This is a genomic window from Pedobacter punctiformis, from assembly GCF_027213715.1.
GTDB lineage: Bacteria > Bacteroidota > Bacteroidia > Sphingobacteriales > Sphingobacteriaceae > Pedobacter > Pedobacter punctiformis.
Genome location: NZ_JAPWGM010000001.1, coordinates 749,729 through 807,399 on the forward strand (window position 1 = coordinate 749,729; position 57,671 = coordinate 807,399).

At 37.0% G+C, this 57,671-nt stretch carries 50 protein-coding genes (2 of these 50 running past the window's edge); 27 read left to right on the forward strand and 23 right to left on the reverse strand.

Annotation, left to right across the window (positions count from 1 at the left end; translation table 11 throughout):
* The 3 genes from O0955_RS03400 to O0955_RS03410 all read left to right on the forward strand — a co-directional run.
* Positions 1-598: the 3' portion of a prolyl oligopeptidase family serine peptidase gene (locus O0955_RS03400; protein WP_269426114.1), read on the forward strand. Its footprint begins 1,529 nt before the window's first position; the window shows 598 of its 2,127 coding nt (coding positions 1,530-2,127); its start codon lies beyond the left edge, outside the window; its stop codon occupies positions 596-598.
* Positions 599-825: 227 nt separating this feature from the next.
* Entirely contained in the window at positions 826-1,836 is a 1,011-nt protein-coding gene (locus tag O0955_RS03405) for an NAD(P)/FAD-dependent oxidoreductase (protein WP_269426115.1), read from the forward strand.
* 45 nt (positions 1,837-1,881) lie between these two features.
* Complete coding sequence (locus O0955_RS03410; protein WP_269426116.1) at positions 1,882-2,199, forward strand: 2Fe-2S iron-sulfur cluster-binding protein; 318 nt, start codon at positions 1,882-1,884, stop codon at positions 2,197-2,199.
* Positions 2,200-2,279: 80 nt separating this feature from the next.
* Here the strand turns inward: O0955_RS03410 and O0955_RS03415 are convergent, their stop codons facing one another.
* Both O0955_RS03415 and O0955_RS03420 read right to left on the reverse strand, forming a co-directional pair.
* On the reverse strand, positions 2,280-3,971 hold the full coding sequence (locus tag O0955_RS03415) for a S41 family peptidase (protein ID WP_269426117.1): 1,692 nt from the start codon (positions 3,969-3,971) through the stop codon (positions 2,280-2,282).
* A 179-nt stretch (positions 3,972-4,150) separates the two neighbouring features.
* Positions 4,151-4,366: a hypothetical protein gene (locus O0955_RS03420; RefSeq protein ID WP_269426118.1), complete on the reverse strand. Its 216-nt coding sequence runs from the start codon at positions 4,364-4,366 to the stop codon at positions 4,151-4,153.
* A gap of 217 nt (positions 4,367-4,583) precedes the next feature.
* Here O0955_RS03420 and O0955_RS03425 point away from each other — a divergent pair, with 217 nt between their 5' ends.
* The gene (locus O0955_RS03425; protein WP_269426119.1) at positions 4,584-5,186 is read left to right on the forward strand and encodes a porin family protein; all 603 of its coding nucleotides are present in this window, start codon (positions 4,584-4,586) and stop codon (positions 5,184-5,186) included.
* Positions 5,187-5,389: 203 nt separating this feature from the next.
* On the opposite strand, the gene O0955_RS03430 is transcribed toward O0955_RS03425, so the two are convergent.
* The 5 genes from O0955_RS03430 to O0955_RS03450 all read right to left on the reverse strand — a co-directional run bounded on the left by O0955_RS03430 (position 5,390) and on the right by O0955_RS03450 (position 15,736).
* Positions 5,390-6,187, reverse strand: a complete 798-nt coding sequence (locus tag O0955_RS03430; RefSeq protein ID WP_269426120.1) for a DUF4397 domain-containing protein — start codon at positions 6,185-6,187, stop codon at positions 5,390-5,392.
* Between the two features lie 11 nt (positions 6,188-6,198).
* Positions 6,199-7,773 carry a SusD/RagB family nutrient-binding outer membrane lipoprotein gene (locus tag O0955_RS03435; protein WP_269426121.1) on the reverse strand — a complete coding sequence of 525 codons (1,575 nt, stop codon included), beginning with the start codon at positions 7,771-7,773 and terminating at the stop codon, positions 6,199-6,201.
* A gap of 11 nt (positions 7,774-7,784) precedes the next feature.
* The gene (locus O0955_RS03440; RefSeq protein WP_269426122.1) at positions 7,785-10,877 is read right to left on the reverse strand and encodes a SusC/RagA family TonB-linked outer membrane protein; all 3,093 of its coding nucleotides are present in this window, start codon (positions 10,875-10,877) and stop codon (positions 7,785-7,787) included.
* 435 nt (positions 10,878-11,312) lie between these two features.
* Positions 11,313-12,620 carry a RagB/SusD family nutrient uptake outer membrane protein gene (locus O0955_RS03445; protein ID WP_269426123.1) on the reverse strand — a complete coding sequence of 436 codons (1,308 nt, stop codon included), beginning with the start codon at positions 12,618-12,620 and terminating at the stop codon, positions 11,313-11,315.
* A 17-nt stretch (positions 12,621-12,637) separates the two neighbouring features.
* On the reverse strand, positions 12,638-15,736 hold the full coding sequence (locus tag O0955_RS03450; protein WP_269426124.1) for a SusC/RagA family TonB-linked outer membrane protein: 3,099 nt from the start codon (positions 15,734-15,736) through the stop codon (positions 12,638-12,640).
* A 245-nt stretch (positions 15,737-15,981) separates the two neighbouring features.
* Between O0955_RS03450 and O0955_RS03455 the strand changes: the two genes are divergently transcribed.
* Entirely contained in the window at positions 15,982-16,728 is a 747-nt protein-coding gene (locus O0955_RS03455; RefSeq protein ID WP_269426125.1) for a DeoR/GlpR family DNA-binding transcription regulator, read from the forward strand.
* Between the two features lie 3 nt (positions 16,729-16,731).
* Here O0955_RS03455 and O0955_RS03460 read toward each other — a convergent pair whose 3' ends face one another.
* Positions 16,732-17,928, reverse strand: coding sequence for an anhydro-N-acetylmuramic acid kinase (locus O0955_RS03460; protein WP_269426126.1), 1,197 nt, complete (start codon positions 17,926-17,928; stop codon positions 16,732-16,734).
* Between the two features lie 154 nt (positions 17,929-18,082).
* On the opposite strand from O0955_RS03460, the gene nagB reads away from it, so the two are divergent.
* The 3 genes from nagB (at position 18,083) to O0955_RS03475 (ending at position 22,417) form a co-directional block, all read left to right on the forward strand.
* A complete protein-coding gene (gene nagB, locus O0955_RS03465) occupies positions 18,083-20,008 on the forward strand; it encodes a glucosamine-6-phosphate deaminase (RefSeq protein ID WP_269426127.1) in 1,926 nt (641 codons plus the stop codon).
* A gap of 174 nt (positions 20,009-20,182) precedes the next feature.
* Entirely contained in the window at positions 20,183-21,325 is a 1,143-nt protein-coding gene (locus O0955_RS03470) for an acyltransferase family protein (RefSeq protein WP_269426128.1), read from the forward strand.
* Between the two features lie 72 nt (positions 21,326-21,397).
* Positions 21,398-22,417: a LacI family DNA-binding transcriptional regulator gene (locus O0955_RS03475; RefSeq protein WP_269426129.1), complete on the forward strand. Its 1,020-nt coding sequence runs from the start codon at positions 21,398-21,400 to the stop codon at positions 22,415-22,417.
* Here the strand turns inward: O0955_RS03475 and O0955_RS03480 are convergent, their stop codons facing one another.
* Positions 22,418-23,959, reverse strand: coding sequence for a glycoside hydrolase family 10-like protein (locus tag O0955_RS03480; protein WP_269426130.1), 1,542 nt, complete (start codon positions 23,957-23,959; stop codon positions 22,418-22,420).
* A gap of 209 nt (positions 23,960-24,168) precedes the next feature.
* On the opposite strand from O0955_RS03480, the gene O0955_RS03485 reads away from it, so the two are divergent.
* Complete coding sequence (locus O0955_RS03485; protein WP_269426131.1) at positions 24,169-25,071, forward strand: hypothetical protein; 903 nt, start codon at positions 24,169-24,171, stop codon at positions 25,069-25,071.
* A 66-nt stretch (positions 25,072-25,137) separates the two neighbouring features.
* On the opposite strand, the gene O0955_RS03490 is transcribed toward O0955_RS03485, so the two are convergent.
* From O0955_RS03490 to O0955_RS03505, 4 genes are all read right to left on the reverse strand, one after another.
* Positions 25,138-28,869 carry a sensor histidine kinase gene (locus O0955_RS03490; protein ID WP_269426132.1) on the reverse strand — a complete coding sequence of 1,244 codons (3,732 nt, stop codon included), beginning with the start codon at positions 28,867-28,869 and terminating at the stop codon, positions 25,138-25,140.
* Positions 28,870-29,030: 161 nt separating this feature from the next.
* Positions 29,031-29,912: an ACP S-malonyltransferase gene (gene fabD / locus O0955_RS03495; protein ID WP_269426133.1), complete on the reverse strand. Its 882-nt coding sequence runs from the start codon at positions 29,910-29,912 to the stop codon at positions 29,031-29,033.
* A 59-nt stretch (positions 29,913-29,971) separates the two neighbouring features.
* The gene (folE, locus tag O0955_RS03500) at positions 29,972-30,607 is read right to left on the reverse strand and encodes a GTP cyclohydrolase I FolE (protein ID WP_269426134.1); all 636 of its coding nucleotides are present in this window, start codon (positions 30,605-30,607) and stop codon (positions 29,972-29,974) included.
* A 6-nt stretch (positions 30,608-30,613) separates the two neighbouring features.
* Positions 30,614-31,024, reverse strand: coding sequence for a 6-pyruvoyl trahydropterin synthase family protein (locus O0955_RS03505; RefSeq protein WP_269426135.1), 411 nt, complete (start codon positions 31,022-31,024; stop codon positions 30,614-30,616).
* A 164-nt stretch (positions 31,025-31,188) separates the two neighbouring features.
* On the opposite strand from O0955_RS03505, the gene mqnB reads away from it, so the two are divergent.
* Positions 31,189-31,812, forward strand: a complete 624-nt coding sequence (mqnB, locus tag O0955_RS03510; protein ID WP_269426136.1) for a futalosine hydrolase — start codon at positions 31,189-31,191, stop codon at positions 31,810-31,812.
* Between the two features lie 40 nt (positions 31,813-31,852).
* Positions 31,853-32,686: a menaquinone biosynthesis family protein gene (locus O0955_RS03515; protein WP_269426137.1), complete on the forward strand. Its 834-nt coding sequence runs from the start codon at positions 31,853-31,855 to the stop codon at positions 32,684-32,686.
* Between the two features lie 38 nt (positions 32,687-32,724).
* Here O0955_RS03515 and O0955_RS03520 read toward each other — a convergent pair whose 3' ends face one another.
* From O0955_RS03520 to O0955_RS03530, 3 genes are all read right to left on the reverse strand, one after another.
* Complete coding sequence (locus tag O0955_RS03520) at positions 32,725-33,417, reverse strand: response regulator transcription factor (protein WP_269426138.1); 693 nt, start codon at positions 33,415-33,417, stop codon at positions 32,725-32,727.
* A 160-nt stretch (positions 33,418-33,577) separates the two neighbouring features.
* A complete protein-coding gene (locus O0955_RS03525; RefSeq protein ID WP_269426139.1) occupies positions 33,578-35,413 on the reverse strand; it encodes a sensor histidine kinase in 1,836 nt (611 codons plus the stop codon).
* A gap of 207 nt (positions 35,414-35,620) precedes the next feature.
* The gene (locus tag O0955_RS03530) at positions 35,621-35,989 is read right to left on the reverse strand and encodes a DUF3127 domain-containing protein (protein WP_269426140.1); all 369 of its coding nucleotides are present in this window, start codon (positions 35,987-35,989) and stop codon (positions 35,621-35,623) included.
* 71 nt (positions 35,990-36,060) lie between these two features.
* On the opposite strand from O0955_RS03530, the gene O0955_RS03535 reads away from it, so the two are divergent.
* The 9 genes from O0955_RS03535 to O0955_RS03575 all read left to right on the forward strand — a co-directional run bounded on the left by O0955_RS03535 (position 36,061) and on the right by O0955_RS03575 (position 44,184).
* Positions 36,061-37,257 carry a THUMP domain-containing class I SAM-dependent RNA methyltransferase gene (locus tag O0955_RS03535; protein WP_269426598.1) on the forward strand — a complete coding sequence of 399 codons (1,197 nt, stop codon included), beginning with the start codon at positions 36,061-36,063 and terminating at the stop codon, positions 37,255-37,257.
* A 47-nt stretch (positions 37,258-37,304) separates the two neighbouring features.
* The gene (locus O0955_RS03540) at positions 37,305-37,787 is read left to right on the forward strand and encodes a hypothetical protein (RefSeq protein WP_269426141.1); all 483 of its coding nucleotides are present in this window, start codon (positions 37,305-37,307) and stop codon (positions 37,785-37,787) included.
* A gap of 227 nt (positions 37,788-38,014) precedes the next feature.
* On the forward strand, positions 38,015-38,281 hold the full coding sequence (locus O0955_RS03545) for a helix-turn-helix domain-containing protein (protein ID WP_269426142.1): 267 nt from the start codon (positions 38,015-38,017) through the stop codon (positions 38,279-38,281).
* A gap of 101 nt (positions 38,282-38,382) precedes the next feature.
* Entirely contained in the window at positions 38,383-39,027 is a 645-nt protein-coding gene (locus O0955_RS03550; protein ID WP_269426143.1) for an HD domain-containing protein, read from the forward strand.
* 87 nt (positions 39,028-39,114) lie between these two features.
* Positions 39,115-40,371, forward strand: coding sequence for a putative DNA modification/repair radical SAM protein (locus O0955_RS03555; RefSeq protein WP_269426144.1), 1,257 nt, complete (start codon positions 39,115-39,117; stop codon positions 40,369-40,371).
* Positions 40,372-40,425: 54 nt separating this feature from the next.
* The gene (locus O0955_RS03560; RefSeq protein WP_269426145.1) at positions 40,426-41,190 is read left to right on the forward strand and encodes a TIGR03915 family putative DNA repair protein; all 765 of its coding nucleotides are present in this window, start codon (positions 40,426-40,428) and stop codon (positions 41,188-41,190) included.
* A 33-nt stretch (positions 41,191-41,223) separates the two neighbouring features.
* Entirely contained in the window at positions 41,224-42,249 is a 1,026-nt protein-coding gene (locus tag O0955_RS03565; protein WP_269426146.1) for a sensor histidine kinase, read from the forward strand.
* Positions 42,250-42,519: 270 nt separating this feature from the next.
* Positions 42,520-43,161, forward strand: a complete 642-nt coding sequence (locus O0955_RS03570) for a DUF47 domain-containing protein (RefSeq protein WP_269426147.1) — start codon at positions 42,520-42,522, stop codon at positions 43,159-43,161.
* A 12-nt stretch (positions 43,162-43,173) separates the two neighbouring features.
* Entirely contained in the window at positions 43,174-44,184 is a 1,011-nt protein-coding gene (locus O0955_RS03575; protein WP_269426148.1) for an inorganic phosphate transporter, read from the forward strand.
* A gap of 213 nt (positions 44,185-44,397) precedes the next feature.
* Here the strand turns inward: O0955_RS03575 and O0955_RS03580 are convergent, their stop codons facing one another.
* The 3 genes from O0955_RS03580 to O0955_RS03590 all read right to left on the reverse strand — a co-directional run bounded on the left by O0955_RS03580 (position 44,398) and on the right by O0955_RS03590 (position 46,942).
* Entirely contained in the window at positions 44,398-45,006 is a 609-nt protein-coding gene (locus tag O0955_RS03580) for an FMN-binding negative transcriptional regulator (protein WP_269426149.1), read from the reverse strand.
* A 90-nt stretch (positions 45,007-45,096) separates the two neighbouring features.
* Entirely contained in the window at positions 45,097-46,371 is a 1,275-nt protein-coding gene (locus tag O0955_RS03585) for a carboxypeptidase regulatory-like domain-containing protein (RefSeq protein ID WP_269426150.1), read from the reverse strand.
* Positions 46,364-46,942 (reverse strand): RNA polymerase sigma factor, encoded by a 579-nt coding sequence (locus O0955_RS03590; protein WP_269426151.1) that lies wholly within the window; start codon positions 46,940-46,942, stop codon positions 46,364-46,366. Before O0955_RS03590 ends, O0955_RS03585 begins: the two co-directional genes overlap by 8 nt.
* A 216-nt stretch (positions 46,943-47,158) precedes the next feature.
* On the opposite strand from O0955_RS03590, the gene O0955_RS03595 reads away from it, so the two are divergent.
* The 7 genes from O0955_RS03595 (at position 47,159) to O0955_RS03625 (ending at position 52,759) form a co-directional block, all read left to right on the forward strand.
* Entirely contained in the window at positions 47,159-47,929 is a 771-nt protein-coding gene (locus tag O0955_RS03595) for a DUF4197 domain-containing protein (protein ID WP_269426152.1), read from the forward strand.
* A gap of 262 nt (positions 47,930-48,191) precedes the next feature.
* On the forward strand, positions 48,192-48,743 hold the full coding sequence (locus tag O0955_RS03600; RefSeq protein WP_269426153.1) for an RNA polymerase sigma factor: 552 nt from the start codon (positions 48,192-48,194) through the stop codon (positions 48,741-48,743).
* A 10-nt stretch (positions 48,744-48,753) separates the two neighbouring features.
* The gene (locus O0955_RS03605; protein ID WP_269426154.1) at positions 48,754-49,107 is read left to right on the forward strand and encodes a hypothetical protein; all 354 of its coding nucleotides are present in this window, start codon (positions 48,754-48,756) and stop codon (positions 49,105-49,107) included.
* A gap of 150 nt (positions 49,108-49,257) precedes the next feature.
* On the forward strand, positions 49,258-49,524 hold the full coding sequence (locus tag O0955_RS03610) for a hypothetical protein (protein ID WP_269426155.1): 267 nt from the start codon (positions 49,258-49,260) through the stop codon (positions 49,522-49,524).
* A 197-nt stretch (positions 49,525-49,721) separates the two neighbouring features.
* Entirely contained in the window at positions 49,722-50,171 is a 450-nt protein-coding gene (locus O0955_RS03615; protein WP_269426156.1) for an Hsp20/alpha crystallin family protein, read from the forward strand.
* A 209-nt stretch (positions 50,172-50,380) separates the two neighbouring features.
* Positions 50,381-51,613, forward strand: a complete 1,233-nt coding sequence (locus O0955_RS03620; protein WP_269426157.1) for a DEAD/DEAH box helicase — start codon at positions 50,381-50,383, stop codon at positions 51,611-51,613.
* A gap of 231 nt (positions 51,614-51,844) precedes the next feature.
* The gene (locus O0955_RS03625; RefSeq protein WP_269426158.1) at positions 51,845-52,759 is read left to right on the forward strand and encodes an AEC family transporter; all 915 of its coding nucleotides are present in this window, start codon (positions 51,845-51,847) and stop codon (positions 52,757-52,759) included.
* Between the two features lie 75 nt (positions 52,760-52,834).
* Here the strand turns inward: O0955_RS03625 and O0955_RS03630 are convergent, their stop codons facing one another.
* From O0955_RS03630 to groL, 4 genes are all read right to left on the reverse strand, one after another.
* Positions 52,835-54,028 carry a C1 family peptidase gene (locus O0955_RS03630; RefSeq protein WP_269426159.1) on the reverse strand — a complete coding sequence of 398 codons (1,194 nt, stop codon included), beginning with the start codon at positions 54,026-54,028 and terminating at the stop codon, positions 52,835-52,837.
* Between the two features lie 114 nt (positions 54,029-54,142).
* On the reverse strand, positions 54,143-55,570 hold the full coding sequence (locus O0955_RS03635; RefSeq protein ID WP_269426160.1) for an L-serine ammonia-lyase: 1,428 nt from the start codon (positions 55,568-55,570) through the stop codon (positions 54,143-54,145).
* Positions 55,571-55,694: 124 nt separating this feature from the next.
* A complete protein-coding gene (locus O0955_RS03640) occupies positions 55,695-56,351 on the reverse strand; it encodes an MgtC/SapB family protein (RefSeq protein ID WP_269426161.1) in 657 nt (218 codons plus the stop codon).
* 184 nt (positions 56,352-56,535) lie between these two features.
* A protein-coding gene (groL, locus tag O0955_RS03645; protein ID WP_269426162.1) for a chaperonin GroEL crosses the window boundary here: on the reverse strand, positions 56,536-57,671 show its 3' portion. 502 nt of this gene lie beyond the right edge of the window; only the last 1,136 of its 1,638 coding nucleotides appear in the window; its start codon lies off the right edge, out of view — the gene reads right to left on this strand; the stop codon is at positions 56,536-56,538.

The following is a 57,671-nucleotide window of genomic DNA, read 5'->3' on the forward strand; positions in this document are numbered from 1 at the left end:
AAGTTTACGTGGTGGCAGCGAATATGGCGAGGCCTGGCATAAAGGCGGAATGCTGGAGAAAAAACAAAATGTTTTCGATGATTTTATCGCAGCAGCAGAATACCTGATTAAAGAAAAATATACCAAACCGGAGAAAATTGCCATTTCTGGTGGTTCAAATGGTGGTTTATTGGTTGGGGCCTGCATGACACAACGTCCGGAGTTATTTAAAGTAGCTTTACCGGCTGTTGGCGTTTTGGATATGCTGCGTTACCATAAATTTACCGTTGGCTGGGGTTGGGCAGTTGAATACGGCACGAGCGATAAAAAAGAAGATTTCGGTTACCTGATTAAATATTCGCCTTTGCACAATGTTAAAAGTGGAGTAAATTATCCAGCAACTTTAATTACCACAGCCGATCATGACGACCGGGTGGTTCCGGCACACTCTTTTAAGTTTGCAGCAACCTTACAGGAGAAATATAAAGGCCCTAATCCAATTTTAATCAGAATTGAAACCAAAGCGGGTCATGGTGCCGGGAAACCAACCACCAAAATGATAGAAGAGGCTTCGGATATATGGAGTTTTGTATTTCAAAATTTGGGAATGAGCTGGTAATCCCTTAAAGCAATTCGTCTTTTAAAGGCTATTAAAATAATTTCTACCAAACCTATAGACCAATTATAATTTGTTTTAATGGATAAAATCACTTTAAGTTTTGTTTAAGGTTAAGCTAAAGCATATAAAATACTGGAAATTAATTTCTTGCAGAATTATCTGGAATATTTCTAAATAACAATATTGATAATACTTTATTTTGTAACTTTGCATCAAATTTTTTTTGAATGATCTCTACTGATATAGCCGTAATTGGCGCTGGTCCGGTTGGTTTGTTTGCCATTTTTGAAGCCGGTTTATTAAAAATGCGTTGCCATTTAATTGATTATCTGCCTCAGGTTGGTGGTCAGCTTTCTGAAATTTATCCTAAAAAACCGATATACGATATTCCGGGTTACCCTTCTGTTTTAGCTCAGGAACTAATCGATAATTTAATGGAGCAGGCAAAACCTTTCCATCCAACATTTACTTTGGGCGAGCGTATTGAAGGTTTAGAAAAACGCGGTGAAGCTGATTTCGTTTTAACCACCAATATGGGTACCATAATCGAAGCAAAGGTTGTTGTTATTGCAGGCGGTTTGGGCTGTTTTGAGCCCCGTAAACCTGCAGTAGAAAATTTAGAGAATTTTGAAAATGGCAAAGGTGTAAACTACATGATCCTTGATCCTGAAAAATATCGTGATCAGAAAATGGTGATTGCCGGTGGTGGTGATTCAGCCCTGGACTGGACCATTTACCTTGCTGAAGTTTGTTCTGAATTAACATTGATTCACAGAAGCGAAAGTTTCCGTGGCGCACCTGATTCTGTTGCTAAAGTAATGGCATTGGCAGAAAGTGGAAAAATCAACCTGGTTTTAAACAGCAATTTACACGCCGTACACGGAACAGACAAACTTGAAAAAGTGGAGATTGTTCAAAACCGTACCATGGAAAAATCTGTGGTAGATGCGGATCACTTAATTCCATTGTTTGGTTTAAGTCCTAAATTAGGTCCGATTGAAGACTGGAATCTAAACATCAGCAAAAGTGCTATTGAAGTAAACACAGACGATTATTCAACCAATATTCCGGGTATTTATGCAATTGGCGATATTAACACTTATACCAATAAGTTAAAACTGATTCTTTGCGGTTTCCACGAAGCAGCTTTAATGAGCCATAGTGCGTACCAGTATATGAACCCTGGTGTGAAGTACACGATGAAATATACAACTGTTAACGGCGTAGCTGAATTTTAATTGGCTTTACTTATATTTGCATTTTAGTATAAGTAAACCCTTAACATGGAAAATAACATTAACATATATATGCAGGAGCCGGACGGCTCTGTAACTGAACATGTTGCCCCAACCGATATGGGCCTTAGCCTGATGGAGTTTTTAAAGGCATCAGAATATGATATTTTGGCTACCTGTGGAGGCATGGCTTTATGTGCAACCTGTTGTGTTGATGTTTTGGAAGGTGAAGAAAAGTTAAATGAAATGACTGACGATGAGTATGCAATGTTAGATACCTTGCCGGATTTGTTGCCAAACTCACGCTTAGCCTGTCAGCTTCAGTTAAATAACAATATGGATGGTTTAAAAGTTAAATTACACTAGGTTTCCTTTTGTAAATATCAATAAAAAGCAAAAGCCCGGCTACATTAACGTAAGCCGGGCTTTCTATTTAAAATCAATTTCTAATTTACTGAAGCCGTATCTTTAATTGGTTTTCCGATTATTTTATAATTGCCATCGCCTTTTAGTATGGCTAACATTTGCGTTTGGTTGTTAAATAATGTTTTAGCAGCAGCCAGTTCTTTATCGTATTGAAAACTTTGTTCTATCCGGCCTTTATCATAAAAATAGCGACCTACAATTTGCGCTTCCAGCACCCGTTTAATTTCTGCTTTATGCGTAGCCAGGTCGTTCTTTTTTGAAGAGGTGAGTTTATATTTAAGATTTTCCAAATCGGCTTTAACTTCTTCTGATTTATTTTCCTTCTCGGCCTCTAAACGCAAATCAGAAAGCAAACGTTCTGTTTTACTTTGATAACTTAAATCTTTATCGGCAAGTGAATTGGTAAAAGCGGTATAATCTGCATCCGATACCTGAAAAGCTTTCGCTGATGGCAGGCTGGATTTATTTTTTACATATTGATTGATGTAGTTAAAGAATAAGTTTTTATTCAGCATGGAAATTGTAACCGGACTTAACTTTAAAGCATCAGTTACCACATCCGGATAAACGCCATTGCCACTATAAACATTTCTGCCAGCTTTGGTTTGAAACATGGTAATGGTTGAATCGGCAAAACGCTCTGCTCTCCCCTCTGCGTCTTTATGTGCATAATCCAATTTCTGAATACATCTTCCTGATGGCGTATAATATTTAGCCACTGTTACCTTTACCAGGCTATTGTAAGGAAGATTAAACGTTTGCTGAACCAAACCCTTTCCATAACTCCTTTGGCCAATTATAACGGCTCTGTCTAAATCCTGCAAAGAACCTGCAACAATCTCTGATGCTGAGGCAGAATTTGCATTAACCAACACAACCAGCGGAACCGAAACTGATATCGGCATCAATTGTGTTTTATAGGTAACGGTCTTCTCTACATTTTTACCCTTTTGCGTTACAATAAGTTGATCTTTATTTACAAAAAGGTTAACAATCTTAACCGCTTCCTGCAAAATGCCCCCACCGTTATTTCTTAAATCCAAAATAATGCCTTTAGGATTTTCTTTGTTTAAGTTAACCAGGGCATCTTTAACTTCCTGGCCAGAGTTTTCAAGGAATTTATCCAACTTAATATAACCTATACCATCGCCAACCATACCGGAATAAGATACATTTGGTTGTTTAATTTCTTCACGGATTAATTTCTTTAAAATCTCTTTTCCTTCGCGGAGAATGGCTAAATCTACCGTACTTCCTTTTGGCCCTCTTAACAAATGGCTCACCTCACTACGGTCTTTACCCTTTATCTCTATTCCATTAATTTTTAATACCTGATCTCCGGGTTTAACTTCCTGTTTATTTGCAGGATAACCTTCGCTCACATCATTAACAAATAGTTTCCCATCTATAAATACTGTGCCTGCGCCAATACCACCATACTGAGTACTAACATATTTAAGCTTGTAATCTTCTATTTCCGATTCGGGAACATATTCAGTATACGGGTCCAGACTATCAAGCATCGCATCAATACCTGTTTTCATCAATTGTGGCGCATTCGTATCATCCACATAATTAACATTGATTTCTTTATAAAGGGAAGCAAAAATATCCAGGTTTTTAGAAACCAGAAATAAATCCTCTTTAAAAGAAAAAGATACAATTGCAATACCCGAAACAACTGCAATTATGCCATATTTAATTTTTTTCATCGTTTATGCTTTTATAGGCCTATTGAAATAACGCCTGAAATATTTGTGATCTGTTGACGACTTGTACAAGGTAAATGTACAAAAAGAGATAAATATTAAAAACAGCATGTTTACACCTTAATGCAATAAGCTACAGTTTCTGAAGAAATGTTCAGCAGGAAAAGAAATTGAGTTTAAAACTAAAGTCTGTTTCCTTTAGTATCGGCTAGTGCTTTCTGGATTGTAAATTCTATGTAGGTACGATCGCGTTTTACCAGACGCATTAAATCACTTACAAGCTGATCTTCTTTACCAGGTGTAAAATCCAAAGGCTCATTGGCAAGGTCACGATATTTCCTTAAGAACTTTGTTTTTACTTTAAATGCAGTTTCTGCGGTAAGTTGAAAATTAGCCATAGCAAAATTTATTTGATGCAAAAGTAAAAAATATTTGTGGCACAGCCGGTAGCTTTTTATGGATACTGACAAAAAAAGGTGAAATTAGCGGCGATTTTACACACGATAATTCTGTTAAAATTGCGTTATAGTCTAAATCAGGTTTAAAAACCATAAAATTTAAGTTAAAAGATCAGAGTCTTAATTGACTTTAACCCTAAAAACAAATTAACAAAAAATGAAAAAGATCATCATCCTTATTGTCCTTCTAACAAGTGGCTGGGCAACATTACAAGCACAAACTTTTAACCTCGGTGTTAAGGCAGGCGTAAATCTTGCTAAAATAAATTCGGATTTCGCCAGTGAAGAAAATCGTTTGGGCTACCAAGTTGGGGCGTGGGCACGTATTGGCGGAAAAAGCTTTTATGTACAACCTGAGGCTTATATTGGTAGCAAAGGCAATAAATTTATAAGCTTTATCAATAATAATAATAACGAAGTTACTGCAGAAGGTAAAGTAAAGTTTACCACTTTAGACATCCCGGTATTATTGGGTACAAAATTTGGCGCCAAAAATTTAAACTTCCGTGTAATGGCTGGTCCGGTTTTATCTTTAGTATTGAGCGACAATTCTACTTTTAACGCTGCCTATGATCAAGCTACGGATTTTGACAATTACAAAAATCAGGCATTTGGTATTCAGGCGGGTGCTGGTGTAGATGTGGGCAGCATTTCTGTCGATTTACGTTATGAAGCCGGCGTTAGCAACATTAGCAAGAGTGATAAGTACAAACAAACCCCAAACCTTTTTCAATTGAGCTTAGGGTTTAAAATATTGTAATTTTAAAATTAAAGCGCTGGAATCTAATTTTATAACCCTGAAGGTTAGCGAGCATTAATAATGCTTTACTGTGTTCTAAATGCAATTAGATTCCTATAAAAAGCAAAGCCGCTTGTTAATCATAACAAGCGGCTTTGCAACTTCAAAGTGAAATTAGTATAATTTGGTTGGACATTACTAAAAAGTAAAACCAAATCAACAGGTTACCTATTTGGTGTATTGTCGATAAATGGCCTATTGGTAGCTGTTGTAGAAGTTACCGTCATATCACCTCTAATACTAAACGTATAAGTATTTGCTTTAATCACGGAAACTGCCGAAGTTCCATTTCTTGAGATTACATTAGTTGAAGAATTGGGATAACGGCAATATAATTCGTAAATACCAAATGGCACCTTTACAAAACTTGATGCTGATTTATATGCAATATTAGTAGCAACAACCGTTTCTGCTCCAGTAGTTGTATTTTTCAATACCAAATTAAAAGGGTTTGCATTTGAAATAGCATGTACAAAACGAACATAACCACCAGATGTATCAACAGGCGGAAGTACATCCTCAACAATAAAGGATTCTATTGTTTTAGCTGAGGCATTGTATATTCCTGATAGATACAAAGAATAATTTTTACCTTCCTGTACAGATGTATTCAATGTTGATATCGCCAAATTGGCATCAGTAGAAACGGTTGAAGGCCTTTGTCCTTTAAAATTATAAGTACCAGGTGCTATTACTGCATACGAATTAACGGATGGGTATACAGCACCGTAGGCAACACCTGTAGTGCTACTTTCCGATCCGGTAGCAGATAGTGCCGCAGAAACTTTTGTATCGTTGGCATAAAAATTAACTATAGGCGCATTTACTCCAAAATTGAAGAATTTTAATTGGGCACCACTAACGGGTACATCAATAATTTGGACAGCATTCTTTTCACATGAATACAACAGCATGGATAGCAAGAATGCAAATACCGGAATTATAATATATTTATTTTTCATGTTATTTCGAATTAGGGTAAAGTGATCCAAGTTTCTTTGGTATGGTAATCAGTAGCCAAGCCACCTATTTTATCAAGTTCAGCTCTATTCCAAACGTATTCAGAATTATATCTTGGTCTAATTCTATAAACGAACTTGCCTCCATTGTCTTGGTAAAGATTTGTTGGTACTGTAAACCCAGCAAAAACTTGTTTATCAACAACAGGATCTTTATCGGTATAATGGTATCTTCTTAAATCTGTCCATTGTTCTAAATGGCCCCATCCCCATTGTGCAATATATTTTTGACACATAATTTGAGATAAAGTTAATGCAGCAGCGCTAGTTGGAACCACAGAAGGCAATGCCAGATATGCTGATTTTTCAGCTGCACTAATTTGTGTTGGCGATTGACCGTCATCTGTATTTCTCGCATTAACAAAATCGATATGAGCAGAAATCCCCTTCGTGTATGCATCTAGCGCAGTCGCTTTATCACCTTTTTTATAAGCTGCCTCGGCCTTAATAAACTGTAGCTGGGCATAAGTCATAGCAGGCAATTTACTTTTTCTTCCAAAAATATATCTGGATGGTGTAGAAATTGATGCATTTGCTAATGCCAAAGAGCTATATCCCCAAAAATTATTTGGCTGTTGAGCGGCAGTTAACGCTCCGATACCGAAAGTTGGCTCCAAGCCACGGTATACACCATCGGGCGCCGGAGATAACATACGTGTTAATCTCGGATCCTGAGTTCCGGTAAAAACAGTTCCATCCAACATACTCAAAATAAATCTTGTCTGTCTGTAACTTGTTAAGTTATCACGAGCGGCAGCATAGAAATTGATGTCGTCATTTGCAGTTCCTGTATAAGCCAATAAAGCATCATCTGCGTTGCTGGTAAATGATGCGTCAACAAGGGCAATTACATCGTCAGGTTTATAATTGGGTTTATTAGAGTAATGATTCAAAATCATCGCTTTTAAGCCATTAGCAAATTTAATCCATTTATTAACATCTCCTTTATAAATGATGTCAGTTTTACCTAAAATAGTTGCATTAACCCCACCATCAGTACGTTTTAAGTTGGCAATTGCCGCATCTAAAAGCCTTAATGATTCTTCATACGCGTACTGTTGAGTATCGTATGCGAATGTTGTTTTAGCAGGATTTATAGCCTCTTTAACTATAATTTCACCATGTAAATCAGTTGAAGTAATCCATCCCCATGCTTTTAAAATTTGCCCTACACCTAACAAGTCCCATCTTTGTTCTTGTTCGGCTCTAGTATTCATATCAACCAGGTTTTGACCAAAGTCGAAATAAGTCATTCTAAATACTTGACCACCATTGTCCGAACTCGGATCATAACCTTGTCTATCCCAAGTACTGTTTGTTGATGTTAAAGTCCAGTTTTGAGTATATCTACCAACGAACCTTGCATCATAAGTTGGCGCGGTAATCATCCAATGTAACATCGGGGACAAATATAAATTTGCTTCAACCCGCTCAGGGTTATTTGGATTTGTGTTGACATCCAGAAATTTTTTACAGCTACCTAAGGAAAGTAGACTGAAAAGAATTATTATTATATATATCTTTTTCATTTTTATTTTCTTTATAAACCAATTTTAATTCCAAAGTTCAAGCCAACAGGCATTGGAAAGTTGCCATAATCTACACCTTGCGCCCCAGATCCACCAACAGCAGCTGTATTTCCGCTAACAACAGGATCCAGACCTGAATAGTTCGTGATCAGGAATAAATCTGTTCCGGTTACAAACACACTTGCACTTTTAACAAATTTTTGCCTTTTTAATAGGTTCTGCGACAAACGATATTGCAATGTAACATCTTTTAATCTGATCCAGTTGATATCTTTTTCTATAAAAAGCTCTTCACTCATCGTTGAATAAAATCCATTTTGATAGAAAGGCGTTACTGAGATGTTATTAACTGTTGGGTTTGCAGAATTTTCTTTACCATCTTGCAATACACCAGTAACTACCCTCGGTTGCAAACGATCTAACGTTTTGGTTGACAGACCGCGTTGTGTTAAGAAAGCCTGTGTTCCATTAAATACATCACCACCTTTTCTAATATCAAGTAAGAAGGAAAGAGAAAAATCTTTATATGTGAAACTATTGGTTATACCTAACTGAAAGTCAGGTTGTCTATCATAGCCACCTTCGATAAAGATTGTTGAACGTACAGGCAAACCATTTGCCGGGTTGATTAAGATATCACCGTTATTATTTCTCAAATAAAAATATCCTGTTAATGAACGAGTAGAAAAGCCTGGGGTTACACCATTTCTAACATTCCCATATAACCAGGTATCAGAAACATATGATTCAGGTAATGAGCGTGGCAATTCCAAAACTTTACCACGTGTAGCATCAAAGTTGGCTAAAATATTCCAGCTAAAACTTGGGGTTTTAACAGGCGTGCCTCTCAAACTTATTTCCCAACCTTTGTTTTGGGTTTTAGCTCCGTTTAAGTTAAATAAAACATAACCGGTAGCATAACTACCTCTAATATCATTAACAATTTGGTCACGTGTTTCTTTATTATAATAAGTAACGTCAAGACCTAATCTATCACTAAAGAAAGCCAACTCTGTACCAAACTCGTAAGAACTTGCAAATTCTGGTACCAAATCAGGATTAGGCCCTGTAAAACCATAGCCATATCCACCACCTACGGTTGTTTTACTCTCAAGAGCAGGCACATACGCATAAGGTCTTGCATCTTTACCCACATTGGCATAAGCGGCTCTTAATTTACCAGAGGTAAATATTTTACTCAAAGCTGGTTTAAATGCAGGCACGTCAGTGAAGATAAAACTGCCTGAAATTGAAGGGTAGAAGAACGAATTTGCACCTGGAGGAATAGTAGATGTCCAGTCATTACGGCCAGTAGCTGTAATGTATAAATAGTCTTTATATCCTAAAGTAGCCCTTCCAAACAAACTTACTACCCTTTGCTCAGCAATTGTTGATTTGGCATTTCTCAATGTTGCTGTAGTATTGTTAATTGAGATAAAATTAGGGTCTAAAAAGTTTTCACCATAAGAACTTTCGATGGTAGATTTTAAAGCTTTGATAGCATTACCAGCTGTAAAATCAATAGTAATATCTTTTGTTATATTTTGCTTAGTTAAGTTAACTAATGTTTGTGAGTTTACGTTTCTCGTATTATCATTGGCAATATCCAGAATACCCCCCTTTAATAAACCTCTTCTACTCTCCGGGTGGCTAACCAACATGGCATTGTTGTTATAAGCATCAATACCAAAAATAGATTTAATATTTAACCATTTAACGGGCGTAATTGTAAAAGAAGCATTTGATAAAATACGGTTGTTCTTTGTTGTATTTCTGTTTTTATTAACATTAAAATAGGGGTTTTCGATTTCAGAAGTCAAATCTGTAGCAGTAGTAAACCTTCTGCGTGCACCCGATGCTGTTAAGTAATTTTTTGCATCATCTTCCTGAGGCCATAAAAGTAAGCCAATTAATGCTCCACCATCACCTTTAAAAGCCTGGTTATTTAACGCATAAGAATAATTCATTGAAAAATCGACAGACAACCAATTATTCAATTTACCTCCAGCCGAACCGGTTAAGGTAAATCGACTATAATCTGAACCTGGCACTACCCCATTTTGATCGGTGTAAGACGTAGATACACGATAGTTTGATTCATTACGACCACCTTCTAAAGATAAATTATGTTTTTGTGTAAATGCTGTCTGGAAGAAACCATCAATATTATCATAAAACTGTGTATTTTCGGCATATCGAGGGCCAAAGTAAGTAAAAGCCGTACCAGCAGCTACCCCGCCACTTCCTAAGCCAAATTCTCTTTGTAATTCTGGCTTATAGCTTGTTTTTTCAACCCTGAAGCTATTATTGTAATTGATAATTCCTTCTCCTGCTTTACCTCTTTTTGTGGTAATCACAATAGCTCCATTTGCTGCATCAATACCATATAAGGCCGCAGCCTCTGGACCTTTTAAAACCACCAAACTTTCAATGTCTTCAGGATTAATATCCGCTGCACGGTTGGTAAAATCGACCCCCCTGTTAAATAAGCCTGTTGTAGAACTGTTATCTGAATAAAAGGCAGATGTATTTAATGTTTTATTATCTATTGGCAAACCATCTACAACAAATAGCGGTTGATTACTCCCGCTTATTGAACTTATACCACGAATAGTAATTGAAGATGAAGCACCAGGAACACCAGAAGTGCTTGTTACCTCAACACCTGCAACACGACCTTGTAAAGCATTTACAAAGTTTTCACGTTGTGTTTGAGCAATATCTGCACCTTTAACAGTCTGCTGGGCCGTACCTAACGACCTCTTTGAGGCGGTTTGCCCTAACGCTGTGACAACAACCTCATTAAGTGAATTTGTATTTTGTCTTAAAACAACATTTAATATGGTATTATTGCCGACATTTTTTTCCACAATTGCATATCCAACATACGTATAACTTAATACATCTGTTTTTAATGCTTTAATTGAATAGACTCCATCGCCATTCGTTTGTGATACCACGGTACTCCCCTTCACTCTGATGGAAACTCCGGGTACTGGTCCGTCTTCTGACGTAACCTTACCTGTAACGGTTATTTGTTGCGCAATGGCATGAGCCAGCAACAAAAACGTACCGATAAAAATTAAGAGTAGTTTTTTTTTCATAAACTGCCAATTAGGTTTTGATTAATAATAGTTTAGTTGTTTTTTGTTAGTTATTTTGTTTGTTGTTTGCCAAACACGCACAATAACGCATTCTTTTCCAATGTTTAGCTAATATCATAAATGTTTTCCAATAAAAAAACAAACAAGAAAGATTTTTCTATCTAACGCACAACACATTATTGCATAAAAACGCAAAAACACGCAAATTTTAAAAAATTAAAATCTTTTACACCTCTGCTTAAGATCAGATGTTGTATCCCTAAAAGAATGTTCTGGTTTATGACGTAATTGATCTGATTACGATAATTTAACAGAAGAATGAGGCTTTAATAAATTATAACCTGGATAAAACGAATATTTTATATTAAAAAAGTGCTTTACAGCCTCTGCAAAAATTTAAAAGGGCAACAAATTAAATTTGTTGCCCTCTCTTTCTTAAAATGCCGGATCGGCAGGAGTGTTTGTATTATTATCCCGCTCGGGAAATGGATATGGAAAAAAGTTTCTCTTGCGATCTGCTAGCGGCTGATTAAATCTTCTCATATCTTCAACTTTTAAACCTGAAGCATACAATTCAATGCAACGATGCTTATAAATTAAATCTAACAACTGTTGTTGTGTATAACTACCCGTTAACGCTGGCAAATCTGCACCCAAACCATAAATCAGGTCAGATGCTGGAGTTTTAGTAACCACCTTGTTTAACTCTGTAAGTGCATTTGGCAAATCTGGTTGTCTTGCCAAAACTTCTGCTTTTATCAAAATAATTTCACCTGGCAAATAAATAGGGAAAGGACTTGTAGTTAGTGCTGCAAAACCTTTCATTCTTAATGTTGCGGCAGGACTACCCTGCATAAATGTATAAAAAGGAATCCTTTTATCTGCTGCATCAGGAGCGTAAATACCGTTTAAACCCAAACTTGCATTTAAAGGTTGAAAAACATTATTCGAAGAAATAACGGTAAACAGCACATTTGGGGAGGTAGCATCAAATTTAAGAAAAGAGGCTTTAGTTAAATCAACAGCGTTAGCTTCAGTTAAAGCAAGCGGGTAATTACCTGAAAACAATGCATAACGAGCCTTTAATGCATGAATTGTATTTATAATATTTACATCCGAAGGTATATTACTCAAAAAGGCTGTTGATATCGGGTTTGCTGTTATTGTAGTTAATGCATTATCTAAAACTGCCAATGCTTTTGTAAATGCAGCATTTCTGGTTATAAAAGGTGCATTAGTACCAGTACCATCAGGCACTTTTTCCCAGTACTGCGCCATGTTGCCAATTGCCAGCGCCTTAAAAATACTTGAATAAGCAATTAATCCGGATGCATAACCCTTGTCTCCCAGCTTAGCCGCATTTGCAATGACTAAATCCGAATCATAAACTATTTTATTGGCACTTGTCCACAGATTCAATAAAATAGTATTCGTTCCATCCACTGCAACCCCACCCGTACTCAACTGCAGTTCGGGAACGTTACCAGCGTTTAATAGCAAGAGTTCATTCGTTATAAAACCATTTGCAGCAACAGAATTAAACATCACCCCTGTTCTGTTCAAAGAGTAAACCCGTTGCAATCCGATAGCCACAGCTGTTAATCCTTGTGAAGAACCTAATGCGACATCTGTTTTTGCTCTTGAAGGATCAAGGTATTCTTTTTTACAAGATGTCACTAATAGCATCGTTAAAAAAGCAATACCTGCTATATATGTTGAAGTTATATTTCTTAAACTTTTCATGTTATTTTCTTTATCAATTAAAATTTAACCTGTAATCCTAAGCTAAAAGTTCTTGGAATCGGAACAGAACCAAAGTCAATATTTCTAAGTAAAGTAGATTGACCGCCAGAGTTTAATTCGGGATCATATCCCTTATAATTATCCCACGAAACCAGGTTTCTACCGCTAAGTGTAACTGTCAAATCTCTGATGTATTTTACTTTACCGATATTATAACTTAACGAAACTTCTCTTAATTTAACAAAAGAACCATTATCAATTCTCCATTCTTCTATGGCATAAACACCAGCAATGTAGCCCCTTGGCAATTGACCTAAGTCTTCTGCTTCAGTAACTTTACCATTGCCAACACCTTGTCGCGTTCTCCAATCTGCATTCCAAACATCACCACCCTGTACAGCATCTAACTGAACATGAAGATTGAATTTTTTATAGGTAAAATCGTTCACAAATGAAGCCGTATAATCCGGATTCGGATTACCCAGCACTTTACGTAAAGGAGTCCCGGTTGGTAATCCGTTAGCATCCCGCTGCGGTGTATAGCTTAAGGTAGAATTCTGAGTTCCTTTTTCAATTTGAGGAATACCTGCAGCATTGGTTAATAAACTTCCATCTGGATTTCTCGCGAAAAATGTTCCGTAGAAAACACCTATTGCTTCTCCATCAATAATAGCAACGGGTGCACCAGGATTTGTAGAAAACAATCTTAAACCCCCAACGTTAAGCGCTTGATTTCTGTTTCTGTTAAATACAAATGAAGTATTCCAGGTAAAATCTTTGGCAGCAACTGGTTTCCCTGATAAAACCAGCTCAATCCCTTTATTTCTTAATGAACCAATATTATCGAGCAAACCTGAGAAACCCGTAGACGGTGCAGTAACACTGGAAATTAATAAATCGCTAACTTTTTTATTGTACCAGTTAAACTGAAGTCCTAACCTGTTTTTAAAGAAAGACATGTCTGTTCCTAATTCAAGTTCACGCTGACGTTCAGGTTTTACATTTTCATTTGCCAGAGTAGCACTCGAGAACAATGATGCTCTACCCAGAAAAGACTGTGTAGAATAAGCATTAATACGATCATAGGCACCAATTCCGGTTAAGTTACCTGATTCTCCATAAGCTGCTCTTAATTTAAAAGCATCCCACCATGATGAAACACCAAGATTTTTCCAGTAATCAGCAGATGACAAAACATAACTCACACTTCCTTTCAAATATTCCTGTGTACGATTATCCGCTCCAAATACAGAAGATTGATCTATCCTTAAAGCTCCGGTTACAAATAAATGGTCTTTATATTTAAAATTCTGCTGAATATATCCCCCACTGACAGATAGTTCTGTACGTCCATCCACACTTGGCAATTGTGTTGCAGCTGCATTTACTGTTTCAATAATTGGCGCTAATCCACGACCGTTAATTAAGCCATATCTTGTTTTCTCGTATTGAAAAGAGTAACCAACTTGTGTGGTTGATGAAATCAAATCTGATAGTTTAGCCTGGTAGGTAGCATTAAATTCATTATTGAACATAAATGCATTATTTGTTGCTGCACCAGCATATCCATTTAAAGTTCCATCCAAACCTGCTCCACCACCATAGAAATCGGGGTTAACATTGTAGGCGAAAGGCGGTATATAAGTTGTACCACTCTGACTTGCATTGTCTACTCCTACTGTAAAATCCAGCGTTAAATTTTTAACCGGAAACAATTTTAAATTGGCATTTGCAATGATCCTGTTGGTTTCTTGTTTTTGTTTAATATCTTCAATAACAGAAACTGGATTAACCCTTCCGCGTTCACCAATTGCTAAAAGATTCCCGTCAACATCTCTTGCGAAAATATCATGAAAATTGCCAATAATAGTTACAGAGTTCATGGGAGAAAAAAATGAATTTCCATCAGGTTTTTCATTAGCCGAACTGCGAATGTAATTTAGTCCTGCACTAAGCTTAGCCCATTCAGTAATTTTCTGATCCAGGTTTGCCCTAAAATTATACCTTGTAAAATCTGTTTTTTTAATAATCCCCTGATTACTGAAATAGCCCGCAGAAGTATAAAATTTAGTATTATCATTACCCCCGGCAACAGAAATCGTATTATCTGTGCCCACCCCTGTTTGAAATATATAATCCTGATAATTATATCTGGCAACAGGTGTTGTAGTGGTCAAAGTTGGTGTTAAAATATCCTGGGTTTGCGTATTTACCGAGCCACCAAACTTAATTGGCGCCTGGTTTACTTCAATTTGTTTTCTAAGCTCACTAATGGTTAAACTTGTACTTAAACTAACCTGAGGCACTCCACTTGCCCCTCTTTTTGTAAATATCTGAATTACTCCCGAATTGGCTCTTGAGCCATAAATAGCTGCGGCTGCTGCACCGTTTAAAACCTCTATCCGTTCAATATCTGCCGGGTTAATATCAACCATTCTGTTTTGACCAATTGAACCTACCACATTATTTCCATCATAATTAGTGGATGTATTGGTCACCCGGGCTGTAGAGTTATTTACAATAACCCCATCAATGATATATAACGGTTCTGAAGAAGAGTTAACAGAACTTATTCCTCTTAATCTTACAGATAATCCGCCTGCAGGATCACCAGAGTTTTGGCTAATTTGCGCCCCGGCAGTCTTACCCTGTAATGACGACAATACATTACCACTGGGCGCTTTATTTAAATCATCTCCCTTTACAGTGCTTACATAACTTCCGAGTTCTTTCCGGGTTGTTCCTTGTGATGTACCTGTTACAATTACTTCGTCCAAACCAACAGCATCGCTCCCTAAATTTTCATTCAGTTTAACTTCTGTATTGCTTCCTAGTTCAACTGTTTGTACTGATGTTTTATAACCCACAAAAGAAAACTGAACATCGTATTTACCTGGCTTTAAATCAACTACAAAATTATAACCACCGGTACCAGTGGTACTCGTAGCCAGATTTGTGTTTAAAATTTTAACCACCACTCCCGGAATTGGGTCTTTGGTAGCGGCTTCCGTTACTTTACCACTGATGGTGTAACGTTTATTTTGTGCCTTCGCTGTATCTGCAAATAGCAGCAGCAGAAACGGAGTCATCAAAATTAAGAGTAGCTTTTTTTTCATAAACTGCCTGTTAGATTTGGTTAAAATGTTAGTTGTATTTATACGGTTAGCTATAATATTAAAAACGCATAATCACGCATTTATATTAACATTAAGCTAATATCCTAAATGTTTTCCAATAAAAACCAAATATATAACAGATTTATTTCCGGCTGACAATATATTATTGCACAAAACCGCAAAAACACGCAAAATTTAAAAATTTTAAAAAATCTTTTATACATTCGTTTAAATGCAATAGCGCTATGCTCAAAAAAGAAAGGCATGATTTCATCATGCGTCAGATTAATTTACATAATCGGGTACTTACCTCTGATTTGGTTCAGTTATTAAATGTCTCTGAAGATACGATCAGAAGAGATTTACAAGAATTGGTTGATCAGGGCCGACTTTTTAAAGTACACGGAGGTGCTTTATCTAAATCTTATCACTCTTCTTTTGACGATAGTACCGTATACGCCAGGGATAGTAAAATTATTATAGCCAAAAAGGCCACCAAACTGATTAAAGATGGAATGGTGGTATTAACAGGTGGAGGAACAACTATCCTGGAATTTGTAAAACAGCTTCCTGAGAGTTTACAGGCCACATTTTTTACAATTAGCCCGTTGGTTGCTGTTGAACTTGCCAAATACAATAATGTGGAGGTTATCCTAATCGGAGGCTTGTTTTCCAAAAACTCACAAATTACTTATGGCGGCCATGTAATAATGCAATTATCTGAAATAAAGGCAGATTTATGTTTAATGGGTACCAGCGCCATTGATGCCATAGAGGGTTTAACGGATACCGACTGGGAAATTAATCAGTTAAAAAAAGCAATGCTTGCAGCATCCAAAAAATCGGCTGTTTTATGCATTTCTGAAAAATTAGACATTGCATTACGACTAAAGGTTTGCCCTATTGAGCATATAAATTATCTGGTTACCGAATTGGACAAAGGCGATCAGCTATTAAAATCTTATAGCCTTAAAGAATTGCAGATCCTTTAATCACTATTCTGGCAAACTAATTTTACCCATACAAACAGAGGGGATTCCTTTTCGGTCTCCAAAATTTATGGGGCTACCACATAATGTTTCATTAGCCAAAACGGTAAATAAAACAGCTTCTTTTGCATCGGGATTAATATTCAAACTGTTTGTATCTAAAAATTCCGAATGGGACAATCTCACTTTTAGTATATCAACAAGTAAGGGATTGTGCATTCCGCCACCACTCATATAAATTTTAAGTGCGGGTTCATTGCCGAAACAAACTTTAATTTGATTGGCAATAGTTTCAGCAGAAAAATGGCATAAAGTTGCCATCACATCTTCCTGTTTTATGTTTACTGTCGACGATTTTTGTTGTGCTTTACTTAAATAATCAAGGTTAAATAATTCGGGGCCAGTAGTTTTTGGCACATCAAGATCAAAAAAATCGTCATTAAGCAGTGCAGCTAAAAGATCTTCATTTAAAGTTCCTGACAAGGCTATTTCTGCATTTTTATCATAAAAAAGATTATAATATTTTTGAGCGTATTGATCCATGAGCGTATTTCCCGGGCCAACATCTGTCGAAAAAATTTCACTGGCTTTTAAATTACCTGGTAAATAGGTAAAATTTGCAATCCCACCGATATTAAGCATAATCCGATCCTCACCACTTTTAGAAAACATCAAATAATCGCCATAAACGGCTAAGGGAGCCCCATCACCGCCCGCAGCAATGTGTTTCTGTCTAAAATCAGAAAGGGTTATAATTCCGGTTTTTACTGCAATATGATCTCCATCTCCAATTTGCAAAGTCCCGGTTGGGTACGCTTCCATTTTATGCAAAGATTTCGGCGCATGGAAAATCGTTTGTCCATGACTGGCGATGAAATCAATTTCAGTATTCTCATATCCCCATTCTTTCAAAGCTTCGTTGATGAGTTCAGCATGTGTAATGGCCACTAATTCATTCATCAGGCAAACCAGTTGCAAATCAACCTCTTTTTTAGAAAAAATAGCCTTAACCTTTGCCCTGAAATCATCGGTATAATCTCCGGTTTTAAATTTTAACACTTTAATATCCGTGTTAGCGCCGCTGTTTTTTACAGAGCAAAGGGCAATATCCAAACCATCCATTGAAGTGCCAGACATCAAACCAATGATCAGGCGTTCTGCTTTATTTGCTTTTAAATAAAGATTTTGTAGCTGAGTGTTCATCTTGTTAAATTTTTTTCAAATAATCAAACGTTTGTTTGTCAAGATAAAACGTTTTTTATCTAATTCTTGCAATAAAAGTAAAAAAACCTTTACTAAAAACGGTTCATAACTACTATATTTACTGCTCCGTACATCAAAAACCATATAAAATAAAATGGCTAGATTAAATTTACTGGAGGAAACACGCTTTGAAAAATTACCTGTAAGCGTATTTGAAAATCCGAAAATTGCTTCTGTTAATGTGGCGCATCGCATTGCAAACCTCATTAAAACCAAACAAGCAAACAACACACCTGCCGTACTGGGCTTAGCAACAGGTGTTACCCCAATTGCAGTTTATGCTGAATTAGTAAGACTGCACAAAGAAGAGGGTTTAAGTTTTAAAAACGTAATTACTTTTAACTTGGATGAGTATTATCCAATGCAGCCAAATGCGGCGCAGAGTTACGTTACCTTTATGAACGAAAACCTTTTCGATCATATCGATATTGATAAAAATAATGTTCATATTCCTGATGGCACACTTGCGCTTGAGGATATTCCGGCTTTCTGTTTGGATTATGAAAAGAAAATCGGTGATTTAGGTGGTCTCGATATTCAAATTCTGGGTATTGGACGTACAGGTCACATCGGTTTTAACGAGCCGGGTTCTGCTCCGAATTCAGGTACACGTTTAGTTACTTTAGATGACTTAACACGCCGTGATGCTGCACGTGATTTCGGTGGAAAATCTTTTGTACCAACAAAAGCTATTACCATGGGTATTGGAACAATTTTCAAAGCCCGTGAAATTATTTTAATGGCCTGGAGCAGAAAGAAAGCATCCATTATAAAAAAGGCTGTTGAAGGTGAAATATCGGGCGATGTTCCGGCAACTTTTCTTCAACTCTCTGATAATGTTGAATTTATCCTGGACCAACCGGCAGCTACTGATCTTACCCGTTTTAATACACCTTGGTTGGTTAAAGATTGCGTTTGGACGGATGCCTTAATCCGTAAAGCTGTAATTTGGCTGGCAAATACCTTAAAAAAACCAATTTTAAAGTTAACTGAAGACGATTACAATAATAATGGTATGGCGCAACTGGCAACTGAAAAGGGACCGGTTTACAATATCAACATTCATATTTTTAACAAATTACAGCACACCATTACAGGCTGGCCGGGTGGTAAGCCGAATGCCGACGATTCGCAAAGACCTGAAAGAGCTGAACCTGCAAAAAAACGGGTTATTATTTTCTCTCCGCATCCTGATGATGATGTGATTTCAATGGGTGGAACATTTATCCGTTTGGTTGATCAGAAACACGATGTTCACGTAGCTTATCAAACTTCTGGTAATACCGCAGTTTGGGATGATGATGCTTTACGTTTTGTGGAGTTTAACGTAGATTTTACTGAGAAAATGGGTATGGATAACACTCACTTAAAAGAGCTTTATCAAAACATGCGTACTTTTATTGAGCAGAAAAAGCCAAATCAGGTAGATACGCCAGAAATCCAAACCGTTAAAGGACTAATCAGAAAAGGTGAGGCTATTGCGGGCGCCCGTTACTGCGGACTGGAAGATGACCATATTCATTTTCAGGCACTTCCTTTTTATGAAAGTGGTAAAAATCAAAAAAACCCGGTTACGGATGCCGATATTGAATTGACGATTGAATTATTACAAAAAGTAAAACCGCAACAAGTATTTGCTGCCGGTGATTTCGAAGATCCTCATGGCACACACATTGTATGTTTCAACATTATTTTAGAAGCCTTAAACCGCCTACGTAAAACGGAAAGCTGGGCAAAAGATTGCTGGTTATGGATGTATCGTGGTGCATGGCATGAATTTGAAACCTATGAAATTGAAATGGCTGTTCCAATCAGTCCTCAGGAATTAGAACGCAAAAAATATGCAATTTTCAAACACCAAAGTCAAAAAGACAGAGCTGTTTTCCCTGGAGATGATGCACGTGAGTTTTGGCAGCGTGCTGAAGACCGTAACCGTGATACAGCAAAAGCTTATGATGATTTAGGTTTAGCTGAATACGAAGCGATGGAAGCTTTTGTTCGCTGGAAATTCCAGGACTAAAATAAAATACTTTAAAATAAAGCCTGTTTTGTTTATTCAAGACAGGCTTTTTTATTGGAGGCGTGTTCAGGCAGATAAAAAACTTAGAGGATTTAAGAATCGGAAAGGCTATTTATTTCACTTTGTAAGAACAATATTCTAATTTAGTTTTCCAATAACCAAAACATCCTTAAAATGACAGAACCAAAACAACGTTTACTTTCTCTTGATTTTTTCAGAGGGTTAACTGTAGCTGCCATGATCTTAGTAAATAATCCAGGTAGCTGGGGCCATATTTATGCTCCTTTGGAACATGCTGAATGGAACGGTTGTACACCAACAGACTTAATTTTTCCTTTTTTCCTATGGATTGTCGGAGTATCTATCGCTTTTGCCATGAGCAGCAGCAAAGCTGATCTTTCAACACATAAAAAAACCATTTTAAAGGCTATAAAAAGAGGTTTGATTCTCTACTTTTTAGGTTTTTTTCTGGCCATATTCGGTAAATTAATTTCTGATCCTTCAACGGCTTTTCAAACCGTTAGATTACTTGGTGTTTTGCAGCGTATTGGAATCGTATTTATCATCAGCAGTATTATTTTTATTAAGGCTTCGCCAAAAACGATCTTTAAAACCTTAATTATAATATTGGCTGTTTATTGGGCCTTAATGACATTTGTTCCGGTACCCGGAATAGGTTATGCCAACCTGGAAAAAGAAACCAATTTGGCGGCATGGATAGACCGGGGTATTTTAACTGAAGCACATACCTGGGCTTCATCAAAAACCTGGGATCCGGAAGGCATTTTAAGTACCCTGCCAGCAATAGGCACCTGTTTATTCGGGATTTTGGTTGGCATTTGGATGCGCCGCAAAGATGTGGATAGTGCAACAAAAGTTTCCTGGTTATTTTCTGTTGGTATCTTAACAATTGTTGCAGGCTTGTTATGGGATCTTCAATTTCCGATTAACAAATCATTATGGACCAGTTCGTATGTGCTATATGCCGGCGGGCTTGCTTCTGTAGCGCTGGCACTATGCTATTGGATTATAGATGTACAGGGTTATAAAAACTTCACCAAACCGTTTGTGGTTTATGGTGTAAATGCCATAACCGTTTTTTTCCTTTCAGGCTTAATGCCACGTTTACTTAATTTTATTTTAATTACTAAGCCCGACGGCACAAAAACCGGCGCTCTTGCCTACCTGTACAATACCTATTACGCACCACATTTTTCGCCAATAAATGCTTCGTTAATATGGGCCATTAGTTATGTCCTTATTTTCTATGTTCTTTTGTGGTTTATGTACAAAAAGAACATCATTATTAAAGTATAAACTCTAAATTGGCGGCTCAGTTTACATCGATGTATTTCTGCAAAAATAGGTCGGGATCATTAATTATTAGCATTGAAAAAGAAAACCACTATATACGATATTGCCCAGGAACTTAATGTAACAGTTTCTACTGTTTCAAGAGCCCTTAGCGGTTTCCCGGCAATAAGTGATGCCACCCGGAAAGCCGTATTGGAAGTAGCCAAAAAATTAAATTATAGCCCAAATAAATTAGCTTCGGCCTTAAAATCCGGCAAAACTTATATTATTGGCGTTATTGTTCCAAGCGTGCAGGCGCAATTCTTCGCATCGATTATTCACAGTATTGAAGACGGCCTTAAAGACAGCGGTTACCGGATTATTCTTTACCAGTCGAACGAATCAATCGATAATGAAATTAATGGCGTAAAAACGTTGCTGGAAGCGCAGGTTGATGGAATTATCGCTTCATTATCATTAGAAACCAGTGTTTTTGAGCATTTTAATGAAATTATCAAACAAAATAAACCTTTAATTTTATTCGATCGGGTACACGAAAGTTTAAACGTGCCTACTGTTACCCTTGATGATTTCGAAGCAGGTTACCAGGCTACCAAACACCTGATTAAGCAAGGTTATAAAAAAATTGCCTTCGTAACGACCGAACATCAGATTAAAATCTTTGATGATCGCTTAAAAGGATACAGAAGTGCTTTATCGAAGCATCGTTTAGCATGCGCTGAAGATCATGTTATTTTTGGTGATCTATCTATTTCTGCCGGGCAAAAAGGGGCCGAAAGGTTAATGAACAGTGAAAATACACCTGATGCTATTATTGCAGGAGACGATTTTACAGCGCTGGGCGTAATCAAAAAATTAAAGGAAATGGGTAAAACACCTCCTCAAATCGGAGTTATTGGTTTTGCCAATGAAACCTTCTCTGATTACATTACCCCAAGTCTTTCTACCATTGATCAGCACCCTAATAAAATGGGTACGGCTTGTGCAGAAATGTTTTTGAAAATGATCAGACAAGAAAACCCTTACAAAAACACAGATCATATTGTGCTTAGTCCAACATTGGTGGTCAGGGAATCTACATCTAATACAAAATAGTTATTTGGCCAAAGGAATTTCCACTCCTACCGGGCCGCTTGGATCGCTTTCATTTTTTAAACGGTCTAATGCGGTAACCAGATAGCTGTATCTTTTTCCAGCCTCTGCACCAGTATCTATGAAGGAAGTATAATCTTCAAAGCTGATTTTAATAATATTTTTAGGATCAAGTACAGAGATTTTCTCTCCTTCACTAAATCTATACACTACAAAACCTGAGGATGTTTCGCCATCACTCGCTTTTACAGGTTTTTCCCACTTTAAATGCACACCATCTTTTAATGCGTCAGCAATAAGTGCCTGTGGTTCATTTGGTGGCACCTCATCCAGCCATGGCATTTGAGGCGGCAAGGCAGGATATTTATAAAAATCGTTTCGCAATGAATCTCCTACTGCCCGGGCAACTGTACTTAGTGATTTTGAAGAGAAGAAAACACTCCCCTGCAACCGGTTATTCTCTCTGATGTATCTAATTTGCTTAGGAATTTCGCTAAGGTTTCGCCAGGCAAATTCTGCTCTCGAATTTACGAGATAAGCCCCTTGTCCGATATAAACATGCCGCCCGTAACTATTATTGCTCCACCAATCTGCCAAAACAGCAAAAGGCGCTACTCTACGGCTAAATGTAAAATAGATTTGAGGATTAATGTAATCTACCCAACCCTCTTTAACCCATTTCCTGCTGTCAGCATAAAGCTCTGCATAATTAGAAAGCCCGTTACTGGCTGAACCTTCCGGGTCTTCATATTTGTTTCTCCAGATACCAAAAGGACTAACTCCAAACTTAACGTACTTTTTATAATGGTGAATGCTATCGTCCAGCATTTTAATTAATACATCAACGTTATTTCTACGCCAGTCTTTAATGTTTGAAAATCCATTCGGGTACTTATAAAAGGTATTTCCATCGTTTATACTTTGTCCTTCTATTTTATAAGGATAAAAATAATCATCGAAATGGATTCCATCTACGTCATACTCCTTAACCACATCTAAAATCACCTGAACAATGTATTCTCTAACTTCCGGAATACCCGGATCAAACTGCTTTTTTCCGCCATATACAAAAAACCATTCAGGGTGTTTTCTTGCCGCATGCATCTCACTTAAAACCGCTGAGCTGCTCATGGTACCCCGGTAAGGATTAAACCAGGCATGCAATTCCATTCCCCTAAAATGCGATTCTTTAATGGCGAAAGCCAAAGGATCGTAACCCGGTGCAGGTGCCAGCCCTTGCCTGCCCATTAACCATTGACTCCATGGCTCTCTTGATTTTGCATACAACGCATCACCTGCCGGTCTGATTTGCAAAATAATTGCATTAAAACCCTGGCTTTTGTGTTTTTCCAGTATTCCAATTAACTCTTGCTTTTGCTGATCGACGGTTAAACCCGGCTTAGAAGGCCAATCTATATTGGTAACTGTAGCCACCCAAACCCCTCTAAATTCTCTTTTTGGTGCAATTTTTGTTAGTGGTTGTGCATTTAGTATATACGGTGCTATAATTAAAGTTAAAATTGCGTATAGAAAGTTTTTAAGCATTATTTTTCTGTGTTTTTTTGTTGAAGCTGCTGGTTTGTGTTATTTACCATACAATCTGGAACATTAGCAAGTAAACGATTTTTTTTAAAAACTCATATAATTATTAGTAAAAATTTTAATTTAAGCTCTAATATAAGCTCCGATTGTGTTGCCATTTACCTATGAAGATACAAAGTATATTAAGTTAGAAATACAGAGCATAATTAAAAATGGACCCAAAAATTGTTAATAAAGGTGATAGAAATAAAATTTACCTCCTTATTATTGTTATCGCAGCCTTAATTGGCACAAATGCTTATCTGTTTTTCAAAGATAAACAGCAAAACAAAAGATTTGTAACTGTAAGCACCGAAAAAGATAAACTACGCCTAGAAGTTGAGAAAATTGAGGTTGAGCTGGATAAAGCAAATGCCTTAAATCTAAATCTGAACGAAAAGCTGATTCAAAGCGAAAAACTTGCCAGAGAGAAGATTGCTGAACTGAAAATCGCTTTGCAAAAAGGGCAAATGACGCAAGAGCAACTGGACAAAGCTTATGCTCAAATAAACGAACTCAAGAGTTTTGTTAAAAATTATAACGATCAGATTATTCAGCTTCAAAAGGATAATCTTTTTTTGAAAAATAGCCGGGATAGCCTTGCCAATGCCGTCAAAAACATAAGCAACAAGGCTTCGAACCTGGAGGATGAAAACTCTAATTTAAATGTAAAAGTTAAGGCTGCTTCTGCATTGAAACTTCAGAATGCTGAAATTATCGCATTCAGAACGAAATCAAGCGGCAGGAAAGTTGAGGTGACCAAATCATCAACAGCAGAAAAGTTAAGTGTTCGGTTCAATATCATTCCAAATGAGCTTGCAAATAAAGCACATCATAATATCTATCTAAGGGTATTTGATCCTGCAGGAAACCTGATTGCTGATGAAGAAAACCGCTTTGAAGCAGATGGACAGGAAATGCAGTTTAGCCACTCCATATACATCAATTATAATAACGATGAAAGTACTTATGTAATTGACTGGAAGAATCCCAATCCATTCATTAAAGGCATTTATACCGTCATTTTGTATACAGACGGCAGCACAATGGGTAAAGCCCAGATAGACTTAAGATAAAATCATTCCCCCACCCTTCCCAACATCCCAAATCCAATCCACAAAATTCATTATTTTTTATTCTCGTTAAGCCAAAGGAAAGCTTAAATAAAATGTTGTGCCTACTTCTGCAATGGAAGTGAAACTTATGGTACCACCTGCATTTCCGACTGCCTGCTTTACAAAAGCCAGACCTAAGCCTGTACCTGATGTTTTGGTGGTGAAATTAGGAACGAATATTTTACTGTGCAAAGAACTTGGAATGCCTTTACCATTATCCTTTATTTCGATATAGGCATTGGCTTCATCATTGTACAAAACAGCCGTTATACAGCAAGGTTCGTCGCCATCAATGGCTTCAATTGCATTTTTAAATAAATTATTAAACGTACGCAAAAGCTGATCCCGGTCTGCCATAATCTGCATATTAACATCAGCCTTGTTTAATATGTTTATCTCCACGTTCTCTGTACTTTTAAATACTTCTCGGGCTTGCTCTATAATTGGCAAAATAGATAGTTCTTCCAGATTTGTATCCGGCATTTTTGCAAAATTCGAAAACTCAGATGCGATTTTAGAAAGACTGTCTATTTGCTCAATAAAAGATTTACTGAACTTGTTAAACTTAACTTCAAAATTAGGATCTTTTTCTCTCCACGATTTCTCTAACAATTGAACCCCTAATTTTAAAGGCGTTAATGGGTTTTTAATTTCGTGGGCAACCTGTTTTGCCATTTCCCGCCACGCACTTTCCCTTTCAGAACGAGCCAGCTTAATCGCACTGGCCTCCAGTGCAGCAATCATACTGTTATATTCCTTAATTAAGGAACCAATTTCATCATGTCTGCGCCAAACAATAGGTTCGTTTCGTTGTCCTATTTTCGTCCGGCTAATACTTTCCTGAATAAAGGTTAAAGGGTTAGTAATTTGATTGGCCAAAAATACAGCCAATACACCGATGGCTACAAACACCAGTGCATAAATATTAATCAGGTTACTTACAAAAAGAGCAATTTTATCTTTGTACTCTTCTTCGTTTGAATAGTTAGGCAGGCCAATGTAGGCTATTGTTTTATTTTGAGCATTCCGTATAGGCGCATAAGCCGCAGCATAATCTAATGACCCTATTTTTTCTGCATTTATAAACTCCGATCGCTGTAACTGCTTTAAATAAATATAAGGTAACGGCGCTATTTTCCGGGTTATAATTTTGTAAGAGAATAACTTGGGATAGGTTGTCATAATTAAATTTCCATCCAAATCAAAGAGATGCAAATCGGCATTATTAATGTCGGCGAAGTTATTAAACTCCGCAATTGAATTTTCATCTGTATTGATATTGCCATGGTTAAAAACCTGCTTCTCGTAGTTTTGCTGTACTTTTCTAATTTTATCTTTAATTAAAAGATCCTGCTGACTTCTATATTCTTTATCCATATAGAAATAGGTTGTCCAGCCAACAATAAGCAGCGTAGCCACAACTGAAAGTACGATTGACAGCTGAATACGGGTTTTGTATAAGATTTTGTTCGCATTGATCATTAACGATCTGTTGATGCTGAACCAGCCCACTTTATCATCATCAAGATTTTTAATCAGCCAGATTAAGCCATAAAGAATAATAGAAAACACAATAAAAATCAGGAAAAAGAAAGATAGTGCAGCTAAACGTTCAATATAACTTACCTTTTCTTTACTGATAACAACCATTTTGCTTGATGTTGGCATATAAACCATGTGGCTATAGCGCAAAAACTTATCATCACTGGTTACAAAATCATCTATCTTCCCTTTAAATATTTGGCCATCAAGCGGGTAAGTAAAATTTCCGGATTGATTGAGTAGCTTGTTGTTATTGTAAAGGGCAAATGAGTAATCTTTAAAATTTTCTTCCCTCATCAATCGCTGGTCGCCCAGAAGATCAGGCAACCTGTTGTTGTAGTTATAGGGTTTGGAGCGAAGTTCGATAATAAAAGTACCCAGTAAGCTATCATTACTTAGTACAGGAATGATTCCGAAATAATCCTGGTAACCAAAAGTGTTATTAACCTGGTAGAAATAGTTGGAGCGTTCAATTTTAATAGAGCCATATTCTACCAGTGTTTTATATTTAGATATAAGCGGCTGTGTTTCAGGATTATTCAACGATTTCTCCTGTTCATCGTAAGGATAAATCTGATAATCATACTTGGTTAAATATCCATCAAGGTAACTTTTGAAATGGTTTTTTAAAACCGAATAATTATTGCCCTGCGATTTAGTAAAATATTTGACCAGATATGGATCATTTATAATTTGTTGTTCTAAATTACCCAATGCAATTATGGCGTTGGGATCTTCTGAGGATTGTACTTTCCTGGCAAAAGTTTCACGAAAACTACGCTCCTTAATATCTTTATACTTAATGTATTTTATGGACGTATTAAATGCAAGACAGAAAAAAACAATAGCGAAGAGACCCGTCGAAAAGTAAACATTTTTGACATATACGCTCCTCGTAACGATAAAAAGCACAAGTGCAAAAACAATGAAAAAAGCGGTAAAATCAGTAATGCATTTATAAAGAAAGATCATTAAAAAGCCGCTTAAAAAAATAATTAAGCGCTCTTTATTGGTTACATTTAATTGCAAACTCACCGTGGTAGAAATAATGGTCACCAAATAAATATGAAACCAAACGAGGCATAAAATCACAATACTTACCCAGCTTGTACCACTAAGTTTTAAAATATTGATGATTTCAAAATTTATTTTTGAGTTGTAAATCAAACCAAAGAAAATGTCATCAACCACGAGGGCCATATAGCCTATTAAACCCAGAAAAATAATATGAATGATGATTCCGGCTACTTTACTTTTCCTGATGCCCTCGCTAAATTTATATTCATGCCGGTGGTTGTACATAAATAAAAGCACCCACGTTAAGGAGAGTACATTCAATAAAAAATCACCTAATGAAGGCATTAACCAGCTTTCGGAATAAATTCTTGGATCAAAAAGTTCGAGTACAAACCGATGGTTAAACCAGCCGTAATACAAATCGCTTAAACGGGCCACCAGAAAAAAAACGGCAAGCAGAAACGTTGCCGAAAGTAAATAACCCCGCTTTGCAATTAACGAACAAAGGGAATTAAAGAACATGCAAACGCATAAAACCCCCAACAGAAACAGCCAAAGTTGTATACCCGAATAATATTTTTCTGCATAGCCGGGTTTAACCTTTAATCCGAAAAGAAATTTATTTTCAATACTTTTTACTGCATAAATCTCTTTATCGTTAAAGCTGGCTAAAGTAAGTTTGTTTGATCCGGACAAAAGCGGATCGATATCATTTTTAAAATACTGATTTTCTTTAACCTGAAACTGAGATTGTATGGCGATTAAAAATATAAGGTTAAAATCCTTATTTGTTTTTTTTATCACCTCGTACCATCCATTGGATAAAAATAAAACGGAATGCCCCTCTCTTATCGCAGAAGGATCGAGATCTGAAACTTTATTGGTACTCCAAAATTTGAGCTGATTATTTTGATAGGTTAGCAGATTTATACCCAGTTGTTTCCGGTAAACATCTATAAAATTGAGTGCTTTAGCAGGGTCTAAATGAAATTTCTTCGTATTTTCAACATCGGTTTTACTATTCAGGAAATTTTCGACGATTCTTTCGCTAACCAGTAGTTTTTCTTGTATCTCTTTTGAATCCCGTTCTAAGAGTTCTGATTTGGTTGTAAACCTGCTTAATGATATAGATGTTGCTATGAGGCAAAAGCCCAGAACAAGCAGTAGAAATCTTATTTTTACGCCAAAGGTTAATTTCATCTATGCTGATAAAGGTATTAATTATTCCTAAAAAAGGGTGTCCTGATTATAACTCTCTAACCAAATTATATTTCATTTCCTATGTACAAAAATTATGCTACATATAGAAATATGTTTTGCGAATCGTAATTAAAACACCCTTTCTAAAACAATATACCTGATCAGGCTATAGTTGCGCTGCTGGTTTGCACCTCGCGGCTTACTTTTTTTACCAGGCCTTGCAGTACATTACCCGGACCAACTTCTACAAATTCTGTAGCGCCATCAGCAATCATATTTTCTGAAGTTTGAGTCCATCTAACTGCCCCGGTTAATTGCTTAATTAAGTTTTCTTTAATTTGAGCAGGGTCCGTATAAGGCTTCGCGTCAACATTTTGGTACACAGGACAAATTGGAGCATTAATTATTGTATTTTCAATTGCCGCCTGTAATTCAATTTTTGCAGGTTCCATTAAAGGTGAGTGGAAAGCACCACCAACGTTTAATTTCAATGCTCTTTTTGCGCCTGCCTCCGTTAATTTAGCACATGCTAAATCAATACCTTCAATACTTCCTGAGATAACCAGCTGCCCCGGGCAATTATAATTAGCAGGTACAACAACCGCATCAATTTCTGAGCAAATTTTCTCTACAACATCATCTGCCAGGCCTAAAATAGCAGCCATAGTTGATGGTTGTGCTTCGCAAGCTTTTTGCATTGCATTTGCACGGGCAATAACCAGTTTTAAACCGTCTTCAAAGGTTAATGCATTTGCAGCAACCAAAGCAGAAAACTCACCTAATGAGTGACCAGCAACCATATCCGGTTTAAAATCGTCTCCTAAAACTTTGGCTAAAATAACGGAGTGCAGGAAAATTGCCGGCTGGGTTACGTTAGTTTGTTTAAGTTCTTCATCGGTACCGCCAAACATGATATCGCTAATGCGAAAACCGATGATTTCGTTTGCCTTTTCAAATAGTTCTGCAGCTTTTGCGTTTTCATAAAGGTCTTTACCCATGCCAACAAACTGCGCTCCCTGTCCGGGAAAAATATATGCTTTCATACGCTCAAATCCCCAGGGGGAATTTATATTTAGTTAAAATATTTAAATAATGATTCTGGTTAATCTAAACTTGCAGTAATTAACCTTAAAAATTCTGCCCTTGTTTTATCGTTGCTCAAAAAGCTTCCGGTAAAGGCCGAAGTGGTGGTAACAGAGTTTTGTTTTTGCACGCCACGCATCGCCATACACAGGTGCCGGCATTCCATTACAACTGCAACCCCTTGTGGGTTTAAGGTATTCTGAATACAATCTCTGATTTCGTTGGTTAAGCGTTCCTGCACTTGTAAACGACGGGCAAAGGCATCAACAACACGTGGTATTTTACTTAATCCCACAATGTGTCCATTCGGAATATAGGCAATGTGCGCCTTTCCAAAAAACGGCAGCATATGATGTTCGCACATGGAATAAACCTCAATATCCTTAACAACAACCATTTGACTGTAGTCTTCTTCAAACATTGCTGATTTTAAAATCTGATCCGGTTTTAAATCATAGCCATGCGTTAAATATTGAAGGGCTTTTGCAACACGTTCGGGTGTTTTTAATAACCCTTCTCTTTCGGGATCTTCACCCAGCTGACCTAATATATCTTTGTAATGCGTGGCAACAGCTGAGATTTTTAAGTCGTTATAGCGGTCTATTTTAACATACCCGTCTATTGATTCTTCTTTAAATATGTCTTTATCTTCCATTGTGGATTAGCCAAAATATTCAACGTAGTTATTCTCGGTTTCGTAAATTTTAACCGAATGTAAAATTGCTCCGCTTTCCGCAATAGGTGCCAAAAGCTGATCCCAGATTGCAATAGCCAGGTTTTCGGTTGATGCCAGTTTATCTTTCATAAAATCAACATCAAGGTTTAAGTTTTTATGATCAACTTTATCTACAACATAGGTGTTCATTACATCTTTAAGCCATTTCAAATCTACAAGGAAACCTGTTTCGGGATTTACTTCTCCTTTAACGGTTACGTATAACCAATAATTATGGCCATGCCAGTTAGGGTTAGCACACTTGCCATAAACCTCATTATTTTTGTCATCATCCCAATCTGTCCGGGCCAGCTTATGGGCTGCATTAAATGATGCTTTTCTCGTTATATAAATCATTATAAAAAAATAAAACACAAATATACGGATTAAGGATGAACGCGGAATACCAGAAACGGTAAGATGGAAATAGAATGATAGAAATTAGCCGTTATATTGTGTAATGCACCAAATTTGAAGGCTGGCCATTAGCCTTTTCGACCATGTTTAACTACCTTTACCTTATGAAAACACTGGTTGTGGCCGCAACAAAAGCCGAACTTACACTTCTTTATCAACATTATAACTTAGCGGCGGAAGATTTTATTGAAACTAAAAATTTCGATATTTTAATCACCGGCGTGGGTATGGTGGCTACGGCTTTTGCTTTGGGTAAACAGCTAAGTTCCAAATATAACCTGGTTTTAAATTTAGGTATTGCCGGGTGTTTTGACCGGAAAATTGAATTGGGAAGCCTATTAAATATCACACAGGATACTTTTTCAGAACTTGGTGCTGAAAATGGAGATGATTTTTTAACCATAAGCGATTTAGGGTTTGGAGAAAGTACGTACCCCAATAAAACCAGGCTAAAAATTGATTTACCAACTGCTACTGCCATTACTGTAAACCGGGTAAGTGGTAACGAAAAAAGCATAAATGCCATTGCTAACAGATTAAATCCAACCATCGAAAGCATGGAAGGTGCAGCTGTTTTTTTTGCCTGCAGCTGCGAAAATATAGATTGCCTTCAAGTCCGCAGCATTTCAAATTATGTTGAACCACGCAATAAGGACAACTGGAAAATTGGACTTGCTATAAAAAACCTGAACAACTGGGCCATTACTTTTCTTTCAGAAATGAACTGATTATGACGAACTAATATATTGCAGTCGCTAATTTTGATTTATGAAACTTACACTCGGTTTTTCGCCCTGCCCCAACGATACTTTTATTTTTGATGCACTTATTCATCACAAAATTGACACCGAAGGTTTAGAGTTTGAGGTATCCTTTGATGATGTTGAAACCCTAAATCAAAAAGCGTTAAAAGGCAGGCTGGATATTACCAAATTAAGTTTTCATGCATTTGCTTATGTTGCAAACCAGTACGCCTTGCTGGATGCTGGCAGCGCACTGGGTTTTGGAGTAGGTCCGCTTTTAATCAGCAAAAACAAATTTTCTGAAGAGGATCTTTTAAACTCTGATTTAAACGTTGGAATCCCGGGAAAATACACAACAGCCAATTTCCTGCTGGGTATTGCCTACCCTCACCTTCAAAATAAACAGGAAATGGTTTTCTCTGCGATTGAATCAGCCTTGCTGGAAGATAAAATTGATCTGGGGTTAATTATCCACGAAAACCGGTTTACCTATCAGGATAAAGGTTTGAATAAAATCGTGGATTTAGGAGATTACTGGGAAAAATTAACGGGTTGTGCCATTCCGCTTGGTGGCATTGTAATTAACAGAAATTTAGACCGGGACGTTCAGCTAAAAGTAAACCGATTAATTCGTCAGTCTGTAGAGTATGCATTTGCACATCCAAAATCGTGTATTGATTTTATTAAACAACACGCCCAGGAAATGGATGAGGCCGTAATGTACAAACACATTGAACTTTACGTAAATAAATACAGTATTAATTTGGGCAATGAGGGACGGAAAGCGGTTGATACACTTTTTACGCTGGCGCAGGAAAGAAATCTGATTCCTGCAGTTGAGGCTAATTTGTATATATAACGGTCATCCTGAAATAAATTCAGAATAACTGTCCGAATTTAATTTACAAGTAATTTATAGCCTTTTCCATGTACATTAATAATCTCAACGGAAGGGTCTTCTCTAAGGTATTTACGCAGTTTACTTAAAAATACGTCCATACTTCGCCCGTTAAAATAATTATCATCATGCCAAATGCTTAGCAGGGCTTCTTCACGGGTTAAAACAGCATTTTTCTTTAAACAAAGCAAACGCAAAAGTTCTGCTTCTTTTGTAGAAAGTTTTTGCTGCTGTTCGCCGGCTGTTATAATCTGAGTTGTATAATCAAAATTATATTTACCTACCGAAAATTGTGTTTCAATGGCTTCATCAGCACCGCCTTTATTTGCTATCCTTTTAAACATTGCATTTATACGCAATAAAAGTTCTTCAATACGAAACGGTTTGGTAATGTAATCATCTCCACCTAAATCATAGGCTGCAGATTTATCTTCCAGCATGGTTTTAGCTGTTGCAAAAATGATGGGCACTTGTGCATTTGTTTTTCTAATATCCTTCCCCAATGTAAATCCATCCTTCTTGGGCATCATTACATCAAGTATACAAAGATCAAAAGCTTGTTTTGTAAATGCCTTTAAACCCTCTTCCCCGTCAGTACATAAAACCACATCAAATTTGCCTTTCAATTGCAGATAATCCTGCAACAACAAGCCTAAGTTAGGATCGTCCTCTACCAGAAGTATTTTTTTCATTTTTTTTAGTTTATTCTCGTAAGCAATACGGCTTACACTTAAAGTTTGAGTATGATTATGCATAACAGTTTAATTTACAGGGATAGTAATCGCTCACTATATTATAAAAATTACATTTGCAAAATCTTAATATATCGGTAAAGCAACACCTTGTACCGATTTAATCATGTTTTATGTAAGGTAAAGATATTTCGAACGTAGTTCCTCTATCTTTTTCGCTACTTACTTTAATACTGCCATTTAAACGCTTAATAATATCCTGCACATAATTTAAACCCAAACCAAAACCTTTTACGTCGTGCAGGTTTCCTGTCGGCACTCTGTAAAACTGATCAAAAATTCTCTTCGAGTGCTCTTTAGTCATTCCAATACCTTTATCCGAAATTTCGACAATTAAGAGTTTATTGCTATTCCGGGTGGTAATGCTTATTTCAGGTGCATTTAAACTGTATTTATTGGCATTGTCAATCAGGTTATAAATTACACTTGACAAATGCATTTCATCACCAAAAACAACCGCATTTTCAGCATCTGTATTTAAAGTTATAATGGCGTTCCTTTTTTGCAGCTGTAAGCTCATGCTATCCAAAACTATAGCAATCAAATCATTTACATCCACTTCGGTGTTTTCTAATTTAAGCTCGTTTTTTTCCAGTCTGGCAATACTCAAAACACGTTCGATATGATTACCTAAACGTACGTTTTCATCATAAATAATTCCTGCAAGCCGTTTTATCCTTGATTTATCTTCCGTTACCTCCGGGTCTTTCAATGCTTCACTGGCAATCATAATGGTAGCCACAGGCGTTTTAAACTCATGCGTCATGTTATTGATAAAATCAGTTTTCATTTCCGATATTTTCTTCTGTTTCAAAATGGCATACAGCGTATAAGAAAATATAAAAACCAAAACCAGCAATAAGCCAACAGATGAAGCCAGAGTAGCGCTTAGATTGGATATAATTGCAGAATTTTTATCCGGAAAACTCAGCATTAACAAACCAGGATCTCTGAATATATCGTTCCCGAACAATGGGACTTTATAAGTGTTTTTTGGCAAAAAGGCGGTGTTCGGGTTTGATGCCTGTAAGTATAAAACAGAATCCTTTTGTTCAACCTGAAAATCAAATTTTTGATCAATGTTATGATCCAGCAGTTCTTTTTCAATAAGCTTGGCGAGTGAACTAAAGTTAATGCGTTTATAAAGCGGAACATTAACTTCTTTCATTTCATTTGCTACATCTTCCAATAGTTTGGGGGCCGAGTAAACGACTGTATCCTTACCTAATGCCGCAATTTTTTTATTCAGTTCTGCTTTTGCAAGCTGATCTTCTTTTTTAAACCTCAGGGTAAGTTCATCCGGTACTTTGGGGAAACTAATAATGCCCGGTTGCAAATTTCTTGGGTCGTAAACCAAATAGCGAAGCGTATCCGGAACACTTTTTGGCGAATTGAAACTAAATACTTTCCTTTCAGGTGCAAACAATTTAGAACGCATGTTTACTGCATTTAAATTGAAGTTTTCGTCAACCAAACCTTCAATCTGAATATCTAAACGGGCAGATCCCTTTTGTTTATCTGATGCAGATAAAGATTTAAAAGTGTTTTCACTCACCATTTCCGGTTTGCGGTAAGATGCTTTAATAATACTATCCTGCTGATTTAAGTAAGTTTCGATTTCACGCTCACGTTCTCCGTCCCGCGCTTCCTGACTCTGAACAAATTGTTGCCTCAAATCTTTAATATCAAGTTCTCTCTGCCTCGAATCCTGAAGTTGTTTTAATCTGTTTTCGGCATCTTTCCGGTTAATATGGTCAGCGGCGTACCTTCTTTGCACCTTACTTACTACCGCGTTAAGGGTTTGATTGACCTGCTCATCAAAAAGTTGGGATTTTAGATTATACGCCTCCCTGATGTAATACAACTGCATTACAAAAACACCAAGTAAGGCGACCGTCATTAAAACGGTAATTAACCAAAAACTTTTTTTCTTCATTAAATTGAATGATCAGCAGATTAAAAATCTATCAGACATCAAAAATACTCAATACGCTGTTTAACCGAATGTTTTTAACATATTTTAACACGCACTATACCGCTGTAAATGAAGCGTTAATCAATCAGAAGAAAATTTTAATCATAAAAAATGCCGGAATAAATTCCGGCATTATTCAAAATTGTTTGCTTAAAAAAGATTCTTTATTTAGAAAGGTAAATCATCATCTTCACCTGGTGTGTTGCTCACATCAACCGGAGCAGCGTATTCTGGTGTGTTTGCAGGTGCAGCACCAGCCGCAATTGCATTAATACGCCAAATAACCAAACTGTTAAAATATGATGTTTTTCCTGCTTTATCTGTCCATGGACGACCACGTAAATTAAAGAAAACTTCAACCTCATCGCCCGCTTTAAAGCTATCTAATAATGCAGTTTTATCTTGCAATGCCTCAAAACGAATATATTCCGGGTATGTTGGGTTTTCTGCGTATTCTACTATTAAATCACGTTTTTTAAACGTTTCACTTACTTGCTGTGTGGCACCTACTTCGTGTACTTTTCCTTTAATTTCCATATCTAATACTACTTAATGTACTATAAACATCAAATCTCTATAATTTTATTGATAACTTCGCATATATTATGATGCAAGTTTTCCACAATAAAAGTAAGGTAATCATTACCTGCAATAAGCGACTTTCTCCCTATTTACAAGACGAGGTTACGGCTTTAGGTTATACCATAGAAAGAGCCTTTGCTACAGGCGTTGAGCTTAATATAACGCTCACAGAGTGTATTAAGCTCAATTTAAACCTGCGTTGTGCAAGTCAGATTTTGTATGCAATAAAAAGTTTTAAAGCCATCACACCTGATGATTTATATAAAGAAGTTTCTGAAATTGAATGGGAAGAATTAATCGATTTTTCAGGTTACTTTTCTGTAACCTCAAATGTGGATAATCCAAACATTACTACGCCGCTTTTTGCCAATTTAAAAGTAAAAGATGCAATTGTCGACCGTATAAAAGAAAAAAAAGGTATTCGTCCAAATTCCGGTTCAGATGCGAATAAAACGGTTGTGCATTTATATTGGAAAGATGCAGATGCAGATATGTTTTTAGATACCTCGGGCGAAACATTAGCCAAACATGGCTATCGTAAAATCCCCGGTAAAGCCCCAATGCTCGAAGCCCTGGCTTCAGGCGTAATTTATGCTACCCAATGGGATAAAAAATCTCCTTTTATAAATCCAATGTGCGGATCAGGAACACTTGCCATTGAAGCTGCTTTAATTGCAACCAACAGAGCGCCGGGTTTGTACCGTATGAATTATGGTTTTATGCATATTTTAGGCTATAACGAAGAAGAGTTTTTCGCAGAAAGAAGAATTTTAAAAGATCAGGTTATAAAAAACATTGATTTAAAAATCATTGCTTCAGATATTTCAGAAGACGCCGTAGAGGTTACCCGAAGAAATGCTAAAACTGCCGGTGTTGATACTTTAATTGATTTTGAAGTATGCGATTTTGAGTTAACACCAGTACCTGAAGGCGGCAAAGGAGTGGTTGTTTTTAATCCTGAATATGGAGAACGCCTGGGAGTTCACAGCAAACTTGAATTAACCTACAAGCGTATGGGCGATTACATGAAAAAAGAATGCAAAGGTTACTCGGGTTATATCTTCACAGGCAATCCTGATCTGGCTAAAAAGATTGGCCTGAAAGCTTCTAAAAAAGTAGAATTTTACAACGGAAAACTCGATTGCCGCCTTCTTGAATATGAATTATATGATGGAAGCCGCAGAGCTCCACAAGCAGAAGAACAAGTTTTACCTGAAAATTAATATATAACAATCCCTGTACTCCCATAACGCAGTTTAAAATTGAAAATATGGATATTGATGACATGAACCACATGCCCGAATGGGAACAATTTAGTCGCTTGGGTGAAGATGGAACCTTTTCGCAACCAGAAACGGAAAAAAGCAGATTAAAAGCATTAAGTGCAAAAACTTTATATAACCAGGCCAGGGCAGTTTACAAATATGCTGCCCTTTTCTGCGAAACGCTTAAAGGCGAAATGGCAGATTTAACAAGCAACCTGATTATGCAAAACGCCTTAATTATTTGCCCTAAAATTGTTGGTGCAGAAGGTGCAGATATATATGTATTGCGCATGGAAAATGCCTCAATTATCCGCACCAATTGCCGTGAACTGGAAATACAGGTTAGGGCAGCAGATATGCTTCGCATTTGTGCACCTGAGTATAAAGACATTATGTTAAATGAAATTGAAAAATTTCGCCTGATTTTTATAGAATGGGTTAAGCTATTTGAAAAAGATCAATACAAAGATGAGTGGGGGCTTTATTAATTTAATCTAAACTTAATCTTCCCTATTAATTAAAAATCATGCCCAACATCCACAAATTTTCTCCGTGTTAAACCTGACACTTAAGGGATTTAGAAATTCTATTTCCTTAATAGTATCGTCGATTTTTCTTTCAAAATGATTTTTCTTAAATAAAAATCATTTTTTAAAATCTTTTATAGTACAAACTTCGTTTATATCATAATTGTAAATAAAAACCATCCCTTTTTATGGAAAATCTATTGGCTTTAAAGACCAGGAATGTAGCTGCAAACATTAGAAAAATAAGAGAGTATAGAGATTATACCCAGGACTATCTGGCGGCTAAACTAAAAATATCTCAAAATGCCTATAGTAAAATTGAACTGGGCTACAGCAAATTAACGGTAGAGCGTTTATTCCAGGTGGCTGAAATTCTGGAGGTCGAAGTTTTGAATTTAATTAATGTTAATTCTGTTGATATTGTTAAACTGATTAGTGAAGAAAAACAGCCGTAATACATTTAAGAAATAGCTTTTTCTGGATTTTTCATTTAAAACTCAATCCTTTTATTTCACTGTATATAATTTCAATATCTTTGATTTTTAAACTTTGAACTATGCAGGATACCTTAAAAAGCACCATTACTTTTGTAAAAAAAACACTCGAAAATGCAGAAGCAGGACACGATTGGTTTCATATCGAACGTGTTTACAAAACCGCTTTGAACATTAATGAGAAAGAAAAAGGTGACGAATTGGTGGTTGCTTTTGCGGCTTTGCTGCATGATATTGCCGATCCAAAATTTAACAATGGAGATGAAGAATTAGGCCCAAAAATTGCCGAAGATTTCTTAAACTCTATACAGGTTGAGGAGGAAACCATTAAACATGTAAAGCTGATTATTCAGAATATGTCATTCAAAAATAGTTTTGACGGAGCCGCCTTTACTTCTAAAGAAATGCAGATTGTACAGGATGCAGATCGGTTAGATGCTATTGGCGCTATCGGAATTGCCCGGGCATTTACTTACGGGGGGTTTAAAAACAGAGTTTTATATGACCCGGCCATCAAACCCGAGCAACATCTGTCAAAAGAAAGCTATAAAAATACCACCGCTCCTACTATAAATCACTTTTACGAAAAACTACTGTTGTTAAAGGATATGATGAATACTGATGCAGGTAAAGCTATAGCTAAAGAAAGACATGATTTTATGTTGCAATACCTGGATCAATTTTACAAAGAATGGGAAGGCAACTAACCAAGTATTCTCCTCAGGAATACCTTTAGTGCTATTTTACTAATTTTTTTAGCTTTTATTCGCTACTTTTGTTAGCAAATAAAAGCTATGTTTGATCGAATCCGTGAAAAATTAAATATTCTGGCCGACGCTGCAAAATATGATGTTTCCTGCTCATCAAGTGGTGGTACCCGTAAAAATGATAACAAAGGATTAGGCGATAGCCATGCTTCGGGCATTTGCCACACATATACGGAAGATGGACGTTGCGTTTCTTTGCTTAAAATTCTTTTAACCAATCATTGCATTTATGATTGCGCTTTCTGTGTATCCCGCAAAAGCAATGATGTAAAACGTGCTGCTTTTACGGTAGATGAAGTGGTGGAACTGACCATGAATTTTTACCGCCGTAATTATATAGAAGGCTTATTTCTAAGTTCTGGAATATTTAAAAATGCTGATTTTACAATGGAGCGCCTGCTTCTGGTTGTCAAAAAATTAAGATTAGAACAGCGCTATAATGGCTATATTCATTTAAAAACAATCCCCGGGGCAAGTGATGAACTGATAAAGGAAGCCGGTTTGTACGCCGACCGGATGAGTATTAATTTGGAGATGCCTACAGAAGCTGGCTTAAAATTACTTGCACCCGAAAAGAGCCATGCTGATGTAATCAAACCTTTAAGTTTTGTTCAGAATAATATCGTTCAGTTTGCTGCAGATAAAAAGTTAATCAAACACATTCCAAAATTTGTGCCTGCCGGCCAGAGTACTCAAATGGTTATTGGCGCAACACCCGAAAGCGATAAAGAAGTGATGTATACGGCAAATGCCTTTTACAAAAAATTTTCTTTGAAACGAGTTTATTATTCGGGTTATGTACCTATAAGCAACGACAGCCGAATGCCAATATTAGGTACTCAGCCGCCACTTTTAAGAGAAAACAGACTTTACCAAACGGATTGGTTAATGCGTTTTTATGGATTTAAGGTTCAGGAAATTTTAAACGATGCCAATCCTAATCTGGATGTGGATATTGATCCTAAATTAAGCTGGGCCATCCGCAATATGCAACATTTCCCGGTGGACATTAATAAAGCGGATTATGCTATGATTCTTCGTATCCCTGGCATTGGCGTAATGTCAGCAAAAAAAATTGTACAAGCCCGGAAGTTTGGGAAATTAAGAATAGATCAGCTGAAAAAAATTGGTGTTGCCTATAACCGGGCCAGGTATTTTATGATTTGCGCAGACAGTCCATATCAATTAAAAGATTATCAGGGTACACAAATTAAGGCTTTTATTTTAGCGGAAAGCCAGAGTAAATACTTAAAAACAGACAGCAATCAGTTGATTTTATTTTAAACCCTGTTTATGTTTTAATCTCAACAGTAGCTAGCACAACAAAAGGGATAAACAATGACGTATATTTTCGATGGCTCCATGCCTGGACTTTTAACTGCGGTTTTTGAATGGTTTGAACGCAAGCCGGGAAAAGTTGTACTCAAGTCTATCGAAATTTTTCAGCCCGAAGCTTTTGCAGAATCTTTTACCGTAATAACCGATCATCAAAAGGCCGACCGGGTTTGGGCAGGGCTCAGGAAAAAAGTTAATCAGGAATGGCTGCGTAAATTCTATTGCAGTTACTTATCAGAAATTCCGGCAGCTTATAATCACCTTTTCCACTTTTGTTTATATACTTTTAAAAATGCACCCGGCGCCGAAAGTAATTATGGAAATGAACACGTAATGGCCCTTTCTAAATATGCTAAAAGTGTAGAAAGGGAAAAACACCGCATGGAAGCTTTTATACGTTTCCAAAAAACCAGCGACAGCATATTTTATTCGGCCATTGATCCTGATTTTAATGTTCTGCCCTTAATTTTGATCCATTTTAAGAATCGTTATGCTGATCAGCAATGGATTATCTATGATTTAAAACGTAAATATGGTCTTTATTATAACTTAAAAGAGGTTGAAGAGGTGACCATGAGTTTTACAGATCAGATGAACAAGAAAAATCCGGATGCAGTTTTTATGGATGAGAAAGAAGAACTCTACGCTGTTTTATGGAAAGATTATTTCAAAAGCGCCAATATTATTGCCCGTAAAAACACTAAACTTCACTTGCAGCATGTACCCAAACGGTATTGGAAATATTTGACCGAAAAGCAATCGAGTTAACATTCCATTAACATAAAACTCTTAAATTGCAGCATGAAATTAAGTGTGCTGGTTTTATTTACGGCTCTTGCGGTTGGCCTTTCAATCGGACTGGTTAATTTCCACTTTCAGGGAAGCTGGTATTATTTGCTCATCTCTTTTGGCATTTCCTTTATTACCAGTTTTATTGTTTTTTACTACCTGATTGAAAAATATATTTATACTAAAATTAAGCTCATTTATAAGCTGATTCACAACCTTAAACTTGGAAAAGACTTAAAAGAAGCACTCGGAGAATATGTAAGTTCTGATCCGATTAATGATGTAGAACAGGAAGTAAAAGAATGGGCCGGAGCCAAGAAAAAGGAAATCGACTTATTAAAAAAACAGGAACAATTTAGAAGAGAATTTCTTTCTAATGTATCCCACGAATTTAAAACACCTCTTTTTGCCATTCAGGGTTACATTGAAACTTTGCAGGATTGTGTGGTTGACGATCCTGAACAAGCTGTAATTTTTTTAAAGAAAGCAGGCAACAATGTAGAAAGGTTAAGTTATTTAATTAATGACCTGGATGTAATTTCAAAACTGGAAACCGGAGAGTCTCCTATTCATTATCAGAAATTTGATTTTGTACACCTTGCTAAAGAAGTAATGGACTACCTGGAAGACCGGGCGCAATCCAAAAAAATCAACCTGTTTTTTAAAGATAAATATTCGGGGCCGACTATGGTTAGTGCCGATCGGGAAAAAATCCGTCAGGTATTAATTAATTTAATTGTAAACAGCATTAAATACGGCATAGAAAACGGTGAAACAGCAATTAAGATTTTCGAATTGCACGATCAATTTTTAATTGAAGTAACCGATAATGGTATTGGTATTGAGGAAAAGCACCTTACACGCTTATTTGAACGTTTTTATCGGATTGATACCCACCGTGCAAGAGAAGTTGGCGGAACAGGGCTTGGTTTGGCCATTGTAAAACATATTCTGGAGGCCCACCAGCAAACTATTTCTGTACGCAGTACACCAGGAATAGGTACAACATTCGCCTTTACACTACAAAAAGGTGGGTAACCCGGCAATGAAATTTTATGCCATTAGCAACCTTTAAATTTATAAACCCGCTATAACTCCGGTAGAAAAAACCGGAGTTATAGCGGTTAGCGGGACTGCTGTTCCCGAAAAACGACTGACTCTGGTTTTCCTAAATCCCCATTAAAAAGACTTAACCCTTATAAATCAGCTTGATAAAGCATTAAGACTAAATTAATTCCTTAATATAATTTATAACTTAACATTAACTTAACATTGAGCTTGTAGCTTTGCAACATATTATAAATTAAGATGAACAATATTTTCAAGTTCTTTACCCCACAAGATAGAAAGTTCCATCCGCTTTTCGAACAGGCCGGTAGCAATGCACTTAAAATTTCAGAAGCACTTTTAGAAATGGTGAGCACTGCGGATCCGGAGAGCAGAAAAACAATTTTTAAAGAAATTGAACGCTTAGAGCATGTTGGCGATGACATTACGCATTCTATCTTTCTTGAATTAAGTAAGAACTTTATTACTCCGTTTGACAGAGAGGACATTCACCAATTGGCAACTGCTGTTGATGATGTTGCTGATTATATTTATGGCACGGCTAACCGCATGCAGATGTACAACATGAATGCAATAAGCGAACCGATTGTAAAAATTGCTGAGCTTTTGGTAGAAATGTGTACTGATATCGATAAGGCTATTAAAGAGCTACGCAGTTTCAAAAACATCCGTGTTATTGCTGATGCTTGTATCCGCATTAACAGCGGAGAAAATCAGGCTGATTACGTATTTACTTTAGCCGTAGCCCGTTTGTTTGAGTACGAGACTAATGCAATTGAACTAATTAAACATAAAGAGGTTTTACAAACGATAGAAAAAGCGACCGATAAGTGTGAAGATGTTGCGAATGTACTTGAAACTATCCTTGTTAAAAACGCTTAATAAAAAATAAACATGGTAACTACCTTATTGGTTGTTGTTGTAATACTGGCTATTGCTTTCGATTACATTAATGGCTTTCACGATGCCGCCAACTCGATTGCAACAGTTGTTTCTACAAAAGTACTTACGCCTTTTCAGGCTGTTTTATGGGCCGCTATTTTCAATTTTGCTGCTTATTTCTATTTTACAGACCATAAAGTGGCAAATACGGTTGCTAAAACCGTAATTGAGAGTTACATTACTTTAGAAGTTATTCTTGCCGGATTAATTGCTGCAATTATCTGGAACTTATTAACCTGGTGGTATGGCATTCCTTCAAGTTCATCGCACACACTGATTGGTGGGTTTGCTGGTGCGGGTATGACACATGCCCTGCTTACAGGCGCTAGTCCGGTAGATGCCGTTAATATGGGTTATGTAATTAAAATTGTTTCCTTTATTGTATTGGCTCCGGTAATCGGTATGGTTATTTCGGTTGTTATCACTTTAATCATTATTAATATTTGCCGGAATGCAAAACCTGCAACGGCAGAGAAATGGTTTAAACGTCTTCAGCTTTTATCATCTGCTGCTTTAAGTTTCTTCCATGGAGGTAACGATGCACAAAAGGTAATGGGTATTATTGCCACAGCTTTAATTGCGGCCAAAGTAATTCCAAACTTCGAATCTATGCCGGGTTGGGTTCCTGTAGCCTGTTATTCTGCAATTTCATTAGGAACTATGAGTGGTGGCTGGAAAATTGTAAAAACAATGGGATCAAAAATTACGAAGGTAACAGCTTTAGAAGGTGTTGCGGCTGAAACCGCTGGTGCAGTTACTTTAGGTATTACTGAACATTTCGCAATTCCCGTTTCTACCACGCATACCATTACAGGTTCAATTGTAGGGGTAGGTTTAGTAAAAAGTGTTTCTGCTGTACGTTGGGGGGTAACCATTAACTTAATATGGGCCTGGATTTTAACGATCCCGGTATCGGCGACATTAGCTGCAATTATTTATGGCTTAATTTATTACTTCAGATAGAAGTTACTAAAATATTGAAAAGGCCAAAGTTTTAAAACTTTGGCCTTTTTTGTTTTATAACGGATTAAGAAATAGCGGAGAGATCTTATCATCCAGAAGCTCGAAGGATCTCGTTACAGCCAGCACTCTTATTTCATCCTCTCAGATGCTTCCCATCGTCAGCATGACAAATATATTGCTTTGTTCTGGCTCGAAATGAGGTTTATGAAGACCCTATTTCTTCATTTCCTTTGCAACGGCTTGCGCCATTACATCATCACTACGTTCTAAATTTTCAATAATGGCTTCCTGGTTCTTAGCTGAATGATTCTGGCTCATTTTAAAAACATTATCCAGATGGGAAACCAAAATCTCAAATCCTGTGATCGCTTTTAAATGCTTTTGGATATAGCTTTCGTCCATCTTATTAAATGCCGCAGGACTTGTTTCCGGATTTTCATAATGATTTGTTAAATCTTTGATAACCTGATAAGTTTCTGCCGGAGACATCAGTCTGATAGTTCCTTTGGCCTGCACCGTTTTATAATTCCACGTAGATGCGACAGCTGGGTTTTCATAAACGGAAGCGCTGATATAAGCATGCGCACCAGAAAAAACGGCCAGTACATTCGGATTTTGTTCAAAAGCTTTGCAATGGTTTGTTTTGGTCATCACATGGCCAATCAGCTTAATTTTATCGCCCTCAATTACTGTTTTAACAGGAACTTGGGTAGCAACTGGAAATTCACCGTCAAATCCAATTAGGGTAACGAAAGAGTTTTTATGCATAAAATCCAGAATATCATCCTGGTTTTCGGTAGTGAAATGTGGTAACTTGTACATAAAAGAATATGTTTTAACCAAAATTAATTTGGCTATAGAATGATAAATAAATACACCTGGAGATTGGTTTTCGCCAGGCTGGAACGAGATTTAGAACTTAATTTTTAACTCCGCAGTATCGGTTCCATTTTTTGGCAACACCCAGTCCGGTCCTTCTTCAACCAGCCGCTTTGCTTCTGCATCTGCGTCTTTATTTAAGCCTTTCAGGATTTTTATGGAAGCCGGCCGTCCTGATTTCCGAACTATAAAACTTAAGGTAACATATTGTTCCGGACCTTTTGGATTATATAACTTGTTATTATATTTCAAATAATCGTCGTAATTAACCGTCGAAACGGGAACAGGTACCGTAATTTCTTTAGAAGATTTAGAATCCAAAGCCGGGCTACCTCTTAAAACAACCTTTTTAGCAGGTATCGATTTATTTTCTCTGCCATTGGATCCGGTCATAGCTGCAATCTGACTTAAAGATAAATCACCACTTAATGCAATTCGTATGGCATTTGGATCTTTAACATTCGATACTTCCGCTTCTTTATACCCTTCAGCTCTAACGACAAGATCCCTGTTTTTCAGACTGCTATCCACAGGTAAATAAAAATTACCATTGGCATCGGTTTTGGCTTCGCTTTTAGTACCCGCTACTTTAACAATAGCACCTGAAACGGGTAGGCCATTCCCTTCAGCACTAACGGTACCACTATAAACCGCTCTATTGGAAATCATTGCCGGCGCTGTTGCAACTCTTGCTTCTGGCGCAGAAAATTCTTCCGCACTTTTGGTTGCAGCCTCGCTTACCACCTTGCTTTTCTTTAATGGAGCAGAAATAGACTCATCCATAAGAACAGGACTGCTTAAGGGCTTGTTATTTTTTGCTAAATTATTTGTTTTTGCCTCTTCAATGGCGCTATCAATTAAGGCAGATTTAGCCCCTTCTTGTTTATCTGCAGTTTCTGCCTCCGCTTTAGGTTTGTTTGCGGCTATAGCTGTATTTGTATCCAGATTAACGATTACACCATTTGTTTTTCGCAGTGCAACTTCATTACGGTGATTAATTTCACGCATAAAAAATAAAATACTCACTGTAATAAAGGCTACAGTTGCAGTTGCTGCAATACTTAATCTTTGTGTGGTAATGCCCCAAAGTCTGCGTTTTACAGGTTTAGCGGCAGTGCGATCATGAAGTTGCTTTTGAAGAATAGAGAGGGTTTGCTTTCTTTTTGGAGATTGGCGCAAGCCTTCAAGGGCTTCAGCCACAAAAGGATCTTCCAATGCTTGTCGCTCTACAAAGTGCATAGCTTTAGCATCAAGTTTACCATCCAGGTAATCTTCCAGAACATCAATATCTAACCAATCGTTACTCACTACTATTTTTCTCTATACAAATCTTCAAATTTCGCTTTCCATTTTGGATGTAGCTTTTTACTTTAAGTATGTCGTAGCCAGTAATATCGGCTACTTCTTTATAACATTTCTCCTGCAGATAAAATAAATCTACACTTTTTCGCTGTTCTTCAGGTAAAGTTTCCATACACTTTTCCATTATGGTAAGCTGTGTTTCTTTTGTGTTGTCGATATCAAGATGCACAAACTCACTGTTTTCCACAAATGTATCATCTAAAGAAACGTTATTTTGCTTCGCCGATTTCCTGATCGCCATTAAACAATGGTTACGCGTTAAAACATGCAGCCAACTTTTAAAGTTTTGCACCTCATGGTTTTTGAGTTTGGTAACCAGTTCTTCAAAAATATGCATTACGGCATCTTTGCTTTGCTCCTCATCTTTAAAATAATTGAAACAAACCCCAAAAACCAAATGCATGTATTTATTATAAAGTTTACCCAATGCATTTAAATTGTCGGTATTTTTATACTCGGCAATCAATTTTGCATCATCTTGCTGGTTATTCCCAGCTGTATTTTTTATAAACTTCAAAAAATCGGGTAGCTAAAGCGAATTATCTTCAAGTATAAAAAATATTTTTGAGTGATGAGACATAAACTAAATTATTAGGCTAATTAAACCCTGATAACTTACTGCACTCTAATTTACCGGTAAAGATTAATTTGGAGCAAAGTCCAATATTTTAGCGAAGAATGCGAAAATATAATTTATGGCAGCGCTTTTGCTAAACATAATTAAACACACAAAATGAAGAGTACTACTATTTTAGCATCATTGGCACTAACGTTAGTTTGCAGCCTGAATGCACAAAGTCAAACAAAATTAAGCGACTTGTTTAAAAAGGTTACGGGCAAGCAAACCACTACAACAACTACTGCCTCATCAAGCCTGGGCACGCCATCAACTTTAGAAATTGGCCAGGGAATAAAACAGGCACTGGAACTTGGCGTTTCTGCAGGTGCAGACAGGCTGTCTGCCAAAGATGGCTTTTTAGGCAACCTTGCCGTTAAAATTTTAATGCCACCTGAAGCACAGAAAGTAGAAAAAACATTAAGAGGACTTGGTTTAAATTCGCTTTGCGACAATGTAATTACCAGCCTGAACCGTGCAGCTGAAGATGCAGCGAAAGAAGCAAAACCTATTTTTGTATCGGCCATTAAACAAATGACGTTAACGGATGCAACAAATATCCTTTTAGGAAATAATGATGCAGCTACGGAATATTTTAAAAGAGTAACCACATCGCAGTTAATGCAAAAATTTAGTCCTATCGTTTCAACCAGCTTAAGTAAAGTAAACGCAACGAAGTATTACAGCGATTTAACTTCACAATACAATCGCCTGCCGCTGGTAAAACCGGTTAACACAAATTTAAGTGAGTATGTTACGCAAAAAGCAATTGACGGTTTATTTATAGAAGTTGCTCAGGAAGAACTTAAAATAAGAGGAAACCTGGGTTCACGCAGTACTTCTTTACTTCAAAAGGTATTTGGTTACGCGGACAAGAAAAAGATTTAAGTCGATATTTTATCATAAAACAGAGGAGATCCGGATTCTATAAGTTCCGGATCTTTTTTGTTTAAAAGTATTTTGTAAAATTGCAGCTTATCAAATACAGCAACTTTATAAATAGGCTGTCGTGCTGAGGCACGAAGCACCCCTAACTATGCGGGCAGTGTTTGTTGTAGCAGACACTTCGGGAAATGCTTTTCGAAAAAAAAGAAGAAAATTTAAAGTAATATTGAGTTCCATCCGTTTACTGGTTTATAAACAATAAATAGTGCCAACAAACGAACCTCAAAATATCATTTTAACGGTTGCCAATTATGGCAAACGCCTGTTCAGTTTTATCCGTGGCCGGGTAAATACGGATGAGGATGCGGAAGATATTTTGCAGGATGTGTGGTACCAGTTAAGCAATCAGCCGGAAACGAGTGCAATTGAGCAGATTAGTGGATGGTTATATCGGGTAGCCCGGAATAAGATAACAGACAAATACAGAAAAAAACAGGATGAACTGCTGGAGGATTTGAGTTACGAAGATGAAGACGGCGAAATTAATTTCAGAGAGATTTTATTGGCCGATGCGGGCAATGAAGAGACCGAAGAATTGAAAAAGTTATTTTGGGATCAGCTATTTGTGGCCCTTGACGAACTGCCCGAAAATCAACGGTATGTATTTATTCAAAATGAACTTGAAGAAAGAACATTTCAGGAAATTGCTGACGAAACCGGTGAAAACATTAAAACATTAATATCCAGAAAAGGTTATGCAGTAAAACACCTGCGTAACCGTTTACAAAATTTATATCAGGAATTTATTAACTATTAAATTTGCAGGCATGATGAATAGAAATTTTAATCGGGGTAAGAAATTCGCTTTCTTTTTCCCTGTAGCGGTGCTTATTGCACTGGTACTCGGGTATGTGGTTATGTTTTTATGGAACCTGATTTTGCCGGAAGCGGCACACGCAGGAAAGCTAAATTATTGGCAAGCGCTTGGCTTGCTTGTACTTTGCCGTATTTTATTTGGAAATTTTGGCCGGGGTGGTGGTTGTAAGGGTCGGCCCGGTTTTGGTCGCGGCGGCAGATACATGAGAGAAAAGTGGCACAACATGAATCCTAATGAACGTGCTAAATTTCGTTCAGAATGGAGAGAACGTTGCAAACAAAGAAACCAAAGAGATTCAAGATAAAGAGCAGCCGGCAAAAAAGCCGGCTTTTTTATTGGACAAATTTTATCCGTCAATGCTTTAGTATGCAGTAAAAATGCCCGGTTTAAAAAAAATAAAAAATTTAAAGTAAAATCAAAAATCACTCGTCTTCCTAACTAAACAAGAAGAAAGATGAAAAAGATATTAAAAGCTATAGGATTCGGGATTGTACTGGGTGCAGTCATTTTCTTTATACCATTTGTGTTTAAGTTTATTCTGATTGCTGCGGTAATTGGGTTAACCATAAAAATGGTTTTTAGAAGCCGAAGAAGATATTTTGCTACCCAGTTTGAAGGGTATTACCCAAATAATTTTCAGCGGATTACTCCAATTGACGGGCAGTGGTACAAACCAGAGATTCAGGGAAGCGGAATAACCAGCAATGTTAACGTAAACTAATCAAGCGATGAGAATATTTAGAGGACTATTGGCACTTGTTGCTGCAGCGGCAACTTTTTATGGCCTAAATGTATTAGCGGTTCAAAACGGCTATCCTGATAGACTGGATTTTAAAAACAAGCATTATCACACAAATTGTTCTCACGGACATCGGAGTGATAATGATCTTAAATAAATAACAATTAAAATTAAACAACATGTATAACGAACAATTTAAAACAGATAGAATGAATAGAGGTTGTGGCCGCGGGGGTCACAGATTTGGCGGCCGCTTTGGACATGGTCATGGCAGAAATTTTGAAGGTAGATTTGGTGAGGCTTTTCGTCGCGTACCGGTAAATATTGAAGAAAATGACGATCATTTCATCATCCACCTTTATGCTCCGGCATTGATTAAAGAAAATTTAAAGGTGGTTACCAAAAATGATGTTTTAACCATTAGCTACAAACCTGCTGAAGAAAATAAAGAAACAAATACTTTTAGCCGCAGAGAATATGCCAATGGTGCTTTTGAAAGAGGTTTTGCCTTAAATGCAAAGGTTTTAACCGAAAACATTTCAGTAACTTATGCCGATGGAATTTTGAAGGTAACTTTACCTAAAAATCCGGAGACTAACACGCCTGCCAAAGACATTTTGGTCGACTAAGCAATACCTTAAATATCAAAGAGGGTGTATCATTAAACATATTGATACACCCTCTTTTTACCAAATAAAAAAACTAAACATTAACAGATCTTGATTTTTTTTGAAACTAAAGCGTTCCTATTTAATTAAAAATCGCAGCTGAATAATTTACAGCTTGCTATTGGCTACAATTTGAGGTACTTTTGTTGAAATAAAAAAATTACAACATATTGAATTTTAACGACTTTAACTTCAACCCCGATTTATACGAAGGCTTAATGGCCATGGGGTATAAAAGCGCTACTCCTATACAAGAACAAGCTATTCCGGTCATTTTAGATAACCATGATATTATTGCCTGTGCACAAACCGGAACCGGAAAAACGGCCAGTTATCTTTTACCGGTAATGGATAAAATAAGCAGAGCGGAAAACAGGCACAACAATACATTAATTTTAGCACCAACAAGAGAGCTTGCCCAACAAATCGATTTACAGGTTGAGGCTTTGGCTTACTTCACCAACATCAGCTCCCTGGCCGTTTATGGTGGTGGTGATGGAATTGCATACGAACAGCAAAAACGTTCTATGCGTGAAGGTGTGGATATCATTATTGCAACTCCGGGCAGATTAATGGCGCACTTATCGTCGGGTGTTTTAAAGCTGGAACATTTACAGCATTTGATTTTAGATGAAGCCGACAGAATGCTGGATATGGGTTTCTATGACGATATTATCCGCATCATCAGTTACCTGCCTAAAAAAAGGCAAACACTTTTGTTTTCGGCTACCATGGCTCCAAAAATACGGACTATGGCCGGACGAATTTTACACGAGCCAAAGCAAATTACCATTTCCATCGCTAAACCTGCAGAAGGCATTGATCAGCAGGCTTACAATATTCACGATCAGCAAAAACAAGCTTTATTAACGGATATTTTTAAAAGCGATCAGTATAAAAGCAGCATTATTTTTGTTTCTACAAAGGATAAAGTTAAAGCGCTTTACAAAACCTTTAAAAGTTTAGGCATTAAAGCGGAAGCTTTCCACTCTGATTTAGGTCAGAAAGAACGTGAAGACATCTTACTGGCTTTTAAAAACAGAAGATTACCCATTTTAATAGGAACGGATGTTTTATCCCGCGGCATTGATGTTGAAGGGATTGATTTGGTTATTAATTACGATGTTCCAGGTGATCCGGCAGACTATGTACACCGGATTGGCCGTACGGCCAGAGCCGCAACAAAAGGAACCGCAATAACACTGGTAAACGGCCGGGACAAACGCAAGTTTGATAACATTGAAAAACTAATTGAAAAGCAGGTTCCCAGAATGCCTCTGCCAGAAAGTATTGCAGCAATAGAAATTACACATGTAGAGGAAAAACGCCCTCAGCATAATAAAAATGGTAAGAAAAAGGTTTGGCATAAGAAGAAAAAACCCAATCCTTCGGGCGAAGTTTAAGTCTGTTTTTATTAATCATTCTTTACTGATTATTTAACAAAAGAGTAATTTTTGCAAATGAGTACGGCGATGCCGGCACAAGTGATTTTATTACCGGTTTAATGGAAACACACGGAGAAATGAGCTGGTTTTTAAGGACTCATTTAAAATAGCCGGCAGAAATTTGTATATAAATGCCAACAGGAGAAATCTTATTGGCATTTTTCTTTTATCCCTATCTTTGCCCCAATCATGGCAAATTTCTTCCTCATCGGCTTATGTATTTTAGCCGGTATTCTCTTCAGAAAAAGTAAAACACTACCCAAAGATGCACATAAAGGCATTAATGCATGGATTATTTACATTGCACTCCCTGCGGTATCCTTTAAATATTTACCGCACATACAATGGAGCAAAGATCTGCTCTTTCCTGCCCTGGCACCCATTGGTGTTTGGATGCTTGGCTGGCTTTTTATCACCGTTTATAAGAAATTTAATAGCGGAATGAGCAAAGCCACGGCCGGAGGATTAAAATTAACCAGCGCTTTAAGTAATACTTCTTTTGTGGGTTTTCCTTTAATTGTAGCTTATTTTAGCGAAAAAGAACTCGCCATTGCAATTATATGCGATCAGATTACCTTTACTTTATTGTCAACCATCGGAATTATTGTTGCCATCCGCTCTTCACAATCGCAAAAGCTAAGTGCAAAACTGGTTTTAAAAAAAGTATTAACATTTCCGCCGCTTATTGGTTGCGTGTTGGCCTTGATTTTACCCAAATACGTTAATCTTTCTGCTTTTGATCCAATGTTTGATAAACTTGCAGGTACTGTAGGTCCGCTGGCTTTATTTTCGATTGGATTACAATTAAAATTTGGTGGCTGGTACGGCGAAATCAAACACATTAGTACAGCCTTACTTTATAAATTAATTCTTGCCCCGGCAGCCATTCTTCTTATTGCCATTATGCTTGGTACGCACGGTACCATTACTAAAATAACCATATTTGAAATGGCAATGCCTACACTTTTAACCGCAGGCGTTGTTGCTGATCAATATAGTCTTAATCCTAAATTATCAAACCTCGTGGTGGGGATTGGGATTTTACTTTCTTTTATAACCACAGGGCTATGGTGGCTGGTGCTCCATTATTCAGCATTAGTTTAGAACGGAAAATTTAACATAAAAAAGGGCTGCACAAATGATGTGCAGCCCTTTTTTATAAACTCAATCAAGTTTGGTTTACAAACCTAATTTCTTAGAAATAGCACCAGGGATACCTGCTTTATTCAATAAGATGGCCGTAGTTTTATATTTCACAAAGTTTTTAGTTACGTACAAATAACCTTTATAATCATTGGTTACACCCCATGAGTTTTTAACAATATAATATTCTTTACCGTTTTGATCTTTAGCTACGCCAACAATGTGCATACCATGATCATCGGTGGTCTGGTAATTATCAAATGCCAGCTGACGGTTTTCCTGGGTAATCTCCATTTCTGGTTTCGGACCGTCAAACATTTCTGTTTTTTGTTTTGCTGTCATTTCTGCAAAAGGAGTTTCAGGAACGTAAGCAACACCGTTTTTGTAACTGAAAGATTTCTCGCTCACATCCGTTGCCCATGCAACTGTATAGCCAGCTTTTAAAGCATGATCAATGATATCGGTTAATTCATTTACCTGAACGTTATAAACCTGATCGAAAGACCAGTTATCAGGCACTAACAAAGTAAACTTCGTATAAAAAGGATGATCGTTGAATGATGATAATTCTACATAGTTATCCGGGTTGATGCCCACCACTTCATTGGCGAAAGTTTTTGCAGTATATTTTTTCCCTTTGTAGGTAAAGTTTTCAGGTACTTCGCCTAAATAAGCGTCGATAATACCGGTATAAGCTTTTATCCAGTTTGGCGTTAATTCGCCATTAGAATTTTTAACAACAGCATCTAAAACACCTTTTTCAAGATCGCCCAGCTCAGCTGTTTTATTAATTTTAGTACCGTAGTTTAAGCCGGTATAAACCTCCTGCGGTACTGCACCATACTTTCTGTACATGTTAATCACATCATGTAAAGCGCCGCCATCGCCTAAGGTAACCGCACCATGCATGCGTACATAGTTTTTTCCTTTTTCTACATAAGCGTTACGTGCTGTAAAAAGCTGAGATAAGTTTACAGGTTCTTTTCCTGCCTTAATCATTTCCGACTCTAAAAAAGAGTTGGTAGAATAACTCCAGCAGGTACCTGATGAACCTTGATTTTTAACGGGGGTGTTTGCAAGGTTAATTACATCCGTAAATTTAAATGCATCCTTACTGTTTTCGCTTTGATTGTTTTTTAAAGAATTTACAAGGTTGTCTTGTGCATATGTTGTCATTACAGATAACGACAATGCCAAACCAACCACACTTAGTTTTGTGTATTTGATCATTTTTATGAATTTATTAAGATCGGGCTAAGTTATAAAAATGTTAATATTCAGAACGGGATTTGACCATAATAATTCAGCTTCAGCCCTACTTATTACAACAATATTGCGTTTACATTAACATTCGGGTAAACTGATTGGAATATTAGTTGCCAAACCACCATCTGAAGTCTCTTTATACTTTTCATTCATATCCAGAGCCGTTTCCCACATGGTATTTACAACAGCATCCAAACTCACTTTTGCTTTGTCGGGGTTACTTTGCAAGGCCAGTTGACTTGCTGTGATGGCTTTAATAGCCCCCATGGTATTTCTTTCAATGCATGGAATTTGAACCAATCCTCCGATAGGATCGCAGGTTAAGCCTAAATGATGTTCCATGGCAATTTCTGCGGCCATTAAAACTTGTCTTTGCGAACCTCCGAGACATTCAGTTAAAGCTGCTGCAGCCATGGCTGACGATACGCCTATTTCGGCCTGACAACCGCCCATAGCAGCTGATATTGTCGCTCCTTTTTTGAAAATACTTCCTACTTCCGATGCGCAGGCAATAAACTGGATAATTTTGTCTTCAGAATAGCCATCGCAAAAGGTAATAAAATATTGCAATACAGCCGGAATTACACCTGCTGCACCATTGGTTGGGGCCGTTACTACCCTGCCAAATGAAGCATTTTCTTCATTTACGGCCAGTGCAAAACAACTTACCCAGTCTAAAATATAATTAAAGCCGTTTCCGCCCTTTCTTATGGCGGTTATCCAGCTGTCGTAATCGTGGTATTCACTTTTACCTGTTAAACGTTTATTTAAAGGAAATGCTCTTCTGGCTACATTTAATCCTCCAGGTAAAAAACCAGTTGTGTGGCAGCCCCGGTAAATACAATCACGCATAACATAAAAGTGCTGCAAAATTCCTTTTTTGGTTTCTGCTTCGGTTCTCCAGGCCAGTTCATTTTCCATCACCACCTCGCTTACCTTTAAACCTGTAGATAAACACCAGTGCAATAAGTCTTTTGCTTTTTCTACAGGAAATGGTAAATCAACCTGTACTTTTTTACTATTGTCCTCTCCTTCTTTTACCACAAAACCGCCACCAATAGAATAATAGGTTTCGGAAATGGCTTTTCCGCTTTTTAAAAAAGCCTGAAAAGTTACCGCATTGGGGTGATAAGGTAAACTTTCTGCAAATAAGAAAAGAAGGTCGTTATCATAATCAAAATTGATTTCCAGACTTCCAGCAAGATTAAGTTTTTTCTCTTTCTGGATACTTTCAAAAGTTGGTGTTACTGCATCCACATCAAAAGTTACCGGATCAGCACCAGTTAAACCTAATAAAATGGCTACATCGGTGCCATGACCTTTCCCGGTTTTAGCCAGGGAGCCATAAAGTAAAATTTTAATACATTCTACCTCTTTCAGCAGATTATTTTGAAGCAGTGAAGATGTAAATTGCTGAGCGGCTCTCCAGGGGCCTAATGTATGTGAACTGGATGGGCCGATACCAATTTTAAAAATATCAAAAACTGAAATTTGTTCCTTAATCATTTAACTAAATTTTTCTGCCGGGATCTGCAAAAATCCTTGCACAAATACAAAGCTACTATAGTTTTTCAGGAAATGCATCTTTATTAGCGGGTATAATTCACAAAATAATCGGGATTGGGTTGTTTTAAAAATCAAACTCGATAATGTCTTTATCCTTGAGCATGTTTTCAACAAATTTTTGATGGTTGGCTGGCTTGCCAACAGCGGTCCAGTTTCCAGTAATCATTCCGTTTGCAAGTTCCTGTTTCCCGCGTTGAGGTTTTAATTTATATTGAATAAAAAGTTCTTCGTAAGCATTTAAAGTATGAGGTTCGTGTTTTTTTACAATGCGGTAATTACGTTTCGTAAATCTTCTGTCGCCAATTTCCTCAATAAAAGGGAAAGTGAATAAGGCGAGCAAAACCACTGCAGTTACACCAATAGCCTGCTCGTAAAAGCCGGCCCCTACGGCCATCCCAATGGCGGCAACAATCCAGATTACACAAGCTGTTGTTAAACCTTTAACCCTGTTTTCTTCTTTAAAAATAACACCTGCACCCAAAAAACCTATTCCGGTTACAATGTTAGAGGCAATTCGATCGTGACTCGTTAATCCAATTTTTATGGATAGTATGGTAAAAAGTGTTGAGCCCAGGCCAATCATTATCATGGTTTTTAATCCGGCTGATTTACTTCTATACTCCCGCTCTGCACCAACTAATCCACAAAGCAAGGTGGCTAATAAAAATTTATTGACTTCTGTTTGTGTTAAAAAATGACTGCTCTCGAAAAAACTTTCCATATTAATTGTATCGATTATGAAAATTAGTAAAAATCAGGATATGTTACGCCATTTAATCCGGATAATTTAAAATGGAGAGAGAAAATGCCGACCGGCAAATGCTCCAACAGCTGTAAAACAAAAATTCCCCTAAAGCTTTGGCCTTAGGGGAATAATTTTATAATAAACCGTTAGGTTGTACGAATTACATCATACCGCCCATACCGCCGCCGCCCATTGGAGGCATTGATGAGGCACCACCTTCTTCTGGTTCGTCAGCTAAAACAACTTCTGTTGTTAATAACATAGCTGCAATTGAAGCTGCGTTTTCTAATGCTACACGACTTACTTTAGTTGGATCGATAACACCCGCACCAATTAAGTTTTCGTAAACATCAGTACGTGCATTATAACCGAAATCGGCTTTACCTTCTTTAACTTTTTGAACGACGATAGAACCTTCAATACCTGCGTTTTCACAAATTTGACGTAATGGTTCTTCAATAGCACGGCGAATGATCTGAATACCTGTATTCTCATCTTCGTTAGCACCTTTAAGGTTAGCTAAAGCTTCTACCGCACGGATGAAAGCAACACCACCACCTGCAACGATACCTTCTTCTACAGCCGCACGGGTTGCATGTAAAGCATCATCAACACGGTCTTTTTTCTCTTTCATTTCAACCTCACTAGCTGCACCAACATAAAGAACTGCAACACCGCCAGCTAATTTAGCTAAACGCTCCTGTAATTTTTCTTTATCGTAATCAGATGTAGTGGTTTCAATTTGTGCTTTGATTTGACTAACACGAGATTTAATATCTTCTGAATTACCAGCACCATTGATTACTGTTGTATTGTCTTTATCAACAACAACTTTCTCAGCAGAACCTAAATAAGTTAAATCAGCGTTTTCTAGTTTGTAACCTCTTTCTTCTGAAACAACGATACCACCAGTTAAAATTGCGATGTCTTCTAACATTGCTTTTCTTCTGTCACCAAAACCCGGAGCTTTAACCGCTACAACTTTCAATGAACCACGGATTTTGTTAACCACTAATGTAGCTAAAGCTTCACCATCTAAATCTTCAGAAATGATCACCAATGGTTTACCCGTTTGAACTGTTTTTTCTAAAACAGGCAACAATTCTTTCATGTTGCTGATTTTTTTGTCGTAGATTAAAATGTAAGGGCTATCTAATTCAGCTTCCATTTTATCTGCATTGGTTACAAAATACGGAGATAAATAACCTCTGTCAAATTGCATACCTTCTACAGTTTTAACTTCTGTTTCAGTACCTTTTGCTTCTTCTACAGTAATAACACCATCTTTACCAACTT

Coding starts and splice junctions, on each gene's coding strand:
- O0955_RS03440 (WP_269426122.1), bottom strand. CDS start 10,877: ATGAAAAAAAAACTACTCTTAATTTTTATCGGTACGTTTTTGTTGCTG.
- O0955_RS03595 (WP_269426152.1), top strand. CDS start 47,159: ATGAAGAGTACTACTATTTTAGCATCATTGGCACTAACGTTAGTTTGC.
- O0955_RS03555 (WP_269426144.1), top strand. CDS start 39,115: ATGTTTGATCGAATCCGTGAAAAATTAAATATTCTGGCCGACGCTGCA.
- O0955_RS03605 (WP_269426154.1), top strand. CDS start 48,754: ATGATGAATAGAAATTTTAATCGGGGTAAGAAATTCGCTTTCTTTTTC.
- O0955_RS03630 (WP_269426159.1), bottom strand. CDS start 54,028: ATGATCAAATACACAAAACTAAGTGTGGTTGGTTTGGCATTGTCGTTA.
- O0955_RS03580 (WP_269426149.1), bottom strand. CDS start 45,006: ATGTACAAGTTACCACATTTCACTACCGAAAACCAGGATGATATTCTG.
- O0955_RS03570 (WP_269426147.1), top strand. CDS start 42,520: ATGAACAATATTTTCAAGTTCTTTACCCCACAAGATAGAAAGTTCCAT.
- O0955_RS03460 (WP_269426126.1), bottom strand. CDS start 17,928: ATGAACACTCAGCTACAAAATCTTTATTTAAAAGCAAATAAAGCAGAA.
- O0955_RS03470 (WP_269426128.1), top strand. CDS start 20,183: ATGACAGAACCAAAACAACGTTTACTTTCTCTTGATTTTTTCAGAGGG.
- O0955_RS03420 (WP_269426118.1), bottom strand. CDS start 4,366: ATGGCTAATTTTCAACTTACCGCAGAAACTGCATTTAAAGTAAAAACA.
- O0955_RS03615 (WP_269426156.1), top strand. CDS start 49,722: ATGTATAACGAACAATTTAAAACAGATAGAATGAATAGAGGTTGTGGC.
- O0955_RS03575 (WP_269426148.1), top strand. CDS start 43,174: ATGGTAACTACCTTATTGGTTGTTGTTGTAATACTGGCTATTGCTTTC.
- folE (WP_269426134.1), bottom strand. CDS start 30,607: ATGGAAGATAAAGACATATTTAAAGAAGAATCAATAGACGGGTATGTT.
- O0955_RS03530 (WP_269426140.1), bottom strand. CDS start 35,989: ATGGAAATTAAAGGAAAAGTACACGAAGTAGGTGCCACACAGCAAGTA.
- O0955_RS03565 (WP_269426146.1), top strand. CDS start 41,224: ATGAAATTAAGTGTGCTGGTTTTATTTACGGCTCTTGCGGTTGGCCTT.
- O0955_RS03450 (WP_269426124.1), bottom strand. CDS start 15,736: ATGAAAAAAAAGCTACTCTTAATTTTGATGACTCCGTTTCTGCTGCTG.
- fabD (WP_269426133.1), bottom strand. CDS start 29,912: ATGAAAGCATATATTTTTCCCGGACAGGGAGCGCAGTTTGTTGGCATG.
- O0955_RS03410 (WP_269426116.1), top strand. CDS start 1,882: ATGGAAAATAACATTAACATATATATGCAGGAGCCGGACGGCTCTGTA.
- O0955_RS03625 (WP_269426158.1), top strand. CDS start 51,845: ATGGCAAATTTCTTCCTCATCGGCTTATGTATTTTAGCCGGTATTCTC.
- O0955_RS03610 (WP_269426155.1), top strand. CDS start 49,258: ATGAAAAAGATATTAAAAGCTATAGGATTCGGGATTGTACTGGGTGCA.
- O0955_RS03455 (WP_269426125.1), top strand. CDS start 15,982: ATGCTCAAAAAAGAAAGGCATGATTTCATCATGCGTCAGATTAATTTA.
- O0955_RS03515 (WP_269426137.1), top strand. CDS start 31,853: ATGAAACTTACACTCGGTTTTTCGCCCTGCCCCAACGATACTTTTATT.
- O0955_RS03490 (WP_269426132.1), bottom strand. CDS start 28,869: ATGAAATTAACCTTTGGCGTAAAAATAAGATTTCTACTGCTTGTTCTG.
- nagB (WP_269426127.1), top strand. CDS start 18,083: ATGGCTAGATTAAATTTACTGGAGGAAACACGCTTTGAAAAATTACCT.
- O0955_RS03445 (WP_269426123.1), bottom strand. CDS start 12,620: ATGAAAAGTTTAAGAAATATAACTTCAACATATATAGCAGGTATTGCT.
- O0955_RS03640 (WP_269426161.1), bottom strand. CDS start 56,351: ATGGAAAGTTTTTTCGAGAGCAGTCATTTTTTAACACAAACAGAAGTC.
- O0955_RS03485 (WP_269426131.1), top strand. CDS start 24,169: ATGGACCCAAAAATTGTTAATAAAGGTGATAGAAATAAAATTTACCTC.
- O0955_RS03540 (WP_269426141.1), top strand. CDS start 37,305: ATGGATATTGATGACATGAACCACATGCCCGAATGGGAACAATTTAGT.
- O0955_RS03430 (WP_269426120.1), bottom strand. CDS start 6,187: ATGAAAAATAAATATATTATAATTCCGGTATTTGCATTCTTGCTATCC.
- O0955_RS03480 (WP_269426130.1), bottom strand. CDS start 23,959: ATGCTTAAAAACTTTCTATACGCAATTTTAACTTTAATTATAGCACCG.
- O0955_RS03520 (WP_269426138.1), bottom strand. CDS start 33,417: ATGAAAAAAATACTTCTGGTAGAGGACGATCCTAACTTAGGCTTGTTG.
- O0955_RS03435 (WP_269426121.1), bottom strand. CDS start 7,773: ATGAAAAAGATATATATAATAATAATTCTTTTCAGTCTACTTTCCTTA.
- O0955_RS03505 (WP_269426135.1), bottom strand. CDS start 31,024: ATGATTTATATAACGAGAAAAGCATCATTTAATGCAGCCCATAAGCTG.
- O0955_RS03550 (WP_269426143.1), top strand. CDS start 38,383: ATGCAGGATACCTTAAAAAGCACCATTACTTTTGTAAAAAAAACACTC.
- O0955_RS03545 (WP_269426142.1), top strand. CDS start 38,015: ATGGAAAATCTATTGGCTTTAAAGACCAGGAATGTAGCTGCAAACATT.
- O0955_RS03425 (WP_269426119.1), top strand. CDS start 4,584: ATGAAAAAGATCATCATCCTTATTGTCCTTCTAACAAGTGGCTGGGCA.
- O0955_RS03535 (WP_269426598.1), top strand. CDS start 36,061: ATGCAAGTTTTCCACAATAAAAGTAAGGTAATCATTACCTGCAATAAG.
- mqnB (WP_269426136.1), top strand. CDS start 31,189: ATGAAAACACTGGTTGTGGCCGCAACAAAAGCCGAACTTACACTTCTT.
- O0955_RS03560 (WP_269426145.1), top strand. CDS start 40,426: ATGACGTATATTTTCGATGGCTCCATGCCTGGACTTTTAACTGCGGTT.
- O0955_RS03525 (WP_269426139.1), bottom strand. CDS start 35,413: ATGAAGAAAAAAAGTTTTTGGTTAATTACCGTTTTAATGACGGTCGCC.
- O0955_RS03415 (WP_269426117.1), bottom strand. CDS start 3,971: ATGAAAAAAATTAAATATGGCATAATTGCAGTTGTTTCGGGTATTGCA.
- O0955_RS03405 (WP_269426115.1), top strand. CDS start 826: ATGATCTCTACTGATATAGCCGTAATTGGCGCTGGTCCGGTTGGTTTG.
- O0955_RS03635 (WP_269426160.1), bottom strand. CDS start 55,570: ATGATTAAGGAACAAATTTCAGTTTTTGATATTTTTAAAATTGGTATC.